The organism is Paramesorhizobium endophyticum (assembly GCF_014640615.1).
GTDB classification, from domain to species: Bacteria; Pseudomonadota; Alphaproteobacteria; order Rhizobiales; family Rhizobiaceae; genus Paramesorhizobium; species Paramesorhizobium endophyticum.
On the sequence record NZ_BMHH01000021.1, the window covers coordinates 1 to 57,250 of the forward strand.

The 57,250-nt window shown below is 60.2% G+C and carries 50 protein-coding genes and 1 pseudogene (1 of these 51 cut by a window edge); 26 read left to right on the top strand and 25 right to left on the bottom strand.

Annotated features, from left to right (window positions below):
- Positions 1 to 410 precede the first annotated feature (410 nt).
- Positions 411 to 1,667, top strand: coding sequence for an MFS transporter (locus tag IEX53_RS19320; RefSeq protein WP_188825822.1), 1,257 nt, complete (start codon positions 411 to 413; stop codon positions 1,665 to 1,667).
- 317 nt (positions 1,668 to 1,984) lie between these two features.
- On the opposite strand, the gene IEX53_RS19325 is transcribed toward IEX53_RS19320, so the two are convergent.
- The 6 genes from IEX53_RS19325 to hutI form a co-directional block, all read right to left on the bottom strand.
- Positions 1,985 to 2,569 (bottom strand): HutD/Ves family protein, encoded by a 585-nt coding sequence (locus tag IEX53_RS19325; protein WP_373288697.1) that lies wholly within the window; start codon positions 2,567 to 2,569, stop codon positions 1,985 to 1,987.
- On the bottom strand, positions 2,569 to 3,894 hold the full coding sequence (locus IEX53_RS19330; RefSeq protein WP_188825823.1) for a YjiH family protein: 1,326 nt from the start codon (positions 3,892 to 3,894) through the stop codon (positions 2,569 to 2,571). The genes IEX53_RS19325 and IEX53_RS19330 overlap by 1 nt, the downstream gene beginning before the upstream one ends.
- A gap of 65 nt (positions 3,895 to 3,959) precedes the next feature.
- Positions 3,960 to 5,633: a urocanate hydratase gene (gene hutU, locus IEX53_RS19335; RefSeq protein WP_188825824.1), complete on the bottom strand. Its 1,674-nt coding sequence runs from the start codon at positions 5,631 to 5,633 to the stop codon at positions 3,960 to 3,962.
- A gap of 12 nt (positions 5,634 to 5,645) precedes the next feature.
- On the bottom strand, positions 5,646 to 6,446 hold the full coding sequence (hutG, locus tag IEX53_RS19340; RefSeq protein WP_188825825.1) for an N-formylglutamate deformylase: 801 nt from the start codon (positions 6,444 to 6,446) through the stop codon (positions 5,646 to 5,648).
- A 1-nt stretch (position 6,447) separates the two neighbouring features.
- Positions 6,448 to 7,995 carry a histidine ammonia-lyase gene (hutH, locus tag IEX53_RS19345; protein ID WP_188825826.1) on the bottom strand — a complete coding sequence of 516 codons (1,548 nt, stop codon included), beginning with the start codon at positions 7,993 to 7,995 and terminating at the stop codon, positions 6,448 to 6,450.
- Entirely contained in the window at positions 7,992 to 9,242 is a 1,251-nt protein-coding gene (gene hutI / locus IEX53_RS19350) for an imidazolonepropionase (RefSeq protein WP_188825827.1), read from the bottom strand. The genes hutH and hutI overlap by 4 nt, the downstream gene beginning before the upstream one ends.
- A gap of 97 nt (positions 9,243 to 9,339) precedes the next feature.
- On the opposite strand from hutI, the gene IEX53_RS19355 reads away from it, so the two are divergent.
- Together IEX53_RS19355 and hutC (IEX53_RS19360) are read left to right on the top strand one after the other, a co-directional pair.
- Positions 9,340 to 10,686, top strand: a complete 1,347-nt coding sequence (locus IEX53_RS19355) for a formimidoylglutamate deiminase (protein ID WP_188825828.1) — start codon at positions 9,340 to 9,342, stop codon at positions 10,684 to 10,686.
- A gap of 44 nt (positions 10,687 to 10,730) precedes the next feature.
- The gene (gene hutC, locus IEX53_RS19360) at positions 10,731 to 11,453 is read left to right on the top strand and encodes a histidine utilization transcriptional repressor HutC (protein WP_188825829.1); all 723 of its coding nucleotides are present in this window, start codon (positions 10,731 to 10,733) and stop codon (positions 11,451 to 11,453) included.
- An 18-nt stretch (positions 11,454 to 11,471) separates the two neighbouring features.
- Here hutC (IEX53_RS19360) and hutC (IEX53_RS19365) read toward each other — a convergent pair whose 3' ends face one another.
- The gene (hutC, locus tag IEX53_RS19365; protein WP_188825830.1) at positions 11,472 to 12,227 is read right to left on the bottom strand and encodes a histidine utilization transcriptional repressor HutC; all 756 of its coding nucleotides are present in this window, start codon (positions 12,225 to 12,227) and stop codon (positions 11,472 to 11,474) included.
- A 191-nt stretch (positions 12,228 to 12,418) separates the two neighbouring features.
- On the opposite strand from hutC (IEX53_RS19365), the gene IEX53_RS19370 reads away from it, so the two are divergent.
- From IEX53_RS19370 to solA, 6 genes and pseudogenes are all read left to right on the top strand, one after another.
- Entirely contained in the window at positions 12,419 to 13,261 is an 843-nt protein-coding gene (locus IEX53_RS19370) for a transporter substrate-binding domain-containing protein (protein ID WP_188825831.1), read from the top strand.
- Positions 13,262 to 13,467: 206 nt separating this feature from the next.
- Complete coding sequence (locus IEX53_RS19375) at positions 13,468 to 14,193, top strand: ABC transporter permease (RefSeq protein ID WP_188825832.1); 726 nt, start codon at positions 13,468 to 13,470, stop codon at positions 14,191 to 14,193.
- A 10-nt stretch (positions 14,194 to 14,203) separates the two neighbouring features.
- Positions 14,204 to 14,896: an ABC transporter permease gene (locus IEX53_RS19380; RefSeq protein WP_188825833.1), complete on the top strand. Its 693-nt coding sequence runs from the start codon at positions 14,204 to 14,206 to the stop codon at positions 14,894 to 14,896.
- 36 nt (positions 14,897 to 14,932) lie between these two features.
- Positions 14,933 to 15,709, top strand: coding sequence for an ABC transporter ATP-binding protein (locus IEX53_RS19385; protein ID WP_188825834.1), 777 nt, complete (start codon positions 14,933 to 14,935; stop codon positions 15,707 to 15,709).
- Positions 15,706 to 17,198: pseudogene (locus IEX53_RS19390) on the top strand (HAL/PAL/TAL family ammonia-lyase). Before IEX53_RS19385 ends, IEX53_RS19390 begins: the two are co-directional and overlap by 4 nt.
- Positions 17,199 to 17,209: 11 nt before the next feature.
- Positions 17,210 to 18,373 carry an N-methyl-L-tryptophan oxidase gene (solA, locus tag IEX53_RS19395; RefSeq protein ID WP_188825835.1) on the top strand — a complete coding sequence of 388 codons (1,164 nt, stop codon included), beginning with the start codon at positions 17,210 to 17,212 and terminating at the stop codon, positions 18,371 to 18,373.
- 152 nt (positions 18,374 to 18,525) lie between these two features.
- On the opposite strand, the gene IEX53_RS19400 is transcribed toward solA, so the two are convergent.
- Positions 18,526 to 19,548, bottom strand: coding sequence for a substrate-binding domain-containing protein (locus IEX53_RS19400; protein WP_188825836.1), 1,023 nt, complete (start codon positions 19,546 to 19,548; stop codon positions 18,526 to 18,528).
- A gap of 238 nt (positions 19,549 to 19,786) precedes the next feature.
- On the opposite strand from IEX53_RS19400, the gene IEX53_RS19405 reads away from it, so the two are divergent.
- The 6 genes from IEX53_RS19405 to IEX53_RS19430 all read left to right on the top strand — a co-directional run bounded on the left by IEX53_RS19405 (position 19,787) and on the right by IEX53_RS19430 (position 25,920).
- The gene (locus IEX53_RS19405; protein ID WP_188825837.1) at positions 19,787 to 21,052 is read left to right on the top strand and encodes an ABC transporter substrate-binding protein; all 1,266 of its coding nucleotides are present in this window, start codon (positions 19,787 to 19,789) and stop codon (positions 21,050 to 21,052) included.
- A 65-nt stretch (positions 21,053 to 21,117) separates the two neighbouring features.
- The gene (locus IEX53_RS19410; RefSeq protein WP_188825838.1) at positions 21,118 to 22,104 is read left to right on the top strand and encodes a carbohydrate ABC transporter permease; all 987 of its coding nucleotides are present in this window, start codon (positions 21,118 to 21,120) and stop codon (positions 22,102 to 22,104) included.
- Positions 22,104 to 22,934, top strand: a complete 831-nt coding sequence (locus IEX53_RS19415) for a carbohydrate ABC transporter permease (protein ID WP_188825839.1) — start codon at positions 22,104 to 22,106, stop codon at positions 22,932 to 22,934. The genes IEX53_RS19410 and IEX53_RS19415 overlap by 1 nt, the downstream gene beginning before the upstream one ends.
- Positions 22,935 to 22,944: 10 nt before the next feature.
- Positions 22,945 to 23,970, top strand: coding sequence for an ABC transporter ATP-binding protein (locus tag IEX53_RS19420; protein ID WP_188825840.1), 1,026 nt, complete (start codon positions 22,945 to 22,947; stop codon positions 23,968 to 23,970).
- Positions 23,971 to 24,017: 47 nt separating this feature from the next.
- A complete protein-coding gene (locus IEX53_RS19425; RefSeq protein WP_188825841.1) occupies positions 24,018 to 24,803 on the top strand; it encodes a ThuA domain-containing protein in 786 nt (261 codons plus the stop codon).
- A gap of 79 nt (positions 24,804 to 24,882) precedes the next feature.
- Complete coding sequence (locus IEX53_RS19430; protein ID WP_188825842.1) at positions 24,883 to 25,920, top strand: Gfo/Idh/MocA family protein; 1,038 nt, start codon at positions 24,883 to 24,885, stop codon at positions 25,918 to 25,920.
- A 50-nt stretch (positions 25,921 to 25,970) separates the two neighbouring features.
- Here IEX53_RS19430 and IEX53_RS19435 read toward each other — a convergent pair whose 3' ends face one another.
- Positions 25,971 to 26,192: an ABC transporter permease family protein gene (locus tag IEX53_RS19435; RefSeq protein WP_188825843.1), complete on the bottom strand. Its 222-nt coding sequence runs from the start codon at positions 26,190 to 26,192 to the stop codon at positions 25,971 to 25,973.
- A gap of 321 nt (positions 26,193 to 26,513) precedes the next feature.
- On the opposite strand from IEX53_RS19435, the gene IEX53_RS19440 reads away from it, so the two are divergent.
- Complete coding sequence (locus IEX53_RS19440) at positions 26,514 to 27,734, top strand: flavin monoamine oxidase family protein (RefSeq protein ID WP_210311670.1); 1,221 nt, start codon at positions 26,514 to 26,516, stop codon at positions 27,732 to 27,734.
- A 115-nt stretch (positions 27,735 to 27,849) separates the two neighbouring features.
- On the opposite strand, the gene IEX53_RS19445 is transcribed toward IEX53_RS19440, so the two are convergent.
- The 8 genes from IEX53_RS19445 to IEX53_RS19480 all read right to left on the bottom strand — a co-directional run bounded on the left by IEX53_RS19445 (position 27,850) and on the right by IEX53_RS19480 (position 36,437).
- Positions 27,850 to 29,172, bottom strand: a complete 1,323-nt coding sequence (locus tag IEX53_RS19445; RefSeq protein WP_188825845.1) for an MFS transporter — start codon at positions 29,170 to 29,172, stop codon at positions 27,850 to 27,852.
- 73 nt (positions 29,173 to 29,245) lie between these two features.
- Positions 29,246 to 30,016 (bottom strand): enoyl-CoA hydratase/isomerase family protein, encoded by a 771-nt coding sequence (locus IEX53_RS19450; protein ID WP_188825846.1) that lies wholly within the window; start codon positions 30,014 to 30,016, stop codon positions 29,246 to 29,248.
- 9 nt (positions 30,017 to 30,025) lie between these two features.
- Complete coding sequence (locus IEX53_RS19455; RefSeq protein ID WP_188825847.1) at positions 30,026 to 31,174, bottom strand: extracellular solute-binding protein; 1,149 nt, start codon at positions 31,172 to 31,174, stop codon at positions 30,026 to 30,028.
- Position 31,175: 1 nt separating this feature from the next.
- Positions 31,176 to 32,369, bottom strand: coding sequence for a CaiB/BaiF CoA transferase family protein (locus IEX53_RS19460; protein ID WP_188825848.1), 1,194 nt, complete (start codon positions 32,367 to 32,369; stop codon positions 31,176 to 31,178).
- A gap of 38 nt (positions 32,370 to 32,407) precedes the next feature.
- Entirely contained in the window at positions 32,408 to 33,175 is a 768-nt protein-coding gene (locus IEX53_RS19465; protein WP_188825849.1) for an SDR family NAD(P)-dependent oxidoreductase, read from the bottom strand.
- Positions 33,172 to 34,353, bottom strand: a complete 1,182-nt coding sequence (locus IEX53_RS19470; RefSeq protein ID WP_188825850.1) for an aldose 1-epimerase family protein — start codon at positions 34,351 to 34,353, stop codon at positions 33,172 to 33,174. Before IEX53_RS19470 ends, IEX53_RS19465 begins: the two co-directional genes overlap by 4 nt.
- Position 34,354: 1 nt before the next feature.
- Entirely contained in the window at positions 34,355 to 35,269 is a 915-nt protein-coding gene (locus IEX53_RS19475; protein WP_188825851.1) for a sugar phosphate isomerase/epimerase family protein, read from the bottom strand.
- Positions 35,270 to 35,345: 76 nt separating this feature from the next.
- Positions 35,346 to 36,437 carry a Gfo/Idh/MocA family protein gene (locus IEX53_RS19480; protein ID WP_188825852.1) on the bottom strand — a complete coding sequence of 364 codons (1,092 nt, stop codon included), beginning with the start codon at positions 36,435 to 36,437 and terminating at the stop codon, positions 35,346 to 35,348.
- Between the two features lie 192 nt (positions 36,438 to 36,629).
- Here IEX53_RS19480 and IEX53_RS19485 point away from each other — a divergent pair, with 192 nt between their 5' ends.
- On the top strand, positions 36,630 to 37,649 hold the full coding sequence (locus IEX53_RS19485; RefSeq protein WP_188825853.1) for a LacI family DNA-binding transcriptional regulator: 1,020 nt from the start codon (positions 36,630 to 36,632) through the stop codon (positions 37,647 to 37,649).
- A gap of 52 nt (positions 37,650 to 37,701) precedes the next feature.
- Here IEX53_RS19485 and IEX53_RS19490 read toward each other — a convergent pair whose 3' ends face one another.
- Positions 37,702 to 39,033 (bottom strand): aminotransferase-like domain-containing protein, encoded by a 1,332-nt coding sequence (locus IEX53_RS19490; protein WP_188825854.1) that lies wholly within the window; start codon positions 39,031 to 39,033, stop codon positions 37,702 to 37,704.
- A gap of 100 nt (positions 39,034 to 39,133) precedes the next feature.
- Here IEX53_RS19490 and IEX53_RS19495 point away from each other — a divergent pair, with 100 nt between their 5' ends.
- Genes IEX53_RS19495 through IEX53_RS19515 form a run of 5 tightly spaced genes read left to right on the top strand, consistent with a single transcriptional unit; the run spans position 39,134 to position 43,973 of the window.
- Complete coding sequence (locus IEX53_RS19495; protein ID WP_188825855.1) at positions 39,134 to 40,084, top strand: ABC transporter substrate-binding protein; 951 nt, start codon at positions 39,134 to 39,136, stop codon at positions 40,082 to 40,084.
- Between the two features lie 39 nt (positions 40,085 to 40,123).
- Positions 40,124 to 41,011, top strand: a complete 888-nt coding sequence (locus tag IEX53_RS19500) for an ABC transporter substrate-binding protein (protein WP_188825856.1) — start codon at positions 40,124 to 40,126, stop codon at positions 41,009 to 41,011.
- Positions 41,008 to 41,937 (top strand): amino acid ABC transporter permease, encoded by a 930-nt coding sequence (locus tag IEX53_RS19505; RefSeq protein ID WP_188825857.1) that lies wholly within the window; start codon positions 41,008 to 41,010, stop codon positions 41,935 to 41,937. Before IEX53_RS19500 ends, IEX53_RS19505 begins: the two co-directional genes overlap by 4 nt.
- On the top strand, positions 41,937 to 42,719 hold the full coding sequence (locus IEX53_RS19510; protein ID WP_188825858.1) for an amino acid ABC transporter ATP-binding protein: 783 nt from the start codon (positions 41,937 to 41,939) through the stop codon (positions 42,717 to 42,719). Before IEX53_RS19505 ends, IEX53_RS19510 begins: the two co-directional genes overlap by 1 nt.
- Before the next feature lie 60 nt (positions 42,720 to 42,779).
- Positions 42,780 to 43,973: a M20 aminoacylase family protein gene (locus IEX53_RS19515; protein ID WP_188825859.1), complete on the top strand. Its 1,194-nt coding sequence runs from the start codon at positions 42,780 to 42,782 to the stop codon at positions 43,971 to 43,973.
- 111 nt (positions 43,974 to 44,084) lie between these two features.
- Here the strand turns inward: IEX53_RS19515 and IEX53_RS19520 are convergent, their stop codons facing one another.
- The 5 genes from IEX53_RS19520 to mtnK are packed head-to-tail and all read right to left on the bottom strand — an operon-like array spanning position 44,085 to position 49,515.
- Entirely contained in the window at positions 44,085 to 45,218 is a 1,134-nt protein-coding gene (locus tag IEX53_RS19520) for a RuBisCO large subunit C-terminal-like domain-containing protein (RefSeq protein WP_236016282.1), read from the bottom strand.
- Positions 45,218 to 46,219 (bottom strand): transketolase family protein, encoded by a 1,002-nt coding sequence (locus IEX53_RS19525; RefSeq protein WP_188825861.1) that lies wholly within the window; start codon positions 46,217 to 46,219, stop codon positions 45,218 to 45,220. Before IEX53_RS19525 ends, IEX53_RS19520 begins: the two co-directional genes overlap by 1 nt.
- 2 nt (positions 46,220 to 46,221) lie before the next feature.
- Positions 46,222 to 47,157 (bottom strand): transketolase, encoded by a 936-nt coding sequence (locus IEX53_RS19530; RefSeq protein WP_188825862.1) that lies wholly within the window; start codon positions 47,155 to 47,157, stop codon positions 46,222 to 46,224.
- A 4-nt stretch (positions 47,158 to 47,161) separates the two neighbouring features.
- A complete protein-coding gene (gene mtnA, locus IEX53_RS19535) occupies positions 47,162 to 48,256 on the bottom strand; it encodes an S-methyl-5-thioribose-1-phosphate isomerase (RefSeq protein WP_188825863.1) in 1,095 nt (364 codons plus the stop codon).
- Positions 48,253 to 49,515 (bottom strand): S-methyl-5-thioribose kinase, encoded by a 1,263-nt coding sequence (gene mtnK, locus IEX53_RS19540; protein WP_188825864.1) that lies wholly within the window; start codon positions 49,513 to 49,515, stop codon positions 48,253 to 48,255. The genes mtnA and mtnK overlap by 4 nt, the downstream gene beginning before the upstream one ends.
- 211 nt (positions 49,516 to 49,726) lie before the next feature.
- Here mtnK and IEX53_RS19545 point away from each other — a divergent pair, with 211 nt between their 5' ends.
- From IEX53_RS19545 to IEX53_RS19555, 3 genes are read left to right on the top strand one after another with little or no spacing between them, the layout of a single operon-like run.
- A complete protein-coding gene (locus IEX53_RS19545) occupies positions 49,727 to 51,271 on the top strand; it encodes a sugar ABC transporter ATP-binding protein (protein WP_188825865.1) in 1,545 nt (514 codons plus the stop codon).
- A 1-nt stretch (position 51,272) separates the two neighbouring features.
- Positions 51,273 to 52,313: an ABC transporter permease gene (locus tag IEX53_RS19550; protein WP_188825866.1), complete on the top strand. Its 1,041-nt coding sequence runs from the start codon at positions 51,273 to 51,275 to the stop codon at positions 52,311 to 52,313.
- 31 nt (positions 52,314 to 52,344) lie between these two features.
- A complete protein-coding gene (locus IEX53_RS19555; protein WP_188825867.1) occupies positions 52,345 to 53,388 on the top strand; it encodes a substrate-binding domain-containing protein in 1,044 nt (347 codons plus the stop codon).
- A 169-nt stretch (positions 53,389 to 53,557) separates the two neighbouring features.
- On the opposite strand, the gene IEX53_RS19560 is transcribed toward IEX53_RS19555, so the two are convergent.
- Together IEX53_RS19560 and IEX53_RS19565 are read right to left on the bottom strand one after the other, a co-directional pair.
- Positions 53,558 to 54,517 carry a sugar-binding transcriptional regulator gene (locus IEX53_RS19560; protein WP_188825868.1) on the bottom strand — a complete coding sequence of 320 codons (960 nt, stop codon included), beginning with the start codon at positions 54,515 to 54,517 and terminating at the stop codon, positions 53,558 to 53,560.
- 141 nt (positions 54,518 to 54,658) lie between these two features.
- A complete protein-coding gene (locus tag IEX53_RS19565; RefSeq protein ID WP_188825869.1) occupies positions 54,659 to 56,716 on the bottom strand; it encodes a bifunctional aldolase/short-chain dehydrogenase in 2,058 nt (685 codons plus the stop codon).
- A gap of 221 nt (positions 56,717 to 56,937) precedes the next feature.
- Between IEX53_RS19565 and IEX53_RS19570 the strand changes: the two genes are divergently transcribed.
- Positions 56,938 to 57,250: the beginning of a sugar-binding transcriptional regulator gene (locus IEX53_RS19570; protein WP_188825870.1), read on the top strand. Its footprint extends 668 nt past the window's final position; the window shows 313 of its 981 coding nt (coding positions 1-313); the start codon lies at positions 56,938 to 56,940; the stop codon falls past the right edge of the window.

Genomic DNA, 57,250 nt, shown 5'->3' on the forward strand with positions numbered 1-57,250 from the left:
GCGCGCCGAAAGTGGCCGACTTTTGCTCCGCCCCGTGGCCGGTTTTTACTCCGCCGTTGACAGACCAGCTAACATTGCAAACCGTAGCGGCTGGGCCGGGAAGGGATAAGCCCATGGTGACGAAGCTCCCAGGCAAGGGGCAAACAGGATGTTAGACGATAGCAGTTTAAGCATCCGCAGCCGGAAGGCCGCGGCCCATAATCGGGCAGACCTGAAGCCGTCCAACGCAGGCCTTCGGGCGATAGGGGTGGCTCTTCATTTCACCATCGCCTCGAGCGCATGATCGAATGGCGGCTTCGTCGATGGCGCGCCAGCCATCTTCGCCTACTTTTGCTTTTCTGGACACCTCGGAGCACTATTGCTCGTTGTGACGGATCTATGTGCGGCGACTTGCCAGGGAGAAGACGGCGATGTCAGCATTATCCGACCTGAAGTCGTTGACCCCGCGTCAACGCAATGTAGTAATCGCCAGCTTCCTTGGCTGGACGCTCGACGCCTTCGATTTCTTCATTCTGGTTTTCGTGCTGAAATATGTTGCTCAGGAATTCGGAACCGACATCACCAGAGTCACCATCGCCATTACTTTGACGCTTGCAATGCGACCGATCGGCGCCCTCATCTTCGGTTACCTGGCGGAGAGGTTCGGGCGGCGTCCGACCCTGATGGCCAATATCGTAGCCTATGCGGTCCTGGAGTTCCTGTCGGGCTTCGCGCCCAGCTTGACAGTGCTGATCATACTGCGCGCCCTTTTTGGCATCGCGATGGGCGGCGAATGGGGCGTAGGCGCCGCGATCACCATGGAAAGCATCCCACCGAAATTGCGCGGGCTGGTTTCCGGCATATTGCAGGCTGGCTACCCGACCGGCTATCTCGTCGCTTCGCTGGTCTTCTTCCTGCTTTTTCCCGTCATCGGCTGGCGCGGCATGTTCATGCTGGGCGCGCTGCCGGCGCTGCTCGTGCTCTATATCCGCTCTCATGTGCAAGAGTCCCCGGTATTCCTGGCGCGCCGGCGCGATGCGCTCAGTGTGGCCCGTATCTGGACGATCCTCAGGCAACATGCCGGTCTGTTCGGTTATGCAGTGCTCCTGATGACCGCCTTCAATTTCTTCAGTCACGGCACGCAGGATCTCTATCCGACTTTCCTGGAGGTGCAGAAGAAACTGTCGACGGATGCCGTCGGAACGATCGCCATCATCTATAATATTGGGGCAATCCTGGGCGGTATTACCTTCGGTATCTTTTCCGAGCGGATCGGGCGACGACGCGCCATTGTCATTGCCGCGCTGCTTGCGCTTCCCATCATTCCGCTATGGGTCTATTCAACGACGCCGGCGCTGCTAGCCGCCGGCGTCTTTCTGATGCAGTTCACGGTGCAGGGCGCATGGGGGATTGTCCCTGCCCATCTCAACGAACTTTCGCCGGATGAGCTGCGCAGCACGTTCCCGGGCCTTACTTATCAGCTAGGCAATCTGATCGCCTCCGCCAATGCCACGCTTCAGGCGGGGCTCGCGGAGCGCTATGACAATAATTATGCCTTTGCGCTCGCCATGGTTATCGCCGTCGTTGCGGTTCTCGTAGCGCTCCTGGCCGGTTTCGGCACGGAAGCGAAGGGCGTGGTGTTTGGAAGGACGCCGGCAACTGGCGTTTCCCGACGGAAGAAGATTTAAGGTTCCCGATGCACTGGGACTGTGGGTCGACCTCAACGAGGCGGAATTGGAAAAGATGCCGTTCGAGTATTGCGAACCGCCGCATCTACGCCCGCAAGACGGGTCGGCCACCGAAGCCGAGCCCTATCTCAGCCTTCAGCTGGATCTGGACATGCCCGAGCTGGGCGATTTTTGCTTCCGACATTCGACCTGTTGGCCGGGCGCACAACCTATTAATCGAACGGTCAGCGCAGACCAGCGGTTCCCATCGGGCGGCGCATTATGCAGGACGCTGGCGAGAGTGTGACACGCTAGTCTAGTGCGCGTGCTTTTCGATTTTACCTTTCTGGGCGTATTTCGATGATGAAAACCGTGCCGACGCCGGAAAAGCGCAACGGCTTTTCTGCCACGTTAATGAGAAGAAGGCAATCAAGGCAACCAAGTTGCGCTGCCAACCCATCGCCGTTCACGCGCATCGTGCCAATATGGCAGAAGATCATAGCCGGCATGCCCGTCACCGACAACGTCGTTTCACGCTCGATGTGCAGGCGCCGTACCGTATGCGTGAAATGGCTGCGCCTTGTCATGATATTGAGATCGGTGATGGGACCGTTCACAAGCCGCGCCGAGACGGGCACATCGGCAGGAAACAGCAGCGGTTCCGAGGTCGCATCAAGATGCAGCGCATCTTGTTGGTCTATGGAAAGCGCGATGCCATTGCCATCGAGAACGCAAAGCGTGCGGTCAATGTCGGGAAAGATGGAAAAGGGGCCATCGCCCGCGACCTTCGCCATGCTGACGCGCCAGTCGAAATCCGAAAATCCGGCATCCGGTGGAAAGACGGCGATCTCCACCGTCTCTCCACCTCCGTTCTTCCAGGGCATGCGGCGGTGATCCGCCGCCCGCAGAAGCGATATGCCCATCAGCCGATCCAACCATTGGAGGCCGCCCAGAAGGCGATCGGGGCAGTAAGCAGGATGCTGAGCGCGGTGCGAATGTACCAGATGACGATCAGGTCACGAAGTCTCAGCGGGATTGATGTTGCGAGCACGCAGGGAATGGAGGCCGAAAGAAACAGCACCTGGCTGACGGAAACGACCGCAGCCACGAATTTCAGCACCGGGTCGGCATCCTTGAGCAGGATGGCCGGAAGGAACATTTCGGCAAGGCCGGAGGCCAAAGCCTTGGCGGCAAGCATCGGCTCGGCAAGCTGGGCAATCCAGGTGAAGGGGTAGAGCGCAAAGCCGGGGATGGCGAAGATCGGGGTGTATTTGGCGGCGAGCAGTCCGAAAAGGCCGACCGCCATGATGCTGGGCAGGATCATGGATGCCATGCGCAGGCCGTCCAAAAAGGTCGCGCCGAGAAGGGACAATATCCCCGGCGCTTTCCGGGCCTGCGCGATGCCGGCGTCTACCGCTGCCATGAGACGCCCCTTGCCCTCAGGCAATGGCAGGTCGCGGTCGGCGGGGTGGTCCATTCGGCTCAGCGGCCAGAGGCGGGCAACGATGGCAGAGACGATGAAAGTGACGACAAGGGTTGTCCAGAAATAAAGGTTCCAGGCGCCCATCAGGCCAAGCGTCTTGGCGACGATGATCATGAAGGTCGCCGAAACAGTGGAAAAGCCGGTGGCGACAATCGCCGCTTCGCGCGCCGTATACTTGCCTTCCTTATAGACCCGGTCGGTGATGAGAAGGGCCAGCGAATAGCTGCCGACGAAGGAAGCGACCGCGTCGATGGCCGACCAGCCGGGGGTGCGCCAGATGGGGCGCATGATGGGCTGGACGATGACGCCGGTGAGTTCGAGAAGCCCGTAGCCGATGAGGAACGCAAGCGCTATTCCGCCAATGGGAACGATCAGGCCGACCGACAGCACCAGCTTGTCGAACAGGAAGGGGAGCATGTCTGGCTGGAAGATGGCAGCCGGGCCGATGCCCGAGAGATACATGCCCGTCAAGACGAGGCCCAGGACGCGCAGCAGGGAAAACACGGTTTCGGTGGTGTTTTTATTCCACGTGCCACGGACAAACGGCGCAAACGCGCCATAGGCGATCAGCGCCGTCACGAAGACGAGAGCCGCAGGCCGGAAATTCGTGGCAATCGCCGTTGCCGCGTGGTCGAGCAGGATGGTCGATTTGCCGTTGATCGTGACGGGCACGAAAAAGAAGAATATTCCGATGAAGCTGAAAATGATCAGCTTCAAGGCGGCTGTGCCGCGCGAGCTTTGTTGGATGATGGCAGTATCTGTCATTGTAGTTCCCCTGTCTTTTTTGTTTTCGGCGAGGCAGCCCTTTCGAGACCGCCTCGCGGTTCTTCTCAGTTGCCTAGAATGGCAGGAAGGCGCAGGCCTTTTTCGTTTGCGCAATCGATGGCAATTTCGTAGCCGGCATCGGCATGGCGCATGACGCCGGTTGCCGGGTCGTTCCACAGCACGCGCTCGATGCGGCGTGCCGCGTCCTGCGTGCCGTCGCAACAGATCACCATGCCGGAATGTTGCGAAAAGCCCATGCCGACGCCGCCGCCGTGATGCAGCGACACCCAGGTGGCGCCCGACGCGGTGTTGAGCAGCGCGTTGAGCAGCGGCCAGTCGGACACGGCGTCGGAGCCGTCCTTCATCGCCTCCGTCTCGCGGTTCGGCGAGGCGACGGAGCCGGAATCGAGGTGATCGCGGCCGATGACGACAGGCGCTTTCAGTTCACCGCTGGCCACCATCTCGTTGAAGGCGAGGCCGAGCTTGTGGCGGTCGCCGAGACCCACCCAGCAGATGCGGGCGGGCAGGCCCTGGAAGGCGATGCGCTCGCGCGCCATGTCGAGCCAGTTGTGCAGGTGCTTGTTGTCAGGCAGCAACTCCTTCACCTTGGCGTCGGTCTTGTAGATGTCCTCCGGATCGCCTGATAGCGCGGCCCAGCGGAAGGGACCGATGCCCCGGCAGAAGAGCGGGCGAATGTAAGCGGGCACGAAGCCCGGGAAGGCAAAGGCGTTTTCCAGCCCTTCGTCCTTGGCGACCTGGCGGATATTGTTGCCGTAGTCGAGCGTCGGGATGCCTCGTTCCCAGAATGCAAGCATTGCCTCGACATGCTCGCGCATCGACGCACGGGCCGCCTTTTCGACCGCCTTGGGATCGGTTTCACGCTTCTCGCGCCACTCGGCCATCGTCCAGCCCTTGGGCAGGTAGCCATTGATCGGATCATGGGCCGAGGTCTGGTCGGTGACCATATCGGGGCGTACGCCGCGGCGCACCAGTTCAGGAAGAACCTCCGCCGCGTTGCCGAGAAGGCCGACGGATTTTGCCTCTCCCGCCTTCGTCCAGCGATCGATCATCTCCAGGGCTTCGTCGAGCGTTTCGGCCTTGGCATCGACATAGCGCGTGCGGAGGCGGAAATCGATCGAGTCCGGGTTACACTCGACCGCGAGGCAGCAGGCACCGGCCATGACGGCTGCAAGCGGCTGAGCGCCGCCCATGCCGCCGAGGCCGCCCGTCAGGATCCATTTCCCCTTGAGGCTGCCGCCATAATGCTGGCGTCCGGCTTCGACGAAGGTTTCATAGGTGCCCTGAACGATGCCCTGCGTGCCGATATAGATCCACGATCCCGCGGTCATCTGGCCATACATGGCCAGACCCTTCTTATCGAGCTCGTTGAAATGGTCCCAGGTCGCCCAATGCGGCACGAGATTGGAATTGGCGATGAGGACGCGCGGGGCGTTGGCATGGGTCTTGAACACCCCGACCGGCTTGCCGGATTGCACCAGCAGCGTCTCGTCTTCCTCAAGTGTCTTCAAGGTCGCGACGATGCGGTCATAATCGTCCCAGGTGCGCGCGGCGCGGCCGATTCCGCCATAGACCACCAGCTCGTTGGGGTTCTCGGCCACATCAGGATCGAGGTTGTTCATCAGCATCCGGAGCGGCGCTTCGGTCATCCAGCTTTTGGCGTTGAGCTCGGTGCCGCGCGGTGCCCGGATTTCGCGGATGTTGTGGCGGGGGTTGGTCATGGTGGGTTCCTTTTAAGACTTTAGTATCGGCGCGATCTGTTCGATGCGCTGGAGAATGGCTTTCAGATGGACGCGCAGTTTTTCAGCCTTCGCCTCGTCATAGGCGAAGGGCGGCGTCTCGGAGGAAAGATGGGTCGATTGCGCCAGTTCCATCTGGATGGCGTGGACTTGCGCTTCGGGCTTGCCGTAGTGGCGCGTGGTCCAGCCGCCCTTGAAACGTCCGTTGAGGATGGAGGTGTATCCTTCGGCGCCTCCGGCAACTTCTTTAACCGCAGCCTCGATTTCGGGCGCGCAGGTTTTGCCATTGTCGGTGCCGATATTGAAATCCGGCAGCTTGCCTTCAAAGAGGAAGGGGATATGCGAGCGGATCGAATGGCAATCGTAGAGGATGGCGACGCCATGGATCGCCTTGACCCGCCCGATCTCGGCGGCGAGTGCGGCATGATAAGGTGCATGGAAGGAGGCCAGCCGCGCGTTGATATCGGCCTCGTCGGGCGCGCGCTCTCCGAGCCAGATCGGTGCGTTATCGAAATCGGTTTCGGGAATGAGGCCCGTGGTGTTCTGTCCGGGATAGAGGCTCGTGCCCGAGGGATCCCTGTTGGCGTCGATCACGTAACGGTGGAAGGTGGCGCGCACCGTGGTTATTTCGGGCAGGAGCCCGTCATAGAGCTTGTGGATGTGCCAGTCGGTATCGGCCAGCAGGCGACCATTGGCATTGAGCCTTTCCCATATATCTGATGGTACTTCGGTCCCCGTATGGGGAAGACCGAGGATAACAGGCGAATTGCCCTGTTTGACTTCGAACACGGCCATGTCAATTTTCCAATGTGGGAAGAATGCCGGCGGAAACGGAAGCGTTCAACGCGCCGGTAGCAACGAGATCGCTGGCTGCCTTCAGGTCCGGCGCCATATAGCGGTCGATTTCAAGTTCCGGCACGGCATTGCGAATCGTGGCGTGCGCTTTCAGAAGTTCCGGGCTGGTACTGAGGGGTCGGCGGAAATCGAGGCCCTGGGCTGCGGTCAGCGCCTCGATGCCGATGATGGAGAACAGATTTTCCGTCATCTGTAACAGACGGCGCGCGCCATGGCAGGCCATGGAAACATGGTCTTCCTGATTGGCTGAGGTGGGCGTCGAATCCACCGATGCCGGGTGCGACATCTGCTTGTTTTCGCTCATCAGCGCTGCCGAGGTGACCTCTGATATCATCAGGCCGGAGTTGAGGCCCGGTTTCTTGGCCAGAAAGGCGGGCAGGCCGAAGCTCAGCGCCGGGTCGACCAGCAGCGCGATACGGCGCTGGGAAATAGCCCCGATTTCGCAGATGGCAAGCGCGATCTGATCGGCGGCGAAGGCCACAGGCTCGGCGTGGAAATTGCCGCCCGATATCACCGAGCCGTCGCTCACCACCAGCGGATTATCCGTGACGGCATTGGCTTCGATTTCAAGGGTGCGGGCCGTCATGCGCAGAAGATCGAGGCACGCGCCATCGACCTGCGGCTGGCAGCGGATGCAATAGGGATCCTGCACGCGTTCATCGCCTTCGAGATGGCTCTGGCGGATTTCCGATCCCTCCAGCAGGGTGCGCAGCGCGTAGGCGGTATCGATCTGGCCCTTATGGCCCCTGAGCGTATGGATTTCAGGATGAAACGGCGCCGACGAGCCCATGGCGGCGTCGGTTGAAAGCGCGCCGGTGATCAAGGCGCTTTGGCCCGCACGATGTGCCCGGAACAGGCCGGCAAGCGCGAGCGCGGTGGAGACCTGCGTGCCGTTGATGAGGGCAAGCCCTTCCTTGGCGGCAAGGATGACGGGCTTCAGCCCCGCTTTCGAGAGCGCGTCTTTGGTGGGAAGCCGTTCGCCCTCGTAAAAGGCCTCGCCTTCGCCGATCATCGCGGCGGCCATATGAGCGAGCGGCGCCAGATCACCCGATGCGCCAACCGATCCCTTCTCGGGAATAACGGGGATGACACCCTTCTCCAGCATGTCTTCGATAAGCCGGATAATGACCAGCCGCACGCCGGAAGCTCCGCGTCCGAGCGAGATGAGCTTCAGCGCCATGATGAGGCGGACAATCTCTTCGGCGAAAGGAGCGCCGACACCGCAGCAATGCGACAGGATCAGATTACGTTGCAGCGTGGCGACATCGGCGGCCTCGATGCGGATGCTCGCCAGCTTGCCGAAGCCGGTGTTGACGCCATAGACCGGCTGGTCGCCCCGCGCGATCTGGGCAATGCGTTCGGCGGCTTTCTCAATCGAGGCGTCGAAGGACGGATCGAGCCGCGCCGCTGCACCGGTCCAGTAGATGGTTTCAAGCGTCCGCAGCGATACGGAACCGGGCTTGAGCGAGAGTGTCGTATCGGGTCTCATTGGCCTCTCCATATGCGCTGGTGCAGGGGATTGAAGCCCATGCGATAGACAAGCTCGGCGGGGCGCTCGATATCCCAGATGGCGAGATCGGCCCATTTGCCGGCTTCGAGCGTTCCTGTCTCCGAAAGAATGCCAAGGGCGCGCGCGGCTTCGCGGGTCACGCCGGCAATACATTCATCGACGGTGAGGCGGAACAGCGTCGCGCTCATGTTCATGGTGAGAAGCAGCGAGGTCAGCGGCGAGGTGCCGGGATTACAGTCGGTCGCAATGGCGATCTTTACGCCATGCCTGCGCAATTGCTCGACCGGCGGCAACTGCCTTTCCCGAATGAAATAGAAAGCACCGGGCAGCAGCACGGCGACCGTCCCGGCCTCAGCCATCGCCATCACGCCGGCTTCGTCGGTATATTCCATATGGTCTACTGACAGCGCGCCGAACTCGGCGGCAAGCTTTGCTCCGTGAAGATTCGACAATTGATCGGCATGGAGCTTGACCGGCAGGCCATGTTTTTGCGCCGCGCGGAAAACCTGGACGATCTGGTCCGGTGAAAAAGCGATGCCTTCGCAAAAGCCATCGACGGCGTCAGCCAAGCCTTCCGCCGCAATCGCCGGCAACATCTCACTCACTACACGGTCGATATAGGCCTGCTTGTCGCCGTTGGCTTCGGGCGGCAGGGCGTGGGCGCCAAGGAAAGTCGTGCGTATGAAGACAGGCCGCTCGTTTTCGAGCTGTCGAGCCACCCTCAACGATTTCCGCTCGTTCTCCAGATCAAGCCCGTAGCCGGATTTGATCTCGACCGTGGTGACGCCTTCGGCAATCAGCGCATCGAGACGGAGCAGCGTCTGGCGCAGCAATTCCGCCTCGCTCGCGGCCCTGAGCGCCTTGACCGATGAGATGATGCCGCCGCCGGCCTTCGCCACCTCTTCATAGGTGGCTCCGGCGAGTCGCAACTCGAATTCATGCGCACGGTTTCCGGCATGGACGAGATGGGTGTGACAGTCGATCAGTCCAGGCGTGATCCAGCGACCCTTGAGGTCGATGACCTCAGACCGTTCCATGACTGAGGCAGGCAGTTCGCTTTCCGCTCCGACAAAGGCGATGCGGCCATTTTCAACCAGCAACGCGCCTCGCTCAATAATGCCAAGGCTTTCGCTACCGTCGGCGAGCGTCGCCAGCCGCGCATTGCGCCAGAGAACGGAATGGCCTTGGCCGGACGATCCGCCTTGCGAAAAATTGTTCCCACTCATCAGCTTTGCGCCTTTCTTTATGGGAGAACATGTATATACATAATAGGTCGAGTGACAAGAAAAATTTACATTCGTTCGTAAGAATGGAGGGACGGCCATGACCAGACTTCACGCGGGAACCGCACTCCTGCCGCAGGGCTGGCAAGCCGATGTTCGCCTGACGATCGCCTCCGGGCGCATTGTCCGCATTGAAGCCGGTGTCGCGCCGGAGCCCGATGACGAGCGCCACGCAATCCTTGTTCCCGCCATGCCCAATCTTCACAGCCATGCCTTTCAGCATGCGATGGCGGGACTTGCCGAAGTGCGCGGCCCGGCCAGCGACAGCTTCTGGAGCTGGCGGACGGTGATGTACAAATTCGCGCTTTCCATGACGCCGGAACATGTCGAAGCTGTGGCCGCAGAGCTGTACATGCGGATGCTGGAGGCGGGCTTTGCCCGCGTCGGCGAATTCCATTACCTGCATCACGACAAGGACGGTCGGTCCTATTCCAACATCGCCGAACTCGCCGAGCGGATCGGCGCGGCCAGCGAGACGGCGGGTATAGGGCTCACGCTGCTGCCGGTCTTTTATGCCCATTCCGGCTTCGGCGGCGCCGCGCCGATCGAGGGCCAGCGGCGGTTCATCAATTCGCCCGACAGTTTTGCGAGTCTGATGGAAGGGTGCCGGGCGATTGCCGGCCGCATCGAGGGCGCCGAACTGGGCGTTGCCCCACACAGTCTCAGAGCCGTTACGCCGGACGAACTGGCGAGGATTCTGACCATGGCCGGCGACGGACCGGTTCATATCCATGTCGCCGAACAGATGAAGGAAGTCGAGGACTGCCTCGCCTGGTCGGGCGCGAGGCCGGTTGAATGGCTGTTGGACAATGCGCATGTCGATGGCCGCTGGTGTCTCATCCATGCCACGCACATGACGGATGACGAGGCGCGTCGGATGGCGGCAAGCGGCGCGGTCGCCGGACTTTGCCCGATCACCGAGGCCAATCTCGGCGACGGCGCGTTTAACGCTCCGCTCTTCCTGGAGAAAGGGGGGCGTTTCGGCATTGGCTCGGATTCCAACGTGCTGATCTCCCTGCCGCAGGAATTGCGCCAGCTCGAATATTCGCAGCGGCTTGCGCTTCGCGCCCGCAACGTCGTCGCGACTGCTGGCGGTTCGACGGGGCGGCGACTCTTCGACGAAGCGATTGCAGGCGGCGGGGCAGCACTTGCCGCCCCGGCTGGGTTCGCCGAGGGCAACCATGCCGACGTCGTTTCGCTCGATATCAGCGCGGCTCCCTATCTCACAGGCGACCGTATCCTCGATCACTGGATCTTCGCCGATGGCGTCGCGGTCGATTGTGTCTGGGCGCTTGGCCGCAAGCAGGTGGAGGGCGGACGCCACCTAAAGCGGAATGTTATCAACAAGCACTTTCTGGCGGCGATGGGCGAATTGCTCGCCACCTGATAGGGACTTCCGCATCGAGGCGGATGCCCAACCGGAGAGCGACGATGACCGAAAGCAAGGATCAGACCTTGCACCAGCGTATTCTGAGCGAGATCGAGGGCCGCATCGTGTCTGGCGAATGGCCGCCGGGATACCGCATCCCCTTCGAGGTGGACCTGGCCCAGCAATATGGCTGTTCGCGCATGACGGTGAACAAGGTGCTGACCCTGCTCGCCAAGGCCGGACTGATCGAGCGACGCAGGAAATCCGGCAGCTTCGTCATCCAGCCGCAGGCCCAATCTGCCATTCTTGAAATCCACGATGTCCAGGCCGAAGTGCAATCGCTGAAGCTCGCCTATTCCTATTCCATCTCGAAGAGGGCGAACCGGAAGGCGAGGGCGGAGGACCGGCTCCGGCTGGACTTGCCTGCCGGCTGCTCGGTTCTGGAAATCGTCAGTATCCACCATGCCGGCGCAAAGCCGTTCTGTCTGGAGGAGCGGCTGATCAGCCTCGCCACCGTTCCAGAAGCCGCCGATGTTGATTTTACAGTGATGGCGCCCGGGCCATGGCTGATCAATCAGGTGCCGTGGAGCACGGCCGAGCACAAGATCCACGCGGTCTGTGCCAGCAGGGAGGCCGTCGCGGCATTGGACATACCGAAGAATACGGCTTGCCTGGTTGTCGAGCGCCGCACGTGGAGCAGCGCGGGAGCGGTCACGCATGTGCGCTTTACCTATCCCGGCGACCGGCACACACTTGTGGCGCGGTTTACGCCCGCATCGCAATAGTTCCATATACAACTCGTTTTACTCTTCAAGCACCCGTCCGGTGCGCGCTTCCAGCCGATAGCGATTGCCGGGATAGACGAGACGGGCGATTGAGACGATCTGATTGGCCGACCATGTGCGGCGGCGGATCGTCAGGCAGGGCTCGGTTTTCAGAATGGTCAAGAGTTTGCACTCCCATGGCTGGGGCATCGCGGCCTCGACAATGTGTTCGGAGCCGCTCAGCGGTGCTGCAGTGGTCAGATAGGCGTTCGGTGTCAGTGCCGTGAAATTCTGCGCGAGATAGGCGGGGGCGGCGTTGGGATGGACGAAGCGATCCTCGATCTGCACCGGCACCCCATTTTCGCTATGCACGATCAGCGAATGAAAAACCGGCGCACCGATTTCCAGATCGAGCGCGTCGGCAATCTCGGGAGAGGCGGTTTCCTGGGCCAGAACGACAACGGAGGCCTCATGGGCATGGCCGCGTTCCGCAATCTCGTCGGCAATGTTGCGCACCTCGAAAAGCGCCGAAGTGCCCTTACGCTCCGCAACGAAGGAGCCGACCCCCTGGATGCGCACGAGTTCGCCTTCATTGGCCAGTTCGCGCAACGCCCGGTTGGCGGTCATTTTGCTGACGCCAAGCTCGGAGACCAGTTCGTTCTCTGAGGGAACCCGGTGCTTGGGCGGCCATTCGCCGCTGTGAATGCGATCCAGGATGGCCTGCTTGACGCCCATATACAGCGGGGTGCTGTCGTTTTCCGCCAGTTCGCGTTTCATCTCGCCGGAGCGCTTCATTGCCTATTCCTTTTGCATCAACGCAGATCGCCTTATTAATTGACTTTCCCCTTGCATATCATAAAATATTTCATATGGTACCCTATACAACCTTCCGAGCCATTCGAATTTCAGATTGGATCGGACAAGCCGGCGAAGATCGGCTCATATTGCTTGCAAAAGCCAATCAACATCCAGAGGAGAATACATCGATGAAATTCAGTGCAATCCTTCTTTCCGGCGCGCTTGCCCTTTCGGCATTCGCGACCCCGGCGCTTGCCAAAAACTGGAAGACAGTCACAATCACGCTCGAAGGCGCCTATGCGCCGTGGAATTTAACCAATGCCGATGGCACGCTCGGCGGCTTCGAGCCGGAACTCGCCAAGATCCTGTGCGAGCGCGCCAAGCTTGAATGCACGCTCGTCGCCTCCGACTGGGACGGGATGATCGCGGCGCTCAATGCGGGCAAATTCGATGTAATCATGGATGCGCTGTCGATCACCGACGAACGCAAGAAGGTCATCGACTTCACCATTCCCTATGCTGCGACGCCCGCCGCCTTCGCAGCCGCCAAGGACAGCCCGCTCGCCAATGCCGCCGGCACGGGAACGACGATCACGATGACGCCCGGCCAGACCGGTGTAAAGGAGATCGATGCGCTGAAAGCGGCCTTCAAGGGCAAGACAATCGGCATCCAGGCATCGACCGTCTATGCCAAGTTCGTCTATGATAATTTCGGCGACATCGCTACCATCCGCGAATACAAGACCGGCGGCGACCGCGACATCGATCTGCAAAATGGCCGTATCGATCTAGGCTTCGACGACGCGGTCTATTTCGCCAACTCGTTCGCCGCCGCAAAAGATACGCTTGCCTTCACCGGCCCGGAAATCGTGGGCTCAATCTGGGGTCCGGGCGAAGGTCTGGGCATCCGCAAGGCCGATACCGACCTGCGTGACAAGTTCAACGAAGCGATCAAATCGGCCCTTGCCGACGGCACCGTGAAGAACCTTTCCATGAAGTGGTTCAAGATGGATGTCACGCCGGTGAAGTGAGGTGTCTGCGCCCTTCACCCTCATGGTTCGAGGCTCGCTCCGCTCGCACCTGACCATGAGGATGAAGGGCGCAGTGCTCGCAGTAGCCCTCATCTTCCTTAGGTGCGAGCGGAGCGAGCCTCGAACCACGAGGACGCGTGGAGCAATTCCAAAAAATGGGAAATGCTCTACTATGACGCCCTAAGAGCCCACGGGGAGCGATTAACATGGCAACCTTGGAACTGCTCGGATTCGGCGCGACGGGATGGGGTGCGTTACTGCTTGCAGGTACGCTGATGACGCTTGCCGTGACCGTGACTGCGCTCGCCATTGGCGCGGTGCTGGGGACAATCGTCGCCTCCATGAAGCTCTCCGGCAATGTCCTCCTCGCGATGCTGGGCAATCTTTATACCACCGTCTTTCGGGGCGTGCCGGAACTGCTGATCATCTATCTCATCTATTTCGGCGGCTCGTCGGCGGTCACGGCGATTGGCAAATCAATGGGCTATGACGGCTTTCTCGGCTTGCCATCCTTTGCCGCCGGTGCGTTTGCTGTGGGGATCATTTCTGGCGCCTATCAGGCGGAGGTTTTTCGTGGCGCCTATCTCGCTATCGCAAAAGGCGAACTGGAGGCCGCACTTGCGATCGGCATGCATGGCGGCATGCGCCTGCGCCGCATCATCGTGCCGCAGGTGTTGCGCTTCGCCCTTCCGGGCCTCGGCAACGTCTGGCAACTCAGTCTCAAGGATTCGGCACTGGTTTCCGTCACCGGCCTTGCCGAACTGATGCGCACGACCCAGGTCGCGGCTGGTTCGACGCGGCAATATTTCCTTTTCTTCATCGTCGGCGGTTGCCTCTATCTCGTGCTGACAGGCTTCTCCGACCGGGTCTTCAACAGCGCCGAGCGACGGGCAAATCGCAGCCTGCCGGCCTCAAGCATCGGCAAGACGTAAGGATCGGGTCATGGATTTCGCCTTTTTGACGCAAACGATGATCACACTGCTCAAAGCCGTGCCGACGACGCTGCTGCTGTTCTTTCTGTCCATCTTCTTCGGCGGGCTTCTTGCTCTCGTCATCGTCTGGATGCGGGTTGCCGGCAATCCGGTGCTGTCGGCGTTCGCCAAGGGTTATATCTTTGTCTTTCGCGGCTCGCCGCTCCTGATTCAGATGTTCCTGGTTTTTTACGGGCTCGCCCAGTTCGGCTTCATCCGCCATTCTTTCCTCTGGCCGTTCTTGCGTGAGCCCGTCATCTGCGCAGTGCTCTCGCTGGCGCTTTGCACAGCGGGCTACTCGGCTGAGATTTTCCGGGGTGGTATCCGCGCGGTTTCGCCTAGCGAGATCGAGGCGGCGCGTTCCATCGGCATGTCCGGTTTCCTGCTGGTGCGGCGCATTATTGCACCCATCGCATTCCGCCATGCTTTGCCGGCCTATTCGACCGAGATCGTGCTGATGATGAAATCGACGGCGCTCGCCAGCCTTGTCACCGTCTGGGAGGTCACCGGCGTGGCGCAGCGGCTGATATCGCAGACTTACCGCACGATGGAAGTTTTCCTCTGCGCGGCGATCATCTATCTCGTTTTGAACTTCATCATCCTGCAGGCGATGAGCCTACTCGAATATCGGCTCTCCCGACATCGCCGCGCCATTCCGGTATAAATAAATTTGGCCGCATAAATAAATTTTGGAGCAACCATGCCAGGCGTCACCCGACTTTCGGTTCGCAACATTCGCAAGAGCTTCGGCGCGCACGAGGTGCTGCGAGGCATTTCGCTGGATGCAGCTGACGGTGACGTGATCTCGCTGCTCGGCGCTTCCGGTTCCGGCAAATCGACGTTTCTGCGCTGCATCAACCTGCTGGAGACGGCGAGCGACGGGCAGATCGTCGTTGACGGCGAGGAAATCCGCATGGTGCATAAGGGTGGCGTGAGCCGTCCCGCGAGCCAGAAACAGGTGGACCATATCCGCTCCGAACTCGGCATGGTGTTCCAGACTTTCAATCTCTGGTCCCACATGACGATCCTGCAGAACGTGATCGAAGGGCCTGTCCATGTGCTGAAGCGCCCGCGTGCCGAATGTATCGCCGACGCCGAGGCGCTGCTTGAAAAGGTTGGCATTGCCGACAAGCGCCATGCCTATCCGGCCCATCTCTCCGGCGGCCAGCAGCAGCGCGCGGCGATTGCGAGAGCGCTGGCCATGAAACCGAAGGTGATGCTGTTCGACGAGCCGACATCGGCGCTCGATCCAGAACTCGTCGGCGAAGTCCTGCGCGTCATGCGGGCGCTGGCGGAAGAGGGCATGACCATGCTGGTCGTGACCCACGAGATGAGCTTTGCCCGCAACGTCTCGAACCGTGTCGTCTTCATGCGCGAAGGGCTGGTGGAAAGCAGCGGCACCCCGGATGAGATGTTCGGTCCCAATGCGTCGCCGGCCTTCCGGCAGTTCACCGGCTATTTCGGTGCCCCGCAATGACCGTCACTATCGAGACAGTCTTGATTTGGCGCGATGTGGCGCGCGTCGGCGATGGAGAGGCGCTGGCATTATCCGAGGCCGCTTGGGATCGCGTAGCACATGCCAACCGCATCGTTGAGCGGATCGTCGAGACAGGTATTCGCGCCTACGGTGTCAATACCGGCGTCGGCGCGCTTTCGGACACGGTTGTTGATCGCGCCTCGCAGAGCCAGTTATCGCGCAACATCGTGCTGAGTCACGCATGCGGCGTCGGGGAGCCGCTACCCCTCGTGAAGTGCGGGCCATCATCGCCGCCCAAATCGCCAATTTCGCACATGGCCATTCCGGCGTGCGACCGCAGATTATCCGTCATCTGCTGGCTTTCATCGAGAACGATACCATTCCCGACATACCAATGAGGGGATCGGCGGGGTATCTTACGCACAATGCGCATACAGCGCTGGTGCTGATCGGTGAGGGCAGCGCGGTCGTGAAGGGCCGGCGGCTCAACGGGCGCGAGGCGCTGGCGGCTATCGGCCTTAAACCGCTGGTGCTGGGCGCCAAGGAGGGGCTCAGTCTCGTCAACGGCACGGCCTGCGCCACCGGGCTTGTCGCCATAGCACTCGCCCGCACGGAGCGCCTGCTGGACTGGGCCGATGCGATTGCCGCGCTGACGCTGGAGGCCGCTGGCTGCCAGATCGCAGCCTTCGACGAGGCCGTGCTGGCGTTGCGAACATCGGAGGGGATTGCACATGTCGGGGCATCGCTTCGCAGGCGGCTTGCCGGAAGCGGTCTCGTGAAAGCTGCTCTCGGGCGGCGTACACAGGATGCGTTGAGCCTGCGTGCGATTCCGCATGCCCATGGGACGGCCCGCGATGTTTTCGACAATTCCGCCCGCATCGCCAATCAGGAGCTTGCCTCCGTCACCGACAATCCGGCGGTTTCGGGCACGCCGGATAATCCAATCGTCTCGTCGCAGGCGCATGCCGTGTCACCGGCGCTGGGCCAGTCCGCCGATAGCCTCGCCATCGCGCTGGCGCAGATTGCGGCCATGAGCGAGCGGCGCATGGACAGGCTCGTCAATCCACTCGTAAGTGGGCTACCGCCTTTCCTGGCAAGCGGCGCAGGCAGCTATTCCGGTTTGATGATCGCGCAGTATACCGCCGCCGCGCTCAGCAACGAGAACCGCCGGCTCGCAGTGCCCGCTTCTACCGATGGCGGAGTGACATCCGGCTTGCAAGAGGATTTTCTTGCGCATCCTACAGCGGCGGTCAACAAGCTGCTCTCCGTCATCGACAATTGTGAATATATCCTGGCAATCGAACTAATGGCGGCGGCACAGGCCCATGATTTCCTCGTTCGAGTAGCAAGCCGCGCGCCGGGGACGGAGATGATCCATGCGTTTGTACGCGGCCATGTTTCCCACTATGCCGACGACCGGCCACTCCATGGCAACATCGAAGCGCTACGAAGCCTGATCCGCGATATCGCGCCGCCTGTAATCAGTTGAAGGAACTGGAAATGACAGCTCAATTTGATGTCGCCGTCATCGGTCTTGGCGCGATGGGAAGTGCGGCGCTTTCTTTCCTTTCGGCGCGCGGGGTCAAGGCAATCGGCATTGAGGCCCACCATCCCGCCCATGCGTTAAGCTCGTCGCATGGCGACAGCCGGCTTATCCGGCTTGGCTATTTCGAGGACCCGTCCTACGTGCCGCTGTTGAAGCGGGCCTATCTCAACTGGCGGGCGCTGGAGATGCGGTTGAGGAGCGATATCCTGACCGAGACCGGCGTATTGCAGATCGGCAAGCCTGCGAGCAAAATCGTCGCCGGCACGCGCGCCTCCTGCGAGCTGCATGGTTTGGCCTATGAGGAACTCGACCGGGCGGAGATGGCGGCGCGCTTTCCGGCCTTCCAGCTCGATGCCGACGAGATCGCCATTTTTGATCCGCGCGGCGGCTATCTGCGCCCTGAAGCGGCCATCGCCGGTTATTTGAAGCTTGCTGCGGAGGATGGCGCGGTTTTGCATTTCGGCGAGAAGGTCAGCGCGATAGAGCCTGACGATGCCGGTGTCACCGTCGTTTCCGCTGAGGCCCGCTACTGGACTAAGAAGGTCATCGTTTCGACCGGCGCGTGGATTGCCGAACTGGTGCCAACGCTCGGGCAGGCTGCCCAGCCGATCCGGCAGGTCGTCGCCTGGTACCAACCGAGCGATGGCTTCGTGACGGAGCCTGCGCGCATGCCCTGCTTCCTGCGCGATGAGGGGGAGGGTGGCTCCTATTTCGGTTTCCCTGCAATCGGCGTCGATGGCGTCAAGGTCGGGCGGCACGCGCATTTCAACGAGCCACTCGATCAGAACCAGCCGAACCCACCCGTCAACGACGTGGATACGGCGCTTCTCGACAGTTTTACGGCCAAGCGCCTGCCAACCGCAGTGGGGCAGCGCGTCAATGCCGTCACCTGCCGATACACAATGCTGCCCAGCGAAGATTTCCTGATCGATCTTCTGCCGGGCGACCCGCGTATCGTCGTCGCGTCACCCTGTTCCGGCCATGGCTTCAAGTTCGCCAGCGTCATCGGGGAAATCCTTGCTGATCTAGCGCTCGACGGCGGCACGGCGCTGCCAGTCCAGGCGTTCTCGTTTGCCGCCATGGAAGATTTTCTCGCCAAGCGGGCCGTAATTGCCTGAAGAGATTTCGCTGGCTTGGGCGCGCTAAAGCCTTTGCCGATCAATTGCTTTCAAAGGGCGGCCCAGCAGACAATACTGCGGTGCCTGAGTTGCTTGGCTGAAGTGAGAGACCCGTCATGTCGGCGTCGGCGTAGGGCGCTCTCACCGTCTCCTCACCCTGCGCTTTCACGCGGTGACGTCGTACTTTCGCGGAGAATCAGGTCGACTGGCCATAATTCATGGATGTCCTCCACCGCACGTCCAGCGACAATCTGCAGAGTGAGTTCGGCACAGCGCACACCCGCCGCACGCATAGAGGACCGCGTCGCGGAAAGGGACGGCGCCATATTCTCGGCCGTCAGGAAAGGGAACACGTCATCATGCGCGATGACCGAGACATCCTGTCCCACGGTTAGCCCGAGCGAGCGCACGGCTCTATAGACACCGAGCGCTGTCATCGTTGAACCAGCGACGATAGCGGTCGGCCGGTTTGCACGCTCCAGAAAGGAACGAGCATGGCGAAAGCCGATTTCGTCGGTAAATTGATCGCACACTATCAAATTGGAATCGACGGCCAGACCGCGATCCCGGAAAGCCGCGCGAAAGCCATGCTCTCGATGGATCGAATAGGTTCTGCCGCGTACACCGTTGATCATCGCGATGCGCCGATGTCTCAGATCGAGCAGGTGTTCAGTGGCTTTGCGTGAAGCGCCTTCGTTGTCAATGTCGAGCCAGGCGTAGACCTGCTCGGTTTCGGACCGACCGTGGACCATGAAGGGCAGGCCAAGGCTGTTCAGAAGTTCGATCCGGGGATCGTTGGGGCGCGGCGAATGAATGATGACCGCATCTACCCGCCGGCTTTCGAACAGGCGACGATAAGCCTGCGTTTCGTCTTCATCATTGTCGGCCGCAATCGGCGTGACGACAATATCGGTATCGGCTGATTCCAGGCGCTGTGCCAAACCCGTCATGAACTCGGAGAAATGATATTCCGAACGCCCCATCATGAGCCCGATCGCGCCCGCCCGCCCGGTCTTCAACCGCACAGCATTGACGTCGGGGCGGTAACCAAGTCTCCGGGCTTCGCTCACAACACGAGCGCGCGTGGCTTCACTGACTTCTGGATATCCACTCAGCGCGCGGCTGACGGTGGTTACAGAAAGTCCCAGTTGCTGTGCGAATTCACGAAGTTTCATCGGACGCCTTCTTTGTCGATTAAATCAATGAACGATGGAGTGGAAATGCGCAACGGGAGAACGTCTATCCGCCAAATATTTTAAACCGATTTCAATTCATGTCTAAGGCATCACTGTTGGAACAGGGTGTTTTTACGAGTTATGCGACGAAATGTCACTTAAAAAATCGACTTGACGACAATTTGACCGTCTGACATGGTTCAGTCTACCAAAACGATTTCAATTCTGGGAGGAATTCATGAAAAAGTTTGTTGGATGTCTGGCGGCGCTCGCCCTGAGCCTGCCTGTCGTCAACGCAGTTCAAGCCGCCGAACTGTCGTTTGCCGCAAACACCACCGGCGCAAGCATCGCATTCTTTCGCAAGCAGATTGCCATTTTCGAAAAGCAGACAGGCAACAAAGTCACCATCGTGACCATGCCGGCTTCAAGCAGCGAACAGTTCTCGCAATACCGCCTATGGCTTGCCGCTGGAAACAAGGACATCGATGTCTATCAGACCGACATTGTCTGGGCGCCACAACTTGCCGATCAGTTCGTCGATTTGAAGGACGCGACCGCTGATGTTGCAAACCAGTTCTTCCCGTCGATTATCGCATCGCAGACTGTCAACGGCAGGCTTGTTGCGCTCCCGATGTATACCGATGCTCCGGCGCTTTTTTACCGTAAGGACCTCCTCGATAAATATGGCAAGCAGCCGCCAAAGACCTGGGACGAGATGGCTGCGATGGCAAAGGAGATCCAGGACAAGGAGCGGCAGTCTGGCCGAAAGGATATGTGGGGTTACGTTTTTCAGGGCAATTCCTATGAAGGCCTGACCTGCAACGGCCTCGAATGGGTGAAGTCTTCGGGTGGCGGCCAGATCGTCGAACCGGACGGGACGATCTCCATCAATAACGAGAAAGCGGTCGCAGCACTTGAGCGTGCCAAAGGCTGGATAGGCACGATTTCGCCCTCCGGCGTGCTTGCCTATCAGGAAGAGGAATCGCGCGGTGTCTGGCAGACCGGCAACGCGGTTTTCATGCGCAATTGGCCTTACGCGTATTCGCTCGGCAATGGCGTTGATAGCGCCGTAAAGGGGAAATTCAGCGTGACTACGCTTCCAGTTGCGGCTGCCGGAGACAAGCCTTCTTCGACGCTCGGCGGGTGGAACCTCGCGGTCTCGAAATACTCCGACAACAAGGAAGAAGCGGTAGCGTTCGTCAAATTCCTCGCTTCGAAGGAGGTCCAAAAGGCCCGCGCCATAGAATTATCCAATCTGCCAACGCTGGCGGATCTTTATGATGACAGGGATGTGGTCGCCGCGCAGCCCTTCATGCCGAGTTGGAAGCCGATCTTCCAAGACGCCGTCCCGCGTCCTTCGGCCGCGACTAAAGTCAAGTACAACGAGGTGTCGTCGAAATTCTGGACTGCTGTTCATAATACGCTTTCGGGCAGCGGTACCGCTGCAGAAAATCTCGAGCTTCTCGAAGCCGACCTGACGACGCTGAAGGGCGACGCTTGGTGAGCAGTTGGACCGGCGGTATAAGCTCGCCGGTCCAGCCTCCAGATGTCCGAGCAGGGGTAGGCCTCATGAGCGAAATTGTAGTCCCGCAAACAATCCAATCGAAACGCTCTAATCTCACGGTCTCTACGGAGTTGCGGTCTGAGCGTATTCGATCCGCCTGGCTGTTTCTCACGCCGACATTGTTGATCCTTGCAATTGTTGCTGGCTGGCCGCTGTTTAGAACAATCTATTTCAGCTTCACCAATGCATCGCTCACCGACCTGGGAAATGCGCGGTTCATCGGCTTTGACAATTACCTGTCATGGGTAACGCTGAAAAGTGGCAAAACCATCTATCGTGGCCTGCTCGCCGACCCGGCCTGGTGGAATGCGGTCTGGAACACGGTCAAGTTCACCATTCTTTCTATCTCAATCGAGACCACGCTTGGTCTAATCGTCGCGCTGGTGTTGAACGCGCAGTTCGTCGGGCGTGGGATCGTGCGCGCCGCAATCCTCATTCCCTGGGCGATCCCGACGATCGTTTCGGCGAAGATGTGGGCCTGGATGCTCAATGACCAGTTCGGCATCCTCAACGATATTCTGCTTGGTCTGGGAGTCATCAGCCAAAAGATCGCCTGGACTGCCAATCCAGAAACCGCGATGATGGCTGTACTCATCGTCGATGTGTGGAAGACGACGCCCTTCATGGCCCTCCTGATCCTCGCGGGTCTGCAGATGGTGCCGACAGACATCTACGAAGCGGCCAGAATCGACGGTGTCAATCCGGTCAAGGTTTTCTGGCGGTTGACACTGCCGCTGATCCGGCCATCCATCATGGTTGCCGTGATCTTTCGGATGCTGGATTCACTGCGCATCTTTGACTTGATCTATGTGCTGACGCCCAATAACGCGCAGACGAAGACGATGTCGGTTATGGCGCGTGAAAACCTGTTCGATTTCGACAAATTCGCCTATGGCGCCGCCGCGTCGACGATGCTTTTCCTCATCATAGCGTCCGTTACCATCGTTTATATCTGGCTCGGCCGCGTCAAGCTTGGCGGGGGAGATCGCTGATGCTGTTTTCGATTATAAAGAACACACTCTTCTACTTGCTCGTCGCGGTAATTGTCATCATCGCGGTCTTTCCCTTCTACTATGCAATTCTCACGAGCCTGAAGACCGGAACGGCTCTTTTTGAGGTCAATTACTGGCCAACCTCGATGTCGTTCGGCAATTATACATCCGTGATGAGCCAGGGAGGGTTTGTCCGCAGCCTTGCAAATTCCGTGATGATTGCCTGCATCGTGGTTGCGGCATCGCTGCTGCTTTCGGTTACTGCGGCCTATGCCTTGGCGCGTGTCGATTTCCGGGGAAGGGCGCTCTTGATGCTGACCATCCTTTCGGTGTCGATGTTTCCACAGATCGCTGTGCTTGCGGGGCTTTTCGAACTCATCCGTTGGCTCGGTATCTTTAACACGCCTTTTGCGCTGATCTTTTCCTACATGATCTTTACCCTGCCGTTTACCGTCTGGGTGCTGACTACTTTTATGCGCGACTTGCCGGTTGAGATCGAGGAGGCGGCCATCGTCGACGGCGCTTCACCGTGGGTCATCATCACTCAAGTGTTCATGCCGCTCATGTGGCCGGTGCTGGTGACAACCGGGTTGCTCGCCTTCATCACCGCCTGGAATGAGTTCCTCTTTGCGCTGACCTTCACGTCGTCGGATGCACAACGGACCGTGCCGGTTGCCATTGCCATGCTCTCAGGCGGTAGCCAATTCGAAATTCCCTGGGGCAACATCATGGCCGCTTCCGTCATCGTCACCGTACCGGTTGTCGTGCTCGTTTTAATATTCCAGCGCCGGATCATATCGGGGCTAACCGCTGGCGGCGTTAAGGGCTGAGAGGGAAAACATGGCAGAGATCCGACTGGACAATATCCGCAAGAGTTTCGGTTCCTTCGAGGTGATCAAGGGCGTGACGATGGACATCCGCCGCGGCGAGTTCATGGTCTTCGTTGGACCGTCAGGATGCGGTAAATCCACCCTCCTGCGCCTGATTTCCGGGCTTGAGGACATCACATCCGGCACGCTTTCCTTCGACAGCGAGGTGGTGAACCAGCATGCGCCTTCAAAAAGAGGGATCGCCATGGTTTTCCAGTCCTACGCGCTCTATCCCCATATGACGGTTTTCGACAATATGGCTTTCGGCATGAAACTTTCCGGACGCACGAAGGACGAATGCCATCAGCGCGTCGAGAAAGCCGCGGACATGCTGCAACTGTCACCTTATCTCGACCGTTTGCCGCGGCAACTGTCCGGCGGGCAGCGCCAGCGCGTGGCTATCGGCCGAGCGATCGTGCGCGATCCCAAGGTCTTTCTGTTCGACGAGCCGCTTTCTAATCTCGACGCGGCACTGCGCGTCGCCACGAGGCTCGAGATCGCCAAGCTTCATCGCAGCATGCACGACACGACGATGATCTACGTGACGCACGATCAGGTCGAGGCGATGACACTCGCTGACCGGATATGCGTGTTGAGGGATGGCCTCGTTGAGCAGATCGGTACGCCACTGGAGCTATACGAAAGCCCGAACTCGACCTTCGTCGCCGGTTTCATCGGCTCACCCAAAATGAACCTCCTGTCGGGCGCGCTGGCACAGCCCTACGGCAGTCATACGATCGGGGTTCGCGCCGAACACATCCGCATCACGACGGAACCGCCGGCTTGGAGCGGGACGGTCATCCATTCAGAAGTTCTGGGCTCTGATAGCTTCGTCTACCTGGATATCGGCGCGGATGAACCGCTGATCGTGCGCGAACCCGGCGTCTCCCGCCACACGCCGGGGCAATCACTTGGTCTCACACCGCTTGCCGACCAAGTGCACCGCTTTGACCAATCCGGCCGGGCCCTTGAAAGAGCGTCTATGCGCGCAGCCTGATCTCTCCCAAGGCTTGATCCGTATATAAATCGCAAGGAGTTAACGACGTGACCATTCGCACTATTGTCTGGGGTGAAAACATCCACGAGAACACCAATACGGTTGTTCGAGCAATTTATCCCGAAGGCATGCATACGACGATCACAAATGCGCTGAACTCGGATTCCGGTATCACCGCGACGACGGCGACGTTGCAGGAGCCGGAACATGGCCTGACTGAAGCGCGCCTTGCCCAGACCGACGTGCTCACCTGGTGGGGCCATAAGGATCACGGCGCCGTTTGCGACGTCGTTGTCGAGCGCGTTGCAAAGCGCGTCTGGGAAGGCATGGGCCTGATCGTCCTGCATTCCGGCCATTTTTCCAAAATTTTCAAGCGTCTGATGGGTACGCCCTGTGCGCTGAAATGGCGCGAGGCCGGCGAACGCGAGCGGCTGTGGACGATCAACCCGCGTCACCCCATCTCAGCCGGTATTGATGAAAACTTCGTGCTGGAAAACGAGGAAATGTACGGCGAACAATTTTCGGTACCCGAACCGCTGGAAACCGTGTTCATCTCCTGGTTCCAAGGCGGAGAAGTCTTCCGTTCGGGTATGACCTGGCGACGCGGGGCCGGCAACATCTTTTACTTCCGTCCGGGCCACGAAACCTATCCGACCTACCACGACACGAATGTCCAGAAGGTACTGATCAACGGTGTGAAATGGGCATACAACCCACAGGGTGCCCTGAAAAGCATAACCGATGCACCCAATGTGCCGGTGGAAAAGGCATTGGAACCCATCGTCGAACGCGGACCGCGACTGCATCAGACGGGCGAGGCGGGTTACCGCTAACCAGACTGTTTTAGAAGATATGACCTTCGTAAGCTAGCAGGGCTGCTAACGCTTAACGATAACCATGAGGACAAATCGGATGCGCTTGATCATTCTCGGAACCGGAGGATGGGCGAATACCCATGCGATGCATTTTGCCCAAATCGCGAACGTCGAAATCGTCGCGGCCGTCGATACGGACGACGTTCGGCTACGGGCCTTCGCGCTGAGACATAATATACCCTTGACCTTCACCTCGCTCGACGACGCTCTGGCCTGGGGAGAGTTCGATGCCGTGACAAATGTCACGCCGGATCGCGTTCACTATCCTACAACGATGCAGCTTCTCGCTGCCGGCAAGCATGTCTTTTGCGAGAAGCCACTAGCGGTAAACTATGGCCACGCCAAAGAAATGGCCGATGCCGCTGCTTTATCCGGCAAAGTCGCCATGGTGAACCTCACTTATCGGAACGTGGCGCCGCTTCAAGCTGCTCGCAAGATGGTCCTGGAGGGGCGCCTTGGTGCGATCCGTCATTTCGAAGCCTCCTATCTGCAGAGTTGGTTGGTTTCGAAGGCATGGGGAGATTGGTCCAAGGAGTCGCAGTGGCTGTGGAGATTGTCCACAAAGCATGGGTCCAATGGCGTTCTAGGCGATGTCGGCATTCACATCCTCGATTTCGCGGTCTTTGCGGCCGGAAGCGATATAAAGGCGGCCGCTTCCCACCTCAAAGTTTTCGATAAAGGTCCTGGAAAGCAGATCGGCGAATATGAACTCGATGCCAATGACAGTTTCTTGATGGTGGCCGAACTCGATAACGGCGCAGCTGGTGTCATCCATGCGACCCGCTGGGCGACCGGCCATCTGAACGAACTGCATCTGCGTTTGCATGGCGACAAAGGAGCGGTTGAGATAGTGCATACGCCGGAGGGTTCGACGCTCAGGGTTTGCGAAGGCGTTGATGTCGACAAGGCAATCTGGCGCACGGTCGAAGTCGAACCAGTCATTACTAATTTCCAGCGATTTGCCAATGCCATACTGACAGGGCAGCCGGACGAGCCGAGTTTCGACCATGCTGCCAAGCTCCAGTTTGTTCTCGATCACGCAGTCAAGGCAGCGGGCGTCTTGACTGAGGTCTGAACGAAAACGGACGCGGAGATCGACCGGCGCGAATATGGCTCTGCTGCCGTTTAATAACAGCGTCGGATGAACAGTCCGGCGGCCACCGAGATCGTTATCGTGACGCTGAGAAGAATGAGGGCGAGCGCTGCGCCAAGCGGCCAGTTTGCCTTGCTCAAGATTTCGGTCACGATCATCGGCGCCATCATGCGGAAAGATGGGCCGCCGAGCATGACCGGCGTCGCATAGGCATTCATGGCGAGGAGGAACGATAGGACGGATGCGGCAAGCACCCCCCGGCATGATCTATGGCAGGCGGATCAGCATGAATGTTTGTAAGCGCTGGTCTGTGGGATAAGGAGATCGAAATCCCAGGCGCGGTGATCCGCTGCCAAACGACTGTTTTGGAGGTGAACATTATACATCTGGCTGAGCTATGGACTGCCGAGGAATGCCGAATTTTTTGCCAATGCATCTATGCTGATTAATAATCAGCCCAAAGACAAGGTAAAGCCCCCTAATTCCAGGCGTTTGAACTTGGCACGCGAATTGCTTCCTATCGTTTGAAGTAATAAAAGGGGAAGCTTCAATTCATGTCATTCAATCCAGAAGGAATGTCTCGCCGATCACTGTTGGGGATGATCGGAACGGTTGCAGGCGCGGCGGCCATGTACAGCGCCATGGGCGCCATGGGGCTCTCGCAAGCCTCGCCATGGAAAGGGAGGCTGAAACTGGAGGCTGATCCGAAGGGGACTTCGGTTCTGGTTTTGGGCGGTGGGCTCGCCGGTATGACAGCGGCGTTCGAACTGCGGAATGCCGGATACTCCGTCAAGATACTCGAATATCGCGAAAAAGCCGGCGGCCGCTGTTGGACATTGCGCGGCGGCGACAAATACACCGAACTGGGAGGCTTTACGCAGGAGGTGAAATTCGCCGAAGGCAACTATATCAACCCTGGCCCCTGGCGCATCCCATCCGACCACTTCGCCGTACTGGATTATTGCAAGCGGTTCGGCGTCAAGCTCGAGCCTTTCATTCAGGTCAATTACAATGCCTATCTACATAACACCGAGGCCTTCGACGGCCAGCCACAACGGTTCAAGGAGATTTCTACCGACTTCCGGGGCCATGTCGCCGAATTGCTGGCCAAATGCGTAGATCAGAAGGCACTGGACACTGCGGTAACCGAGGAAGACGCCAAGCTTCTGCTGAATGCGTTAAAACGCTATGGTGCGCTGAACGAACAGTATGAATATGTCAAGGGCGAAAACAGCTCTTCTTATCGCGGCTGGTTCAAGCCCGAAGGGGGCGGCGCCAGCGGCAAGCCGGAACCATCCGAACCCCATCCGCTGTCGGTTATCCTGCAGTCGAAGCTGTGGCGGTCGCTGACGGCCGGCGACGATCTGCATATGCAATCCACGATCTTCCAGCCGGTCGGTGGCATGGACATGATCGCCAAGGGGTTCGAGAAACAGGTCGGCGATGTCATTACGTACAATGCCAAGGTGATCCGCATCCGGCATGAGGGCGACAAGGTCAGCGCGACCTGGGTGCCCAGCAATGGCGAAGGCCCGGAGACAACGGAAACCGCCGATTATTGCATCTGCACCATCCCCTTCTCTGTGCTTGGGCAGGTCGATCACGATTTCTCCGCGAGGACGAAGGGCATCATCGACGGCATGTATTACGAATCGGCCTTCAAGGTCGGGCTGGAGTTCAAACGCCGTTTCTGGGAACAGGACGAACATATCTATGGCGGCATCAGCTATACCAACCTGCCGATTACCCTGATTTCCTATCCTTCGACCAATTTCTTCAGCGACGGTCCGAGGTGACGGCGGTTCGGCGCTGACGATAGAAACGCTGACAGTGAAGGATACTGCATCGCGTTTCAGGTCGAACCCGGAACGCGATGCATATAAGGTTCAAAACGCCCCCTCCGACGCCACGCTATACCCGCTGTTCGGCAAGGTACGTCTTCTTCTCTCCCGCGCGGGCGTCGAGCCGGCGCGCCCGATCGATGCTGAGCACCGAGACAAGCGTGATCAGGCAGTAGAGCGCAGTGATGAGGGCAACGGGCCAGGCGGAGCCGTACCACCCGACCAATGCCGTCGCGATAAGGGGCAGCGGCCCGACGAAGATCGCTCCCGTCACCTCGCGGGCGAATGCGATGGCGCTGTAGCGGACTTCCGTCGGGAAAATGTCGCAATAAAAGGCCGGCTGGACGCCGAAGGATGAGCGCGCCCCGAGCGCATGGCCGATAATGATCAGCACCACGGCGGTCCAGTGCGTGCCAGCGCCGAGCAGCTGGAAATAGACCAGCGAATAAACGGCTGCAGCAGCCGAGCCCCATGCCATGATGGTGACTCGCCCGAAACGATCGGACAGGGCTCCGAACACGACACACATCACCGCGCCGAACACGCTGGACAGCATGACGCCCGTCAGCACCACCTCGCGCGGAAAGCCAAGCTTCGATGTGGCGTAGGCGAGCGTGAAGGTCTGGAAGATATAGGACAGGTTCGGCGCCAGATTAGCCCCCATTGCCGCCAGCATGGTGCGCGGATGGTTGCGCAGCACTTCGAGGACAGGCAGTTTCGAATCCCGGCGCTGTTCCTTGATTTCCACGAACTCCGGCGATTCCGGCACCTTGCGGCGAATATAGATGCCGAGGAACAGCACCAGCGCGCTCAACAGGAAGGGTACGCGCCAGCCCCAACTCATCAATGCGTTCTCGGGCAGGAGGGTGAAGAGGGCAAAAATGCCCGAGGCAAGGATCGTCGCGATATCGACCGCCGCCGCCGGCAGGCTGGCAAAGAAGCCGCGGCGCTTGCCGGCGATTTCGCCTGCCATGACCACGGCGCCCGCATATTCCGCGCCCGCGCCCAGTCCCTGAACGACGCGGAGAATAAGCAGAAGCACCGGCGCCCACAGGCCGATCGAGGCATAGGTCGGCAGGCAGCCGATCAAGGTGGTGCTGACACCCATCATCAGCAACGTCAGCATCAGCACCGGCTTGCGGCCGATGCGATCTCCCATCCAGCCGAACACGATCCCGCCCAGCGGCCTCACCAGGAAGCCGACCGTATAGGTGGCGAAGGACGCGAGAATGCCGGTCGTCGGATCGAATTGCGGGAAAAACAGATGGTTGAAAATCAGCGCCGCCGCCGTCGCATAAAGTATGAAATCATACCATTCGACGACCGTGCCGATCGTGCTTGCGAAAATCGTGCTGGCCAGCGCCTTCGGCCTGGCAATCGCGGTGTCGGTCAATTTTCCCTCCCATGATCGAAATTGCCGCTTCCGGCTTTCCTCCTCGAAAGCCAGGATGCGGTTTCGTATAGTCCTACCTTCGCCGAAAAACCGGTGCGCGCTTCTCCTTGAACGCGGCACGGCCCTCCAGCGCGTCGGCGGTGGCAAAGCAGATCGTCTGCAAGTCGCGCTCATATTCGATGGCTTTCTCCAGCGGCATGGCGAAAGCGGCTTTCAGGTTGAGCTTGGCAGTTTCGGCGGCGATGGGCGCGCGCGAGGCGATTGTCGCGGCGATTTCACGGGCTCTATCCAACAGTTCCGCTTGCGGAACGACCTCACTGACAAGTCCCCAGCGCTCGGCCTTCTCGGCCGGGATCGGATCGCCGGTCATGATCATCAGCGCGGCATTGGACGCGCCGATGGAATGGGCCAGCTGCGCGGCCATGCCGCCGCCGCCGATCCAGCCGAGCTTGATTTCCGGCGCGGCGAATTGCGCGTTCTGCGAGGCGATGCGGATGTCGCAGGCGAGCGCCGTCTCCAGCCCGCCGCCAAAGGCATAACCATTGACGGCGGCGATGGACGGCTTCAGCAGCGCTCGGATCGCGTCGCAATAATCGGGGCGGTTTCGGAATTGCCAGGGCGTCTCGTAGCTGTCCAACTCGCGAATATCGGACCCCGCGCAAAAGGCACGCTCGCCTGCTCCGGTCAGGATGACGCAGCGTATCGCATCACTCTGGTTGCATTCGCTCACCGCGGCGACGAGCGCGTCGGCCATTTCCGGCGTGACTGCATTTAGCTTCTGCGGCCGGTTGAGGGTAATGACGGCAATGGCGCCGTCGATCTCGAATGTGATGTCGTCGGTCATCGGATAATCCTAAATCTCGCCGCCGCGCCGGCGCGAGACGGCATAAAGGGATTGAAGCTCGCTAACGACCGCTGCGCCGGGGCGCCGTTCATCGAGCGCCCGGCTAAGAAGCGCGGAGGCCTTGCTCTGGAAGGCGATGTAGCCGTCATGGCGCGGGCGCACATAGGCCTGTTCCAGCGTCTCGGCGGTATTGCGGTAGAAATTGCCCCAGCGTTCATTGACATGCTCATCATGCCAGGCGTCGCGGCGCGAGGGCTGGCCGTCATGATCGGGAATGAAGCCGGCTTGCGTTTCGCGGCCGAGCAGCCAGAGGAGATGGGCCTTGAGTTCCGGCGTGACATGACAGCGGCGGGAGATGCCGATGCCCGTGCCGCCCAGCGTCGAGCCGGGGCGCCCTGCCGCTTGCACGCGCGGGGCATTGTGGAAGGAGAGCCGATGGCCGGTCTTTGCGACGGCGTAGTTCACATAGCCGTAAACGAGCGGGCACAAGGCCACATCGTCATGTTCCGTCATGTGGCCGAGAATGCCGATGGGGTTCTTCTGGCGCACCGAGCGGGGAGCGCGCTGGCTAAGCTCCGCCATCAGTTCGTAAACCTGCAGGCCGGTCGCGCTAGATATAAGCACGTCCGAATCGCTTTCCGCTGGCGGCTCACCCAGAGCGGCGGCGATCGACAGGAGTGTCAGGCAGGCATGCGGGCCGGCGAGCGACAGCGCCACCTTGCCCGTTTCGCGCGAAAGGCGGACGACATCATCCCATGTCGTGGGAACCTCGCCCGGTAAGAGGTCGGGCCGGAGCGCCATCACCTGCGTCGCCGCATCGAGCGGCAGCGCCCAGTGCCGGTCCGCGAAATGGTAGCTTTTGAGCGACGCGCCGATGCTGACCCGCGCGAGCTCCGCCACAATTTCCTCGCCGAACACATCTTCGAGCGATTGCAGGCAGTTTCCATCCACGGCCTCGCCGATATGCGGATGGTCGAGGACGACCAGATCGTAGCGCGCGGTCAGGTCGGCAATCGGATGGGATTCGAAACCTTCGAGCGGCTGCCGGTGCCAGCGTATGTCGAGGCCCGCGCCGATGACTTCGGGCAGCCTTGCCGCCGCCGCGAGCGCATTAAACCCCCGCGGATGATCCCAGGTGAGGGCTTCGATGATCTGCATCCTAGAGCCTGCCCGTCACCACGACGCCGGCTTTTTCAAGCGCGTCGATCTTCTCCACCGGATAGCCCGCTTCGGCCAATATATCACGAGTGTCCTGACCAACGATTGGCGCGCCGCGCTCCACCACAGACGGCGTTTTGGAGAAGCGGATGGGAAAGCCCGGCGTCTTCACCTTGCCTTCGGTCGGATGCTCATATTCGACGAATGTGCCGTTGTGCCTGATCTGCTCGTCCTCGACGAGGTCGGCATAGCCATAGACTGGGCCGCACCAGATATCGGCGGCGCGCAAGAGCTCCAGCCATTCGGCTGAGGTCTTCGCCTTGAGTTTCTCGCGCGTCTTGGCAAAGATTTCGTCGCGGCGGGTCCAGGTGTCGACTTCGTCATTCATGGTAAGGAAGCTCTCCTCGCCGATCACCTCGCCGAGCGTCTTCAGTTTTGGAAACGCGACGATGATGAAGCCGTCCGAAGTCGCGAAGGCGCCGTAGGGCGCGCGGATATAGACATGCGCATGCGGCTCCGCCGAGCGCGCCTGCGGCTTGCCGCCCACGGTGAAGACGGAGAGTTCCTGCATCTGGATGGTGGTGATTGCGTCCAGCATGTTGACCTGGACGAGCTGTCCTTCGCCGGTTCGCTCGCGATGAAGCAGCGCGGCGAGCGCGCCCTCGAAGGCGGTATAGGCGGTGATGGCATCGGCGAGATATTGCCCCGCCGGCGTCGGCGGCTCGCCCTCGCGTCCGGCGGACAGCATCGCGCCGGACATGCCTTGCAGGACGAGATCCTGTCCGGGCCGGTCCACATAGGGACCATCCTCGCCATAGCCGGAAATCGAGACATAGACGAGCTTGGGATTGATCGCGGCCAGCGATTCATAATCGACGCCTAAACGCTTGGCGACGCCGGGCCGGTAGTTCTGCAGGAAGACATCGGCGCTCTTCACCAGATCCATCAGGACCTCTCTGCCCTCGGGCGATTTCAGATCGATGGCGAGCGAACGCTTGTTGCGATTCAAGGACAGGAAGGAGACGTTGACCCGGTTGCCTTCCGCGCCGCCCGCCGCCACATGCCGCTGCCATTCGCCGGTCACCGGCTCCACCTTCACCACATCGGCACCCAGGTCGCCGAGCCGCTGCGCCGCGAACGGCCCCGCCATGGCAATCGAACAATCCAGCACCCTGTAACCTGATAAAACGCCCATTTCCTTATGCTTCCCTTTTTCTGATACCGGGCCGCGCCTCAGCGCATCACCCAGCCGCCGTCGACGTTCAAAGTCTGACCGGTGATGAACCCGGCTGCGTCGGAGATGAGGAACTGAAGCGCGTGGGCGATGTCACTTGCCGCGCCGCGCCGCTTCAGCGCCTGATGGTCGAGCACGAAGCGCGTATAGCCTTCAGGGTCGGGGTGGATTTTCTCCGCGTCGGTCGGAAACGCGCCCGGCGAGATGGCGTTGACGGTGATGCCATAGGGCCCGAACTCGCGCGCCCAAGCGCGGGTGAGGCCGATCAGCGCGCCCTTGGACTGCACGTAAGGGGATAGGTTCGCCCAGCCGCCGGAGAGCGTCACGCTGGCAATGTTGACGATGCGGCCCCAGCCTTGTTCCCGCATATGCGGCAAGGCCGCCTGCACGCAGACGATGCCCGAATCGACATTGATGTGCTGCACCTTCTGCATCTCTTCGAGGCTGTATTCCTCGAACGGCTTCGACGGATAGATGGCGGCATTGTTGATGACCACATCGAAACCACCAGCTTCCAGGGAGATGGCGTCCAGTGCGGGCCGCAGCGCCCTCAAGTCGGCAAGATCGAGCGCGTGGATGGAGAGGCCGGTGAGTCCTTCGGCTTCGGTTCTCGTCCGCAGTTCGGCGGTCTTCTTGGGATCGTGGTCGATGGCGATGACGCGGGCGCCGACGCGCAGGAAAATCAGGGTCGTCTCCAGCCCCAGACCGCCCCCCGCACCCGTATAAAGGACCGTCTTGCCCGCAATAGAAAAGGGTGAGGGGGTCATGAACGGCCTCGCAGGGGGAGGTGATTGCCTGAGGGGAGGGGGTAATCCTCCTCCGGTTGCCGGGCGATGGCGGCGATCCGGGCCTCCGCCGCGGAAATCTCCGCTGCGCCGGCGAGAACGCGGAAGGTGGAATCGTAGCGGCGTTCCTCGCCATGCTCGAGCCAGATCAGTTCACCGCGCTCCCGCGCCGCGCCATGGCCGAGCACATGATTGGTGGAGGGCTCGATGCCGAATGCATATTGCCCCGCCTGGAAATTCTGCCACTCATACATGCAAGGGAACTGGTTCTTGCGGGTAACGACCTCGAAGCCGATGCCAAGCCGGTCGTTGACAAGCGCGACAGGCACTTCGCCATTGCCATCAGCGTCCAGCTCATGCTGCCAGACCTGCTCATGGAAATGCATCGGCGGGCCCGGCATAACCCGGTAGCCGACGCCTTGCTTGCGGTAATCCTCACCCGCATGGGCCGCCCAGACGATATCGCGGATCGGCGCCAGATAGCGCGAGCCCTCAGTCAGCACCGGATGGCCGACATTGATATGATAGCAATACATATGGGGCGTGCGGTAGAAGCCGCGATTGGTCACGCAGTCATGGAGGCGGATTTCATTGGTGCCCGCCTTGATCTCAATGCGGCGGGTGAGTTCCAGATGCTCGCCGAACACAGTCCCTTGCGTGACGATGCCTTCGCACCAGAGATAACATTCGTCGCCCTCCCATCGCTCGCCATAGCCTGTTAGCTTTGCCGGTATGGTGCCGACACGGCCATGGAGGGAATGGCTGGCCGTCGCGCGCGGTTTGTAATTATAGTGATCCGTCGCCGCCTCATGCATGAACAGGATGTGGTCGAGCCCGCAAGTGACCATCAGGCCGGAAAAAGAACGCAGCCAGCCAAGCCCGCCTTCGCCTTCATATTCATGCAGGCCAGGGTGGCGGAACCCGGCGGGCGAATGCCAGCCCACCGCCATGCCGCGATAGTCACAATCGGCGATATCCATCGCCCGGTCGATGAGAACAGTGAAGCGTAGGCCGGTGCCGGACCGGAACTCCAGCATGCGTATGCCGCGCTCCAGCCCGTCCGCCAGCGTCATCAGCCTGACGCCGGCGAATTGCCCGAAGGAACCGGCGCTGGCGGCGAGATCGCGGCGAGAACTCTTTTCTCCATACAGTAATACCATATTATAAGCCCTGCGCGCGCAGCTTGCCGTCGAGGAACTTCTTGGCACGCGGAACATCCGCCTCGTCGAGATGCTCGATGATGATCGGGATGTTGGGGTGCTTCTGCGCGAGGCGCTTGAGATAAAGATCGTAGTTCAGAGACCCCAGCCCCGGCGCCGGCAGCTCGATCTCGCCGACGCCGCGGAAGGTGTGGCTCTCCAGCGCGTCCTCGTCGCCGATGTCGGCATGCTTCTCGCTCTTGTCGGAGCCTGAACGCTTGACGTCCTTGGCATGGCCGATCCTGATCTTGTCGAAGAGCGTGTCGAAGACTTGGGTCAAGATCGCATCCATGCGGTCGATATTGTGCGTCTCGAAATAATTGGTCGGATCCATCAGCAGGCCGAGGCCGGGATGGTCGACCTGCGCGAACATCCTGACCGTTTCCTCGACCGAGCCCACGACATTGTTGACATAGGTTTCGATGAGGAAGACTGCGCCGTGGTCATAGGCATATTGCGCGAGGTCGGCGATGACCTCGCGGCATTCCTCGAAGCCCTCTTCGGTCTTGTTCCTGGGGTGGTGCACCCAGTCGGATTCAGTGTTGAAGGTGCCGGTTTCGGAGATCACATAGGGCGTGCCCAAATATTGCGCATGCCGGATGATTTCCTTGAGGTATCCGACGCGGCGCGCGCGCTCCTCCCTGTCGGGATGGACGATGTTCGTATAGCCGGAAATGCAGGAGATCGGCAGGTTGTGGTCGCGGAATGTCTCACGGATGCGGATGCATTTGTCCCGCGTGATCTGCCCGGCGCTCAAATCGATGTCCTTGAAATGCATGTCGAGTTGGGCAGTGTTGAAATCCAGCGCTCGGATCTTTTTCGCCGTTTCCTCCAGCCCGTAGGGAAAATAACCGCTGAATATGCCTACCTGCATCATGATGAAGTCCCTCCCATTTGACTTGTTCGCCGCATGATCCTGTCCAAAAGGTCTGCAACTTTTTTGGATCATGCTCTTAATCGATCGCTATTTCCGACAGCCTGACCGTCCGGCCTTCCTCGATCGAGCGGTAGCCGGCCTCGATGAGCGCGACCGTCCTCACATTGTCCTCGACCGAGAGCGCCGGCGGCTCGCCGGATTTGAGCGCGTGTTGCAATTGCTCCATCACGCCGATGAAAGCGTGCGGGAACCACATGGTCTGCCATGTCGGGCTGACCCATTTGCCGTCAGTCGTTTTCTTCGAGGCATAGGAAAGCATCGAGGCCGATCCGTCTGGCCAGCCGATGGTCCCTTGCGCTACCCCGTCCGTCCCCTCGACTCGCCATTTGATGTAGATGTCGCTGTCGAAGCCTTCCTCCCGCGGCCCCGACCAGACATCCTCCATGGAGATGGCCATGAGCCCGTCCGGAAAGGTCAGCGTCGAGACGGTGATGCCGTCCCTGTGCGCGAACTTGGTGCGCGGGTCGGTGCGCGTCAGCGTGGTGATGGTTTCCGGCTCGCCGAACAGGAAGCGCAGTACGTCAAGATGATGCACGCTCATATTCGACAAGGTCAGGCGATCGTAATTTTCGAGAAATCCCTGCCAGTGCGGAATGGCGCGCATCTCGATGGTCGCAATGACAGGTGCGCCAAGCTCGCCTCCGTCGAGGATCTGCTTCAGCACCCGCATCGACTGGTCGTAGCGCATGTTCTGGTTGACTGAGAGCGGCTTGCCCGCCCGCGCAGCTTCGTCACGCAGGGCTTTCGCCTCTTCCAGCGTCAATGCCAGCGGCTTTTGCGCGAGGATACCCTTGATATGCGGGGCAGCCAGCGCCTTGCGGATCAAATCCGGCTGAAGATCGGGCGGATAGGCGATGTCGAGAATTTCGATGCGCTCGTCGGCAATCAGCGCCTCGGGCGTGTCGTGGACGGTCGGGATGCCCCAGCGCGAGGCGACTTTGGCCGCGTTGTCCTTCGTACGGGAGGCAATGGCGGCGACCGGAAATCGGGCCTCCCTATAGGCGGCGAGATGGCACTCCGCCATGATCATGCCCGCGCCGATGCACCCGATCCTGAAATCCCGCGCGCGAACCGGCGGATCAGGCACGAATCCCTGACTTGCGTCCATTCCATCCTCTCCATGAAGCCATCAGCCTCCACTGATGTGTGATGATTATTGACGGCTATGATGGATAGAGTCAACGTCTAGAAATATCATTTTACGTCATTTAACTTCTTTTTTGCACGTCCAGCGTTTTACTCTTGCATCTGCCGCTGATAGAAATACATCATTTTCCATCATTCTGACGAGGAGTCCCCATTGCGTTCGACAGTCAAGGACATTGCCGAGGCGGCAGGCGTATCGAGCGCTACGGTCGACCGCGTGCTCAACAATCGCGGCCGTGTGAAAGAGCGCACACGCGAGATCGTGCTGGAAGTGGCGCGCGGGCTTGGCTACCTGCCGGGCAGCGGTTCAAAACCGGTGGCTGGAGGAGGGCGCATAAGGCTGGATTTCGTCTTGCCTGCGGGCACCAACACCTTCATCGCCAATCTTCGCGGCGAGATCATCAGGCAGGCGGCGCTGAAGCCGGAACTCGATGTCACCATCCACAGCGTGGAGGGCTTCAACCCCGAGACGCTCGCCGGCGCGCTGGAAAGTCTGAAAGGTACGGCGCAGGGCGTCGGCGTCATCGCGCTGGATCACCCGGCGGTGCGCGAGGCCATGCGCGCGCTGGCCCAAGACGGCGCCCATGTGGTGACGATCGCCTCCGACATCCTGCATGTGCCGCGCGTCGCCTATATCGGTGTCGACAACCGGGCAGCGGGCCGGCTCGGCGGCTATATTCTGGGCCGGTTCCTGGGGGCGGGGGCGCGCAAAAAGATCGCCCTTTTCGCCGGCTCTCTATCCTATCGCGGCCATGAGGAGCGCGAGATGGGCTTCCGCCGTGTCCTGGCGGAGGAGTTTCCGCATCTCGATATCGTTGAACTGAAGGAGATCGAGGATAGCCGCGAGAAGGCTTACAAGGAGGCGATGGCGCTCCTTGACCGCCATCCCGACCTTGCAGGCATTTATAATCTCGGGGCCGGCAACCAGGGCATCGGGCAGGCGCTGATCGATTCCGGCAAAGCCGCCTCGGTCATCTTCATCGGGCACGAACTGACGGACAATACCAAGCGTCTCCTTCTCAACGGGACGATGGATGCGGTGATCGACCAGAATCCCCGCGTCGAGGCTCGGGAGGTGCTGGCAGCGCTGACGAGCAGCATCAACGCTCAGCCCTATGCCCCCATCCAGCCGCGCCTGGCGGTGATTTTCAAGGAGAACATCCCGGAGAACTGAGGGCTGCGATCCAACCACTTTTCGGGCAGCCCCATCAATGCCGACCGGGAAGTTAGCGAACATCCGCAGCAAGCCGGACGGCCTCGGCGACTTCATCAGCCTGTTGTTCCTTCAATATGCTTGTGGCTACGCGGATGGCACTCGTGGGCCCGCTAGAGAATTTGGCGCCCGGAGCGACGGCTATGCGCCGGGCGGCAAGAGTCACCATGGCGTAGGGTTCGGAAGTTACCGGCACAAGGCAGCACAGGCCGGTGCCGCCGGAGATTCTCATGCCGCGTGTCGCCAGTGCTTCAGAGAAATCGCGCGCCCGCTTCCGGTAGATCTGCTTGGTCTGCTCCAGTTCCGCCTGTGTTTTTACATCTTTGAGCAGCCATGCGACGGCGGCTTGCAAAATACGGCTCGTCCACCCTGCGCTGAAACTGCGGTAACCTTGGATCTGCTCTACAAGGGACCATGAGCCGGAAAGCACGGCAAGGCGCAAATCCGGCCCAAGCGTCTTCGAGTAGGACAGGATGTGAATGACGCGTTGGGGGAAGCGCGTCCCCAGCGTCTGCGGTCGCACCGGAGCGATATCGCCGACGCCGTCATCCTCGATGATAAGGGCGTCGCTGTTTTGCAGGACATCGCCCAAAGCCGCCATGCGGGCTGCGCTGACGCAATAGCTCGTCACGGAATGAGTGCGCGGCTGGAACAGGAAGGCTGAAGGCTTGCGCTGCAAGGCTGCCGACAGCGAATCCGGCAGGGGACCCTCCTGATCGCAGGCGACTGGAATGATCGGCACGCCCAGATCTTCCAGAATATCGAGAAGGCGCATGGCGGTCGGGTCTTCGATCGCCACCGGCGTGCCGGGAGGCAAAAGCGCATGCAGAATGGTATAGACGGCGTTGTAGCCGCCATTCGTCGCCAGAAAAGCTTCCGGCTCGTAAGGCCAGTTACGCCGCACAGCTTCCTCCAGTTCCGGCAGGATGCGGGTGCGGTCATAGCTGTTTAGATTTTGCGCCCTCGCACCATGAAGCAGCGCCTTGTCGAGCGAGGGAAGCAAAAGCGGATCGGGAATGGCCTTGGAGAGATCGAGAACGTCGGGCCCATAATTGCCGAAGCTCGCAAGCCGCTCCGGCTGCGCGGCGAAGCGGTCACCGCTGACCCAGGTTCCATTGCGGCCACGGCCGGTAATGATCTTCTGCTTCCTGAGTTCGCTCCACGCCTCCGACAGCGTCGCCGGGCTGACGCCGAGCGTATAGGCGAGATCACGCACCGGCGGCAGCTTGGTGCCGACCGGCAGAAGCCCCTTGCGAATAATGTCCGCCGTGTCGCGGGCAATGCCGCGGGTCGTCCTGTCCTGCAGCTTCTGCGCGAACCATTCTGGCGTGAAATCCTGCAGCATGTTTCCTGCTTTGTTTAATGTTCAGTAACGTAATAGCGTTTGATCGGAAAAAACTGAACATTTAATATTGTTCCCGTTGTGGAAATCCAAGGGAAATGAAATGCCGATCACGCTGCGGCTCGCTGTGAGAGACTGGGATTATCTGACGCCGCTGGCGCTGGGCGATGTGCGCTCGCCAAAGCTCGACATCGTCCTCGACCGTGTCGGCACGCTTGTCTCGCATCCGGGGAAGGATGAGGCACATGATGCGGCGGAAATGTCCTTCAGCCGATACACATCCTTGCGTCTTGAGGGAGACGAAAGCATTGTTGGCATTCCGAACTTCATCATGCGCGGTTTCCGGCACCGCTGCGTGATCACGCGGGCCGATAGCCAGATCCGCAGTTTCGCCGATCTGGCGGGCAAGAAGATCGGCGTGACGGGGTGGCGTGACTCCGGCAACACATGGACGCGGGCGGCCTTGCGGCGCGAAGGCGTAGGCGTGGACGACGCATATTGGTATGCCGGGCGCTTGACCGAAACGCATCCCATTACTGACCGTCTCGACGGTTTCGGCCGTCCGGACCGCATCGAGGCCATGCCCGGCGAGCGTCCCATGATGGATATGCTGCGGGAAGGATTTCTCGATGCGGTGTTCACGCCCTTCATGCCGGACGGATATTTCGGCAAGGAGTCCGGCTTCCGGCAGGTGCTGGAGGATTTCCGTGAGGCGGAACTCTCCTATTTCAACGCCGTCGGCTATGTCCCGGGCATGCATCTCATCGGGATCAAGCCGCATATCCTGAGAGATCATCCATGGGTGGCGGATGAGTTGAGCGCGCTCATCGATGAAAGCCAGCGCGTCTGGACCGCCAAGAGGCGCAAATATTCCGATACGACGCCATGGATCATCGACGAACTGCTGAAAGTGGCGCGGGATATGCCGGACAATTGGAATGAAAGCGGGCTGCCGGCTAACGAAAAAATGATCGATGATTTCGCGGAAGAACTCCATGTTCAGGGTATCTTGCCGCGCAAGCTGTCGATCAGGGAACTATTTCCGTTTCAATAACGAAACATCTGAGCGGAACATCACCATTGGGAGATCGATATGAAAAGTGCAGTTATAGCCGTTTTTCTGGGATGTTTTCTGGCGCAGCCAGCTTTTGCGGAGGATGTGAAAATCCCGCAGCAGAGCGTCAACGAGGCGCTCCGTGCTCGCCTGCCGGCGGATGTCATCAAGGCGGGCAACATGGTGGCCGTCAATAATGGCTCCTTCCCGCCTTATGAAATCATCGATGGAACCAACATGTCGGGCGCAAGCGCCGATATGTCTGATGCGCTCGGCCAGCTTCTCGGCGTCAAGATCGAGCACGCGACGGTGGGCGGGCTGCCTGCGCTGCTGAGCGGCATCAACGCCAGGAGATATCAGTTCGGCTTCGGACCGGTCGGGGATTTTCCCTCTCGCCAGGAGGCCAATGATTTTGTCGACTGGGTGCGCGAATATGTGGTCTTTGCCGTGAAGAAGGGCAATCCGGAAGGCATCACCTCGCTCGATACGGCCTGCAGCAAGCGCATCGCCGTTATGGCGGGCGGCTCGGCGGAAAAGGTCATCAAGGAACAATCGGAAAAATGCACGGCGGCGGGCAAGGCGGCTATTCAGGTCCAGTCCTATACCGACCAGCCGACCTCAATCCTCGCCGTTCGCTCGAACCGTGCCGATGCCTTCTTCTCTTCGCAAGCGCCGTTGACCTATTTCATCCAGCAGTCGAACGGCCAACTCGAACTGACGGGTGTCGGCCAGAAGAACGGCTTTGACGATCTCTATCAGGGCGCGGTGGTGCCGAAAGGATCGCCGCTCGGCGAAGTGCTGCGCGATGGCCTGCAAATCCTGATCGACAACGGCACCTATGCCACGATCATGAAGAAGTGGGGCCTGGAAAACAACATGATCGACGCAGCCGGCATCAATCTCGCCGGTAAGGCAGCGGCAAAATGAGCGCGGTTCTCTCCCCGGCAGATGCTGGAGGCAGCGTCGATCCATATGACGTTGCCCGGGCGCACCGGCCCTTTCCCGCCGGGCGGCTCCTATTATGGCTCGTCGTTGGCGCGGTGGCGGTGAACTTCGCCTATATCGTCGCCAGAAATCCGAACTTCGGCTGGCCGGTGGTGGCGCAGTATTTCTTCGACCCGACGGTGATGAAAGGGCTTTATGTCACGCTCGGCCTCACCGTCGTGGCGATGATCATCGGCATTGTGCTCGGCCTGCTTCTCGCCATAGCGCGCATGTCCCAGGACCGGCTCGCCAGTTCCGCCGCGGGCTTGTTCATCTGGTTCTTCCGGGGCACACCGCTGCTGGTGCAACTCATCTTCTGGTACAATATGTCCACCTTGTTCCCGAAGATTTCGATCGCCATCCCCTTCGGGCCGACGCTTGCGAGCTGGAACACCAATGATCTCATCACACCGGTGACGGCGGCGATCGTTGGGCTCGCCCTCAACGAGGCGGCCTATATGGCGGAGATCATCCGCGGCGGGCTGCTGTCGGTCGACAAGGGGCAGGCGGAAACCGCCGCGGCTTTCGGCATGACCCGGGCGCGCGCCCTGCGCCGCATCATCATTCCGCAGGCGATGCGCTCCATCGTGCCGCCAACCGGCAACCAGCTCATCAGCATGATCAAGGCGACGTCGCTGGTCAGCGTCATTGCCATGGCGGACCTGCTTTACTCGGTGCAGTCCATCTACAACCGTACCTTCGAAGTCATGCCGATGCTGCTTGTCGCCGTCCTCTGGTACCTGCTGATCACATCGATCCTCAATGTGGGCCAGAGCGCCGTCGAGCGCTACTATAATCGTGGCGAGCGGGGCGATGCGGTCCGGCAAGACGAGCTTCCTGCAAAGACGCTCGCGCAGGAGAGTGTGTAATGAAAATTGCCACAAACTCAAAGCCACTCGTGCGGGCGAGCAATGTTCACAAGGCCTTTCACAGTCTGGAAGTGCTCAAGGGCATCGATCTCGAGGTGCATCCAGGCGAGGTGGTCGTCATTCTCGGGCCATCCGGTTCCGGAAAGTCCACCTTCCTGCGCTGCATCAACCGGTTGGAGACGATCGACAAGGGCTCGATCTTTGTCGATGACAAGCAGATCGGTTACAGGATGCGCGCTGATGGCCGGCTTGTCGCCTTGTCCAACAGGGCAATCGCGGCGCAGCGCAGCAAGATCGGCATGGTCTTTCAGCAGTTCAATCTCTATCCGCACATGACCGTGCTCCAGAATGTGATCGAGGCGCCGGTCGGGGTACATGGCCACAGCCGGACCGAAGCGATTGCGACGGCGAAGGACCTTCTGGCCAAGGTCGGTATGTCGCACAAGATCAATGCCTATCCGCGCCAACTCTCGGGCGGGCAGCAGCAGCGTGTCGCCATCGCACGGGCGCTGGCGATCCGGCCAAAGCTCATGCTCTTCGACGAGCCGACTTCCGCACTCGACCCGGAACTCGTCGGCGAGGTGCTTTCAACCATGCGCAGTCTCGCCGAGCAGGGGCTGACGATGATCGTCGTCACGCACGAAATCGGCTTTGCGCGGGAGGCAGCGGACAGGGTCGTTTTCATGGATGGCGGCACGGTGATTGAGGAAGGCACGCCGCAACAGGTTCTCGAGAACCCCCAGCATTCGCGAACGCGAAGTTTCCTGAGCCGCTTCATCTGAGGCGTTCATAATCATTCCACATCCTGGAGGCCCGCGGCTCAACCCTGCGGGACGAGCATCATGACCCAATTACGAAACTTTGCTGAAATCGCCGATCTCGCGCCTCAAAGCGAAGCTTTGTGCGACATGCGCCATCACCTGCACGCCAATCCCGAGCTGTCGTTCGAGGAAGAAAAGACTGCGGCCTATGTGGCCGAGAAACTGGAAGCCTGGGGCTACGAGGTCACGCGCAATGTCGGCGGCCATGGGGTCGTCGGACGGTTGCGGGTAGGCGAGGGCGGTCGCAGCGTTGCGATCCGCGCCGACATGGACGCGCTGCCGATTATGGAAGTAACGGGCCTGCCCTATGCCAGCCGGACGCCCGGCAAGATGCATGCCTGCGGCCATGACGGCCATACGGCGATGCTGCTGGGCGCTGCGGAATATCTGGCCCGCACGCGCAATTTCAGCGGCACGGTCAATCTGATCTTCCAGCCGGCGGAGGAAGCGGGCGAGGTGAGCGGCGCTCAAAGGATGATCGCCGATGGCCTGTTCGAACGCTTTCCTTGCGACGCGATTTTCGGCCTGCATAATCATCCGGGCGCGCCGGAAGGCACGTTCCTCATGCGGTCGGGTCCGCTGATGGCCGCCGCCGATACGGCCATCATCAAGGCGATCGGCAAGGGCGGCCACGCCTCCCGCCCGCATCTCACCGTCGATCCGGTCATGGTCGCCGCCAGCCTCGTGATGGCGCTGCAGACGGTGGTGTCGCGCAATGTGGATCCCACGGAAACGGCGGTCATCACCGTCGGCACGATCCATGGCGGCGAGGCGAGCAATGTCATTCCGGAAAGCGTGACCCTCGGCGTCAGCATCCGCTCCTTCTCGCCGCGCATTCGCGAAATACTCGAAACGCGGGTGCGCTCATTGGTCGAAAACCATGCCGCATCCTATGGCGCGACGGCAGAGATCGATTATCAGCGTGGCTATCCGGTTGTGGTGAATTCCGAGGCGGAAACCGAATTCGCCACGGAAGTGGTGAAGGAACTGGTCGGCGAGGAGAAGGTCTCGACCTGTCCGCTCATTCCGGGCAGCGAGGATTTCGCCTATTTCCTGGAGCGCAAGCCCGGCTGCTTCCTGCGCCTTGGCAATGGCGTCGATTCCGCGTTCCTCCACAATTCGAAATTCGACTTCAACGACGCCAATCTCACCGTGGGCGCAGCCCTGTGGGCTCGTCTTGCGGAACGGTTTCTCGCGAAGGGCGGCAACGGCTGATCACTTGGGCCGCCATCTTTGGCGGTTCGTTGCAGGGGATGCAGGCAGGACTTGAAACGCGGTCGACCATGTTCGTCCACCTGCATCTTGGTCAAATTGCCTGTATCTCCGTCAATTTCCGGAATTCGTATTTTGCAGGAGATCCCGCAATCTTCTGCAAGCCCCGGCCAGGTCGTCCTGTTGGCGCAGGAGCGCGCCGCCAATGAGATACATGACATCGTCCCCATAGGTGGACACTATTTCGGGAATTCGCTCGAAGGTCATGCCGCCGCCCGGCGTTGGCATGGCAGGCAGCAAGCCATCGAGTGGTTCCGAGCAGCCGGAGACGATGGACAGGCACTCCTCGCGCGAAAAGCTGAAGCGCCCGCCGAAATTGGGGTAGACGACCGCGTCCACACCCATCAGTCTTTGCAGCGTGCCGAAGAAGAAGGCGTGGGAAAAGCCGGTCGTCGGCGTGATGACATTCGCGCCGCCGAAGGCGGGATGGGAGATGATCGGCAGATTGAAATCTGTCCGCGCCCGCAGCATTCGCGCCGCCTCATAACCGGTAAGGGAAGGCGCGAGCATGACGCCGCCCGCGCCCTGTTCCTGCGCGGCAAAGGCACGCTCGAGGATCAGTTCCACCGGTCCCGTGACGTTGGGCACATAGAGGCTCTCGCCGCCCGTCTTCGCGTTCGCTTCTCCCACCGCGTCGGTGCAGGCTCTCAGCCGCTCCCGGAAAGGCGATGTCTTCTGGTTGGCGAGGCCGTGGTCATCCTTGATGTAATTGACGCCGCCGAGCGCGAACCGGTGGGCAAGATCGGCAAGCGCGGCGACTGGAAGGCCAACCGGCTTGATCGCCGACATGAGCAATGGCCCGTCCGGCATTCCGGTACGCTTGCGCAGGCCATCCGGGCCGAAACGCGGACCTTGACAGATCGCAAGGATGCCCTCCGAGAGGGTCATGCTTTCCACCCGGCAATCGGGCCGGATCGATGAATTGCCGAAGATGATGTTGAGAAGCTGCGGAAAATCGTCACCGATATCGTCGTCGCTATAGGAGATGCGGGCGAAATAGCCGCCTCTTTGTCCTGACGCCTGTGCGACGTCCTCGACCCGTCCAAGAATTTCATCGCGCACATAGCCTTCCGGCACGATATCCGCCGGGATCTCCACGGTCTGCTCCAGTGCGATTTCCGCTGCTCTCGCCCGCGCTTCCGCCTCGTCTTTGCTACCTATCCAGTAAGTGACCGAAAACCGCGCCATCAAAGGGCCTCCGCCTTCTGAGCTGAATGCACCGCGTCGAGCCGCACAGATTGCAGCTCCGTCTCATCGAATGCGATGTCGCACCCGAGTAGTTGCCCTACGGCGCCGATCAATGCGCTGGCGTCAAGGCCGTATTTCTTCATGAGGTATGGCTTCGATGCACCGTGGGCGAAGGTATCCTGAAGCCCCAGACGACGCAGCCGGATGCCTATCCCTTCTTCCGCGAGGATCTCCGCGGTGAGCGAGCCCAAGCCGCCGATGATCGTATGGTTCTCCATCGTCACCACGCCTTTCTTGCCTGTGAGGGCATGCAGCAGCCCCTCCCGGTCGAAAGGCTTCAAGGTCGATGCATGGAGATGATGCACGCTCACATCGCGGGATTTCAGGAACGCCGTCGCCCGCAACGCCTCTTCCGTGCAGATGCCGGAGGTCAGCACTAGAATGTCGTCTCCCTCGCTGAGCGTACGCAGCCGGTTGAACGCGAAGGGCGAGGAGAACAGCCTTGGCACCTCGCCTCTCAAAACCCGGACATAGACGGGTCCGTCGATGCTGTCGGCCACGTCAAGAACGGTTTCGACCTCCGTTGCGTCTCCGGTCTCGAGCACCGTCATGTTCGGGATCGCGCGCATGACCGCGATATCCTCGATGGCTTGATGGGTTATGCCGCCCGGCGTCGTGATGCCCGGCAGGAAACCCATGAGCCTTACCTTGCGGTTGGAATAGGCGATGGAGTTGATAAGCTGGTCATAAGGGCGGCGATAGAGGAACACCGCGAAGGTGTGAATGAACGGGCGGAAGCCCTGCATCGCGAGGCCACCGGCGAAGGACAGCATGTTCTGCTCCGCCATGCCGAGCGAGAGAAACTGCTCCGGATGCCTGTCGCGGAAGCCGTCCACCTCGCAGGACGAGGTCAGGTCCGCGGAAAGGCAAAGCACCTCGGGCCGCGCGGCGGCGAATGTTTCGAAAGCGCCCGCATAGGGCCGGTTGACGATTTCCACCATGATCAGCCCCTTGCGATCTCTGCTTCGTTGAGCCCGAGTTCGGCGGCGATTGCCGCCTGCATCTCGTCGCGCTCCTGCCTTGTCTTGAACCGCACGTAATGCAGCCGCGGAAAGCGCCGCTTCAAGAAGGGCATGCCCTGATAGGGCGAAGTGTTGGCAAGGATGATGAGGGGCTTGCCGGTCTCGGCGCTGTCCGCCGCCTCGCACAACTGATGAAGATCGTGACCGTCGACCGTACGGCAGGTGGCGCCGAAGGCGGAAACGCGCGACGGCAGATCGCCGAGGTCGAGGACCGATGCCATCGCCCCGTCGCATTGCTGGCGGTTGACATCGACCACCACCCTGATGTTGTCGATGCCGTGATGGCTCATGGCGGCGAGGCATTCCCAGGTCTGTCCTTCCTGGAATTCGCCATCGGACATGTAGACCCAGACCTTGCCCGGCTCTCCTTTCCGCTTGCGTGCGAAGGCGATGCCCGAAGCCATGGAAAGCCCTTGCGCGAGCGATCCGGTGGTGACCTCCATGCCGGGGCTGTGTTCCGCACCGATCATCTCAACGGAGCTGCCGTCGCGGTTGAAATGATCAAGTGCATGCTCGTCCATGCGCCCGGTTTCGATGAGGGCGGAATAGACGACAAGCGCATAGTGCGCGGGCGAGATAATCAAGCGGTCGAACTCTGGCGCGAAAGGCCCGTGATAGCCCGCGCCCGTGAAAGCTTGCGTGTTATGCGTGGAGGGCACGCCCGCAAAGGGCAGTGGAATCTTCGGCAAGGTCGGCTCGCCCAGATGCAGCGCCTCATTATAGAGGAATGCGAGGCTCTCTGCCGCCGAGCAGGCTTGGCTCAGATAGCCGCCATTGTGGCGCATGGTGTGGAGGAAGACGCGCCTGCGGATGCCGGCGGCGATGTCTTCCGTTTTGCGATGATTGAGAATGGTCATCGTATCAATTCCGTTCCGGAAAGAGCGCTTGCAGGCCTTGCGGCGAGGCCTGCGCTATGCCGCGCTCGGTGATGAGGCCTGTGATGAGCCGCGCGGGGGTCACGTCGAAGGCAGGGTTCGCCGCCGGGCTGGTTTCGGGCGAAATGCGCACCAGCGCGATTTTGCCTTGCGCATCACGCCCCTGGACGAAGCTCACCTCGTCGCCGCCGCGTTCCTCGATCGGAATTTCCCTGATGCCGTCATGCACGGTCCAGTCGATGGTGGGAGAGGGCAGGGCGACATAGAAGGGTACGCCATTGTCCTTGGCGGCAAGCGCCTTCAAATAAGTACCGATCTTGTTGCAGACATCGCCATTGGCGGTCGTCCGGTCCGTGCCGACGATCACCATGTCCACCTGCCCGTGCTGCATAAGATGACCGCCGGCATTGTCGACGATAAGCGTATGCGGTACGCCGTGGCCGTTGAGTTCCCACGCGGTCAACTGTGCGCCCTGATTGCGCGGGCGCGTTTCGTCCACATAGACGTGGACGGGAATGCCTTCTTCCGCTGCCAGATAGATAGGCGCGGTGGCCGTGCCGTAATCGACCGTCGCCAGCCAGCCGGCATTGCAGTGGGTGAGAATATTCACGGGCTCGCCCGGCTTTCTGGCCGCGGCAATCCTGCGGATGACCTCAAGCCCGTTGCGGCCGATGTTGCGGTTTAGTTCCACGTCTTCGTCAGCGATCCGGGCAGCCTTTTCATAGGCAGTTTCCGCGCGTCTTGCGGGTTGAAGAGGCCGCAGGAACTCACGCATTTCATCAAGCGCCCAGCGCAAATTGATCGCCGTCGGGCGCGTCTCGTGGAGATAATTCCATGCCTTGTCCAGCGCCTCGTCGCTTGGGTCCGCCCGCATTGCGATGGCCATGCCATAAGCGGCGGTGACGCCGATGAGTGGCGCGCCGCGCACCCACATGTCGCGGATGGCGATAGCCACTTCATCGACTGTCCCCAGCGTCACGATCCGAAATTCGTGCGGCAGCCAGCGCTGGTCGATGATATCGACCGACTGTCCGTCGCCGTTCAGCCAGATCGTGCGGTAATGGCGATTGCCGACTTTCATCGGTTTTCCTCTCTTTCAAGCCGCCGGGCCAGGGCATTGACCTCGGCGATGCTGTGGATACGGCGTCTGTTAACGGCGAGATGCCGCCCGAATTTGAGCGCTTTCGCCTCGCAAGCCGCCCGAAGCCGTTCATCCTCGATGGTTTCGAAATCGGCATTGTGGGCGAGACCGAGAATGCGGCGGTGGGTTTCTATCCCGGCAAAGCCCAGCGCATCGGTCCAGATCGTATGGATCATCTCGTCCAGCGCCTGTTCCGCCCCTAGGCTGTCCCCCTGATCCTCGAAAAGCGATTTCTGGTAGAGTATCCCGTCGCGTTCGGTGCGCCAGAGATGGGAGAACTCCGTCCGGAAACTGTCCCAGATGGTCGAAGCGGTCTCGAGCAGATAGGCGCGCATGGCGTCCCGGTTGCCATCATTTTCATGTCCGGCCTGGGAGAAATAGCTCATCCAGAAATTGGCGAGCAGCATGCCCACATCGAAGGCCATGGGCCCATAGAAGGCGAATTCGGGATCGATCACGCGGGTTTCGTCATCCGTCACCATGACGGAGCCGGTGTGCAGATCGCCGTGAAGCAGCGTTTCGGCGTTCGAGGCAAACAGATGTTTCAGCCGTTGTGCTTCCACCTTCAGGTCGCGGTCGGCCCGCAGCTTTGCCACCAGTTCGTCGAGATGCGGGCTGGTATGGCGGTTCAGCACCGCCTCGAAATAAGGGTCCGAAAATACGAGGTTTTCGGTGATGTCGCAGAGTTCGACGTTGTCGGCGAAAAGCGCCAGATCCTCCTTGCGCTTGCGGGGCGTCATGGCGAGATCGGAGCCGCGAAAGAGTGTGCGCGCCAGATAGAGGCCGAGATCCGCCGCGATCTTCGGCAACTGCCGGCCTTCGATCAGTGCGCGCCGCAGGATCACATGCGGCGAGAGATATTCCATGACGATGATCGCCTGATCCTGGTCGAAATGGTAGACCTCCGGCACGCTTCCCGGGTTCCGCTCCGCCGCCCGGATGAGGGCGTGATATTCGAAGAAGGACCGCTTCAGCGGCAACGGCCAGCTTTCGCCGACGAGCCGCACATAAGGCAGCGCCTGCTTGACGATCACCGCCCCGGCATCGCCCTTGACGATGAAAACCAGATTGAGATTGCCATCGCCTACCTCGCGCACATCCCAGCGGGCAATGTCCTCGCCGATGCGCTGTCTTAATTGAGGTTGGTTCCCCAGCCGCCCCGGCAAGGTGGCCGGTTCAAGCGCCTCAAAACCATGCATGCTCTCCTCCCCTGACACTGGCGGCAAATGCCCGTTCCGGCTTGTGCCCAAAAATCAGAACCGAATTTCGAAAAGCCGATACGCGCTGCAAGGCCGATGCCTCCAACATCGCCTGCGCCTGGCTACAATTGGTAGATCAGCATTCTGTCAAATGTCAACTGGATTGACATTTGCTAAAATCGGGCTTTTAGTCCCATACCGGGAGGAGCACATGGGACAGGACTACGTTTTCCGTATCGAAGCCTTGCGCAAATCGTTCGGCCCGTTTCGCGTGTTGAACGGGGTCGATCTTAGCCTGCGGGCAGGGGCTGTGAGGGTGCTGATGGGGGCCAATGGCGCGGGGAAATCGACGCTGGTGAAGGTCGTCAGCGGCGTGTACGCCCGCGATGCCGGCACCATGTCGCTGGGTGCCGCCGATTTTGCGCCCTCCGGCCCTGCTGAGGCGATCCGTGCAGGCGTCGTTACGGTGCATCAAAACATCAATGACGGCGTGGTGGCCGATCTCGACGTTGCCACCAATCTGACGCTAGACCGGCTCAACGGGCGGGGAGCGAGCGTCCTTTTCAATCCGCGCAAGGTTCGCGCACAGGCCGCTAAAGTGGCGGAACGTATGGGGCTTGCCATCGACCTCAACGCCTGGATTTCCAGCCTCTCGCTGGCCGACCGCCAGATGGTGGCGATTGCCCGCGCCATGGCGCATGAGCCGAAGGTTCTCATCCTGGACGAGCCGACATCTTCGCTGTCTACCACAGAAGCGGACCGGCTGTTTGCGCTCATCGACCGCTTGCGCGCGCGGGGTGTCGCCATCCTCTACATCTCGCACCGCATGTCGGATATCCGCCGCCTTGCCGACAGCATCGTCTCCCTGCGCGACGGGCGGATCACTGGCGTCTTCGAAGGGCCGGACCTCGATTATGAAGGTGCGGTCAACGCCATGCTCGGGCAGAAAATCGGCAAGGACCGGATTGAGGTTCGGTCTGCCTCCAAATGGATTTTCGAGGCCCGTAATCTCACCATAAACGAGGGATCCCGGCCTTTTTCATTGACAGTGGGCGATGGTGAGATCGTAGCCGTCACCGGCCTTGTCGGCGTGGGAAAGACAGCGCTCGCGGAGACGCTTTTCGGCGTTCGTCAGGCGTTGGGTGGCGAGATGGAACTGGAGGGCAGGGGCTATTCTCCGGCAAGCCCAGCCGCCGCCATCCGGCAGGGCGTGTTTCTCGTCGCCAAGGACCGGGGAGAAAACGGCATCGTTCCCGATTTCAGCATAGAGGAAAATATCAGCCTGCCTTTTCTGCGGTCCCTGTCCAGTCTCAGCGTCCTGAGCCGGAAAAAAGAGCGCGCGCTGGCCCGCCGGCAGATCGAAGCGCTTGGCGTTGTCTGCCGCAGCGAGCGCGATGCGATGCATACGCTTTCCGGCGGCAATCAGCAGAAGGTGATGGTTGGCCGCTGGCTTACACAGGCCTCGCGTCTGCTCGTGCTGGACGAACCCTTTCAGGGTGTCGATATCGCGGCGCGCCGCGACATCGCCATGAAACTGCGCGCCTCGTCGGAAGGGCGCGGCACCATCGTTTTTCTTACAGAGCTCGACGAGGTCTTCGAGATTGCCGACCGTATTCTTGTCATGTCGGAGCACAGTATCGTCGGTGAGCACCGCAATGCCGGGCTCGATGTCGAAAGGCTGCTTGCGGAAATAGCGGGGCGTCATTTCCTCACGGAAATAGCGGAAACAAATGCCCCACGAACCATGGTTGAGTGACATGAGCATCGAACACACCCCCACGCCGGAGCCGCAGGCCATTCCATCCGCCTCGCTACGCGATCTCGCAATCCGATATGGGTTTCTCGCGCTTCTTCTCGGGCTCATCGTTTATTTCTGCCTTTCGACCAGCGGCTTCGCCTCGCCGCAAAGTGCGGTCTTCATCCTGCAATCGGTGTCGATCACCGGCATTCTCGCGCTGGGCGTGACGGCGACGTTGGTCGTCGGCGGGTTTGATCTCTCCATCGGCTCTGTCGCGACCACGGCGATGATGGCGTCATCCTATGTGATGGTGGTGATGGGCGGGGATGCGCTGACCGCGACGCTCGTCTGTCTCGCCATCGGCGCCGCGGTGGGCCTCATCAACGGGATGCTGATCGTCTATATGCGCGTGCCGGACCTGCTCGCCACGCTCGGCATGATGTTCCTGCTGCTGGGGCTCCAGCGCATCCCGACCGAAGGCCGCTCCATCGCCACCGGCATGACGCTGCCCGATGGCTCGGTTGCGACCGGCACTTTTTCTCCGGCATTTCTGGCGCTGGGACGGCACCGCTTCGATTTCATTCTGCCCAATCTCCTGCCGGTTTCGGTGGTGATCCTGATCGTGCTGGCGCTCGCGATCTGGTTTTTCCTCGAATACACCCGCTTTGGCCGCATGATGTACGCGGTCGGCTCCAATGAGCGGGCGGCGGAACTCGCCGGTGCGCCGGTCAATGCCTACAAGATCTGGGCCTATGTGATCTCCGGCGTCTTCGCCTCCATCGGCGGCATCCTGCTTGCCGCCCGGCTTGGACGCGGGGACATCGCGTCGGGCAACAATCTGCTTCTCGACGCCGTGGCCGCCGCATTGATCGGCTTCGCCGTGCTCGGAGCCGCCAAGCCCAATGCCTTCGGCACCGCCGTCGGCGCGCTGTTCGTCGGTGTGCTGCTGCAAGGGCTCACCATGATGAACGCGCCTTACTACACGCAGGATTTCGTCAAGGGCGCGGTACTGGTCGTCGCCCTTGTCTTCACCTTCGCCCTTTCGGGACGAAGAAAATAGGCATGAGAAACGCAACTGGGAGGATATGCGTATGTCTTTAACGAGAAGAACCTTGGCCAAGCTCGGGCTTGCGCTGATCGGGGCCACCATGCTGGGCGGGATGGCGCAAGCCGCCGACAAACCCGCGCCGTTCGACAAGCCCGGTGATGTGAAAATTGCGCTGGTGCGCTATTTGTCCACGGGCGATTTCTTTCAGTCCTATCTTGCTGGGGTAGAGGCGCAGGCCAAGGCTCTGGGCGTGGATCTGCGCGTGCTCGACAGCCGCCAGGATGCGGCGCTGCAGGCGGATATGGTCGATCAGGCGATTGCCATGGGCGTCAACGGCATCATCATCCAGCATGGCTTGACCGAGTCCATGAAGGAAGCCGCCAAGCGCGCCGTCGATGCGGGCATCAAGGTCGTCGCCTTCGACGTTAATGTCGAGAACGACAAGATTCCGCAGATCGAACAGTCCGACCGCGACTTGGCCCGCCTCGCGCTGGAGCAGGCGATCAAGGACAATGGAGAAAGCTGGAAGGCCGGTTATGTCTATGTCGCCGGCATCGCGCCGCTCGACCGCCGCGACGAGACGTGGAAGGAATTCAAGAAGAAATATCCTGGTATCGAGGAAAAGGCGATGTTCGGCACGATGGATAATCCCATCGCCAATTCGGTCGCCAATCAGGCGCGCTCAGTGATCTCGGCTAATCCTGACATCACTGTAATGTTTGCTCCCTATGACGAATTCGCCAAGGGCGTGAAGATCGCGGTCGATGAGGCGGGACTTTCGTCGAGCGTGAAAATCTACTCTGCCGATATCTCGACTTCAGACATCGCGGCGATGCGGGAGCCGGGCAGCGCTTGGGTCGCCACCGCTGCGACGAACCCCGCCGTGGTTGGGCAGGTCTCGGTGCGCGCGCTTGCGATGCTGCTGGCGGGCGAGGACCCCGGCAAAAGCGTGATCGTGCCGCCGACACTCATCACACAGGCGGACCTCAACGAGAACGACATCAAGAACATGGAAGAGCTCGCGGCCAAGATGCCGCAATTCGCCCATGCTGATGTCGTCATGCCCGCATGGATGCTGAAGCCGTAGGGCAAGTCCAAGAGAAATGGAAAAACTTTCCGTACGGACTTGCCGAAACAAGTAATTAACAATCGGCAAACGAAATTAGCGGCTCTTCCCCGGGCCGCTTTTTTACCGAATGCAATTCCGTCGTCAGATTGTCAGCTATTGAGCAATTTCGTGCCGGATGCCGTATCTTTCAGGCCGTTCCCATTAGCTTCCCGTGCTTGAGGAGCCGGCGTGCCATTGAGGCGGTCACCACGAGATGCGAGACAAGACCGCCGCGCAGTGCGGCGACGAGCGAGTGGAACTTGCTGTCTTCCTGCACCACCATCATCCGCTTGGCGATGGCCCGGATCGATTCAATGTCGGCGGAAATGCAGCGCCTGTTGTAGGCGCAATCGAGCCATTGGCCGTCCCCGTCGATCAATTGCCCGGCGATGACGCCCGCTGCGCCATTCCTGCCCGCCGCATACATCTCCTCGTCGGTCAGTGCGCCGCACAACACCAGATGGCTGTCCGCCTCGATGCTTCCAACCGAATAGAGGGCCAGCTGGCACTCCGGGATGCCGGCAAGCTGGTCGCGCACCACCGGCTCTTGCCGCAATGCCTCTGCCAATTCTTCGCTGCTCAGCACCAGCGGCGCGTAAAGATTGATGCCCTCTGCATTCAGCCGGCGCGCGATTTCGGTGGTGCATTGGTCAGGACGGAAGGCATAAGGCGCGCCCAGATTGCCGCAAAGCTGCATCACCTTGACGCCCTGGAGATCCGCATAGGGCATGACGTCCGCAATGTGATAAACGGTTTGCCCCCAGGCGACGCCGATCCGGTCGCCCTTGTTGATGAGTTCGAGAAACACCGCCGCCGCGACAACAGGCATTTCAGCCGCCGGATCCAGCGCCTGGCGATCCTCCGGCACGATCCAGACGGCATCGAGCCCGGCGGCATCCTCAAGCTCGCGCGCCAGCACATCGTTTGAAAAAAGTTGCGTCGAGGTGGAGATAGTGACAATTCCCATCTCGCGCGCCTTGCGCAAATAGGTGGCTACCGACGCTCGTGAAATATCGAGATGCTTCGCCACCTCGTCCTGCCGCATGCCGTGGGTGTAATAGAGCCATGCGGCCTTATGCAGGATCTGATCGGTGGACCTGATCGGCATGGAATTTCTCACTTATTCGCTTTATTTTGACAATAGTCATATCGAATGACAAAAGTCAAAATTAATCACGGCATAAGCAGTGGGCCTGCCGGACTCCAATTGATAGAGCCCGGTTGTCCGATCAAGACGTCGTCGCGGAAACTATCTCATCATCGCCGCGACATTGCCGCCATCGACCGTAATGACCGTACCGGTCGAGGCTCGTGCCTGCACGAGATGGAGGACCGCTTCGGCGACGTCATCCGCAGTTACCTCGCGCTTCAGAAGATTGCCGCGCATGTATATGTCCGGCGTGACTCCCCTGGCGCGCGCCCGTTCCTCGACCATCTCATCCGTCATCAGCCCGGTTCGTATCCGGTCGGGATTCACTGCGTTCACGGTAATGCCGTCTCCGGCATGTTCGAGCGAGTATTGGCGCATCAAGGCCAAAAGGGCGGCCTTCGAGGTTCCGTAGGGGCCGAAGTCTGGCCCCGGATTGACCGCCTGCTTGCTCACATTGAACACGATCGAGCCGCCCGTTCCCTGTTTTTGCATCACTTTCACCACAGCCCGCGCGATATAGTGATGGCTCCAGAAATTGAGATCGAACGCGGCCTTGAACGAAGCGTCATCGACTTTGGTCAAGGCCCCCCGAAAAGCCGCACCGGCATTGGAAACCAGGATGTCGATGCCGCCGAAATGCCGCACGATTTCGCCGACAGCCTTCTCAGTCGCGGCAGGATCCGTCAGATCGCAGGCTACGGCGAAACCGCCCAGGCGCGTTGCTTCGGCTGCGACCCGTTCCGCATCGATGTCGATAAGGGCGAGCTCGGCTCCCTGGCCTTTCAACTGTTCTGCAATCGCCAGGCCAAGCCCACCTGCTGCGCCGGTCACCACCGCGATTTGCCGGGTTAGCGGCTTTTCCGTCTGCTTGGTCAGTTTCACCTGTTCCAGGGACCAATATTCAAGATCGAAAAGGTCTTCCTCCGGCAGGGCTTCGAACCGGTCGATACCTTCGGCGCCGCGGATGACCTCGATAGTGGCTTCCGCGACATCGGCACAAATGCGGGCGGATTTCTGCGTCGCTCCCGCCGCGAAAAGTCCGACGCCTTCCACATAAAAGACCCGGGGCATCGGATCGAGCATCTTCTTTATACCGCCGACCCGCGCATTGTTGCGCTCGAAATATGCTTTGTATTCAGCGGCATAAGCGGCGATCGCCTTTTTTGCGCCCTCCGCCCAACTATCGAGGCTGCCAATTTCCGGCCGGGGCAGGGCAATGCCATAGCGCTTGATATGGATGACGTGCTCCGGTGTCGCGTTGCCGCGGCGGACGAGGCCCGCGACGTTGGGGGCGCCGCAAAAGTCGAGTATCTTGCTGTTCACGCGATGCTCCAAAATGAAACGGCGCGGGCGTCCTTCCTGCGGTCCCGCAATGGCAATCGCACCGCGCAATATCGGCGCTATATCGCTGGCCGATGCAGAGGATGCTTGGGTGGGCGTAGCGCCGGCGTTCCCGAAAGGGTGCGGGTTGCCTCGGCTGATCCGCTGCTCTGCCCGGTCGATGGCGGCGATCATATTTTCATAAGCCTCGCGCGGGTCTTCCGACCAGGTGAAGATGCCGTGTTTCAGCAGGATCATGCCGGGAGCATCCGGACGGGCCGAAAAAGCCTTTAGGCAGGCTTTGGAGAGATCGAAACCCGGCATGACATAGGGAACGACGATCATTTCCGGGAAGGTTTCCCGGATAATCTCCTCGCCACGCGGCTGATTGGTGAGGGCTACGATGGCATTGGCGTGGGTATGATCCACATGCTTGAACGGCAGGATGGCGTGTAGAATGGCCTCGACGGAGGGGTTGGGCGCAGCCGGATCGAGCAGCAATCGCCGTTGCAGCATGACCATGTCGTCATCCGACAGCGTCTCGTAATTAACCATTGCCCTCAAGGGCTCAAGGCGCAGCGCAGGCAGGCCTGCGGGCTCGATCGTACCCATATCCCAGCCGCTGCCTTTGACGCAGAGCACGGAAACCTCGCTGCCATCATGGTCGGTCAGGACAGCCTTTACCGAGGTATTGCCGCCGCCATGCAGGACGAGCTTCGGCTCGGAGCCCAGAAGCCGTGTCGTATAGGTTCGAATAGCGACATCGCGGTTGAAGCCGGCTTTTTCATACGTCCCGACAACCGTGGCGAAATCCGCCTGTGACCATTTTGATTTCATTTGCCGTTCCCCTGGCTGGTCGTCCGCATATCCAAATGCGCGCGCAAATACACGATCCGGGAAATTGAATTTCCACGGCACAACAAAGGCTTACGAAGATTACTCTTACTTCAGTAACAATTGACACATATAATTGACAATAGTCAATATGGCTGAGCGCCGAATTGAACGAAAGGTATTTCTGTGCAACTCAGGAAGGTGAGAGACAGTAGGAATCAATTATGACATCGGGTGAAACAACGCCGTCCGCGCACGCCATCCCTGCGGAGTTCGACGATGCGGTGATCTGGGCAGCGTGGCTTTATTACGAAAACCAGCTGACCCAGAACGAAGTCGCCCAGACAATCGGGGTTTCGCGCGCGACGATCGTCAATTATCTGCAGGAAGCCCGGCAGAGGGGGGTGGTCCGGATCCTGATGAATCCGGAAATCGTCGCACGCACCAGCATCGCCCGAAAGCTTGCCGCGAAATTCGGGCTGGCCGAAGCGCTTGTCATTCCGTCTAAAAAATCCGTTGCGCCGGAAGCCCGCCTGA

Excerpts from the sequence above, each read along its gene's own strand:
- IEX53_RS19560 (WP_188825868.1), bottom strand. The coding sequence starts at position 54,517 with ATGCCGATCAGGTCCACCGATCAGATCCTGCATAAGGCCGCATGGCTC.
- hutC (WP_188825830.1), bottom strand. The coding sequence starts at position 12,227 with ATGAAGCGCTCCGGCGAGATGAAACGCGAACTGGCGGAAAACGACAGC.
- mtnA (WP_188825863.1), bottom strand. The coding sequence starts at position 48,256 with ATGAAAGTCGGCAATCGCCATTACCGCACGATCTGGCTGAACGGCGAC.
- IEX53_RS19475 (WP_188825851.1), bottom strand. The coding sequence starts at position 35,269 with ATGATGCAGGTAGGCATATTCAGCGGTTATTTTCCCTACGGGCTGGAG.
- IEX53_RS19520 (WP_236016282.1), bottom strand. The coding sequence starts at position 45,218 with ATGGCGCGGTTTTCGGTCACTTACTGGATAGGTAGCAAAGACGAGGCG.
- IEX53_RS19555 (WP_188825867.1), top strand. The coding sequence starts at position 52,345 with ATGTCTTTAACGAGAAGAACCTTGGCCAAGCTCGGGCTTGCGCTGATC.
- IEX53_RS19490 (WP_188825854.1), bottom strand. The coding sequence starts at position 39,033 with ATGCTGCAGGATTTCACGCCAGAATGGTTCGCGCAGAAGCTGCAGGAC.
- IEX53_RS19500 (WP_188825856.1), top strand. The coding sequence starts at position 40,124 with ATGAAAAGTGCAGTTATAGCCGTTTTTCTGGGATGTTTTCTGGCGCAG.
- IEX53_RS19355 (WP_188825828.1), top strand. The coding sequence starts at position 9,340 with ATGACCAGACTTCACGCGGGAACCGCACTCCTGCCGCAGGGCTGGCAA.
- IEX53_RS19530 (WP_188825862.1), bottom strand. The coding sequence starts at position 47,157 with ATGACCATTCTCAATCATCGCAAAACGGAAGACATCGCCGCCGGCATC.
- IEX53_RS19405 (WP_188825837.1), top strand. The coding sequence starts at position 19,787 with ATGAAAAAGTTTGTTGGATGTCTGGCGGCGCTCGCCCTGAGCCTGCCT.
- hutG (WP_188825825.1), bottom strand. The coding sequence starts at position 6,446 with ATGGCCGTGTTCGAAGTCAAACAGGGCAATTCGCCTGTTATCCTCGGT.
- IEX53_RS19510 (WP_188825858.1), top strand. The coding sequence starts at position 41,937 with ATGAAAATTGCCACAAACTCAAAGCCACTCGTGCGGGCGAGCAATGTT.
- IEX53_RS19450 (WP_188825846.1), bottom strand. The coding sequence starts at position 30,016 with ATGACCGACGACATCACATTCGAGATCGACGGCGCCATTGCCGTCATT.
- IEX53_RS19480 (WP_188825852.1), bottom strand. The coding sequence starts at position 36,437 with ATGGACGCAAGTCAGGGATTCGTGCCTGATCCGCCGGTTCGCGCGCGG.
- IEX53_RS19430 (WP_188825842.1), top strand. The coding sequence starts at position 24,883 with ATGCGCTTGATCATTCTCGGAACCGGAGGATGGGCGAATACCCATGCG.
- IEX53_RS19470 (WP_188825850.1), bottom strand. The coding sequence starts at position 34,353 with ATGGTATTACTGTATGGAGAAAAGAGTTCTCGCCGCGATCTCGCCGCC.
- hutI (WP_188825827.1), bottom strand. The coding sequence starts at position 9,242 with ATGAGTGGGAACAATTTTTCGCAAGGCGGATCGTCCGGCCAAGGCCAT.
- IEX53_RS19320 (WP_188825822.1), top strand. The coding sequence starts at position 411 with ATGTCAGCATTATCCGACCTGAAGTCGTTGACCCCGCGTCAACGCAAT.
- IEX53_RS19400 (WP_188825836.1), bottom strand. The coding sequence starts at position 19,548 with ATGAAACTTCGTGAATTCGCACAGCAACTGGGACTTTCTGTAACCACC.
- IEX53_RS19525 (WP_188825861.1), bottom strand. The coding sequence starts at position 46,219 with ATGGTGGAAATCGTCAACCGGCCCTATGCGGGCGCTTTCGAAACATTC.
- IEX53_RS19420 (WP_188825840.1), top strand. The coding sequence starts at position 22,945 with ATGGCAGAGATCCGACTGGACAATATCCGCAAGAGTTTCGGTTCCTTC.
- IEX53_RS19410 (WP_188825838.1), top strand. The coding sequence starts at position 21,118 with ATGAGCGAAATTGTAGTCCCGCAAACAATCCAATCGAAACGCTCTAAT.
- IEX53_RS19440 (WP_210311670.1), top strand. The coding sequence starts at position 26,514 with ATGTCTCGCCGATCACTGTTGGGGATGATCGGAACGGTTGCAGGCGCG.
- hutU (WP_188825824.1), bottom strand. The coding sequence starts at position 5,633 with ATGACCAACCCCCGCCACAACATCCGCGAAATCCGGGCACCGCGCGGC.
- IEX53_RS19370 (WP_188825831.1), top strand. The coding sequence starts at position 12,419 with ATGAAATTCAGTGCAATCCTTCTTTCCGGCGCGCTTGCCCTTTCGGCA.
- solA (WP_188825835.1), top strand. The coding sequence starts at position 17,210 with ATGACAGCTCAATTTGATGTCGCCGTCATCGGTCTTGGCGCGATGGGA.
- IEX53_RS19550 (WP_188825866.1), top strand. The coding sequence starts at position 51,273 with ATGAGCATCGAACACACCCCCACGCCGGAGCCGCAGGCCATTCCATCC.
- IEX53_RS19545 (WP_188825865.1), top strand. The coding sequence starts at position 49,727 with ATGGGACAGGACTACGTTTTCCGTATCGAAGCCTTGCGCAAATCGTTC.
- IEX53_RS19415 (WP_188825839.1), top strand. The coding sequence starts at position 22,104 with ATGCTGTTTTCGATTATAAAGAACACACTCTTCTACTTGCTCGTCGCG.
- IEX53_RS19515 (WP_188825859.1), top strand. The coding sequence starts at position 42,780 with ATGACCCAATTACGAAACTTTGCTGAAATCGCCGATCTCGCGCCTCAA.
- IEX53_RS19385 (WP_188825834.1), top strand. The coding sequence starts at position 14,933 with ATGCCAGGCGTCACCCGACTTTCGGTTCGCAACATTCGCAAGAGCTTC.
- IEX53_RS19505 (WP_188825857.1), top strand. The coding sequence starts at position 41,008 with ATGAGCGCGGTTCTCTCCCCGGCAGATGCTGGAGGCAGCGTCGATCCA.
- IEX53_RS19325 (WP_373288697.1), bottom strand. The coding sequence starts at position 2,569 with ATGGGCATATCGCTTCTGCGGGCGGCGGATCACCGCCGCATGCCCTGG.
- IEX53_RS19495 (WP_188825855.1), top strand. The coding sequence starts at position 39,134 with ATGCCGATCACGCTGCGGCTCGCTGTGAGAGACTGGGATTATCTGACG.
- IEX53_RS19465 (WP_188825849.1), bottom strand. The coding sequence starts at position 33,175 with ATGACCCCCTCACCCTTTTCTATTGCGGGCAAGACGGTCCTTTATACG.
- IEX53_RS19565 (WP_188825869.1), bottom strand. The coding sequence starts at position 56,716 with ATGAAATCAAAATGGTCACAGGCGGATTTCGCCACGGTTGTCGGGACG.
- IEX53_RS19380 (WP_188825833.1), top strand. The coding sequence starts at position 14,204 with ATGGATTTCGCCTTTTTGACGCAAACGATGATCACACTGCTCAAAGCC.
- IEX53_RS19330 (WP_188825823.1), bottom strand. The coding sequence starts at position 3,894 with ATGACAGATACTGCCATCATCCAACAAAGCTCGCGCGGCACAGCCGCC.
- IEX53_RS19375 (WP_188825832.1), top strand. The coding sequence starts at position 13,468 with ATGGCAACCTTGGAACTGCTCGGATTCGGCGCGACGGGATGGGGTGCG.
- mtnK (WP_188825864.1), bottom strand. The coding sequence starts at position 49,515 with ATGCATGGTTTTGAGGCGCTTGAACCGGCCACCTTGCCGGGGCGGCTG.
- IEX53_RS19455 (WP_188825847.1), bottom strand. The coding sequence starts at position 31,174 with ATGCAGATCATCGAAGCCCTCACCTGGGATCATCCGCGGGGGTTTAAT.
- IEX53_RS19460 (WP_188825848.1), bottom strand. The coding sequence starts at position 32,369 with ATGGGCGTTTTATCAGGTTACAGGGTGCTGGATTGTTCGATTGCCATG.
- hutC (WP_188825829.1), top strand. The coding sequence starts at position 10,731 with ATGACCGAAAGCAAGGATCAGACCTTGCACCAGCGTATTCTGAGCGAG.
- hutH (WP_188825826.1), bottom strand. The coding sequence starts at position 7,995 with ATGAGACCCGATACGACACTCTCGCTCAAGCCCGGTTCCGTATCGCTG.